This is a genomic window from Flavobacterium ajazii (genome assembly GCF_010614725.1).
GTDB lineage: Bacteria > Bacteroidota > Bacteroidia > Flavobacteriales > Flavobacteriaceae > Flavobacterium > Flavobacterium ajazii.
The window spans coordinates 57,672-115,342 of sequence record NZ_JAAEHL010000005.1 but is presented as its reverse complement, the minus strand read 5'-3'; the positions used below and the strand labels follow the sequence as shown (position 1 = coordinate 115,342).

The 57,671-nt window shown below is 31.5% G+C and carries 53 protein-coding genes and 2 tRNA genes (2 of these 55 cut by a window edge); 31 read left to right on the top strand and 24 right to left on the bottom strand.

Going from position 1 to position 57,671, the window contains the following annotated elements; translation table 11 throughout:
• Together GWR14_RS10695 and GWR14_RS10690 are read right to left on the bottom strand one after the other, a co-directional pair.
• Positions 1 to 1,288, bottom strand: the 5' portion of a protein-coding gene (locus tag GWR14_RS10695) for a TolC family protein (RefSeq protein ID WP_163409019.1). It extends 68 nt beyond the left edge of the window; 1,288 of the gene's 1,356 nt are visible here — the first part of the coding sequence; its start codon is at positions 1,286 to 1,288; the stop codon falls past the left edge of the window.
• Positions 1,289 to 1,580: 292 nt separating this feature from the next.
• Positions 1,581 to 2,405 (bottom strand): helix-turn-helix domain-containing protein, encoded by an 825-nt coding sequence (locus GWR14_RS10690; RefSeq protein WP_163409018.1) that lies wholly within the window; start codon positions 2,403 to 2,405, stop codon positions 1,581 to 1,583.
• A gap of 533 nt (positions 2,406 to 2,938) precedes the next feature.
• Between GWR14_RS10690 and GWR14_RS10685 the strand changes: the two genes are divergently transcribed.
• Complete coding sequence (locus tag GWR14_RS10685; RefSeq protein ID WP_163409017.1) at positions 2,939 to 4,093, top strand: site-specific integrase; 1,155 nt, start codon at positions 2,939 to 2,941, stop codon at positions 4,091 to 4,093.
• A 5-nt stretch (positions 4,094 to 4,098) separates the two neighbouring features.
• On the top strand, positions 4,099 to 4,587 hold the full coding sequence (locus tag GWR14_RS10680) for a hypothetical protein (protein WP_163409016.1): 489 nt from the start codon (positions 4,099 to 4,101) through the stop codon (positions 4,585 to 4,587).
• Between the two features lie 13 nt (positions 4,588 to 4,600).
• On the opposite strand, the gene GWR14_RS10675 is transcribed toward GWR14_RS10680, so the two are convergent.
• A complete protein-coding gene (locus tag GWR14_RS10675) occupies positions 4,601 to 4,834 on the bottom strand; it encodes a helix-turn-helix domain-containing protein (RefSeq protein WP_144336404.1) in 234 nt (77 codons plus the stop codon).
• A 95-nt stretch (positions 4,835 to 4,929) separates the two neighbouring features.
• Between GWR14_RS10675 and GWR14_RS10670 the strand changes: the two genes are divergently transcribed.
• Positions 4,930 to 5,961 carry a hypothetical protein gene (locus GWR14_RS10670; RefSeq protein ID WP_163409015.1) on the top strand — a complete coding sequence of 344 codons (1,032 nt, stop codon included), beginning with the start codon at positions 4,930 to 4,932 and terminating at the stop codon, positions 5,959 to 5,961.
• A 33-nt stretch (positions 5,962 to 5,994) separates the two neighbouring features.
• On the opposite strand, the gene GWR14_RS10665 is transcribed toward GWR14_RS10670, so the two are convergent.
• From GWR14_RS10665 to GWR14_RS10650, 4 genes are read right to left on the bottom strand one after another with little or no spacing between them, the layout of a single operon-like run.
• Positions 5,995 to 7,023, bottom strand: coding sequence for a DUF4238 domain-containing protein (locus GWR14_RS10665; protein WP_163409014.1), 1,029 nt, complete (start codon positions 7,021 to 7,023; stop codon positions 5,995 to 5,997).
• A 1-nt stretch (position 7,024) separates the two neighbouring features.
• Positions 7,025 to 7,813, bottom strand: a complete 789-nt coding sequence (locus GWR14_RS10660) for a hypothetical protein (RefSeq protein WP_163409013.1) — start codon at positions 7,811 to 7,813, stop codon at positions 7,025 to 7,027.
• Positions 7,813 to 10,671, bottom strand: a complete 2,859-nt coding sequence (locus GWR14_RS10655; RefSeq protein ID WP_163409012.1) for an ATP-dependent DNA helicase — start codon at positions 10,669 to 10,671, stop codon at positions 7,813 to 7,815. Before GWR14_RS10655 ends, GWR14_RS10660 begins: the two co-directional genes overlap by 1 nt.
• Positions 10,672 to 10,679: 8 nt before the next feature.
• Complete coding sequence (locus GWR14_RS10650) at positions 10,680 to 12,002, bottom strand: TRM11 family methyltransferase (RefSeq protein ID WP_163409011.1); 1,323 nt, start codon at positions 12,000 to 12,002, stop codon at positions 10,680 to 10,682.
• Between the two features lie 399 nt (positions 12,003 to 12,401).
• Between GWR14_RS10650 and GWR14_RS10645 the strand changes: the two genes are divergently transcribed.
• Positions 12,402 to 12,671 carry a hypothetical protein gene (locus tag GWR14_RS10645; protein WP_163409010.1) on the top strand — a complete coding sequence of 90 codons (270 nt, stop codon included), beginning with the start codon at positions 12,402 to 12,404 and terminating at the stop codon, positions 12,669 to 12,671.
• Between the two features lie 7 nt (positions 12,672 to 12,678).
• The gene (locus GWR14_RS10640; RefSeq protein WP_163409009.1) at positions 12,679 to 13,674 is read left to right on the top strand and encodes a hypothetical protein; all 996 of its coding nucleotides are present in this window, start codon (positions 12,679 to 12,681) and stop codon (positions 13,672 to 13,674) included.
• 537 nt (positions 13,675 to 14,211) lie between these two features.
• Here the strand turns inward: GWR14_RS10640 and GWR14_RS10635 are convergent.
• Positions 14,212 to 14,285, bottom strand: a tRNA-Asp gene (locus tag GWR14_RS10635).
• 244 nt (positions 14,286 to 14,529) lie between these two features.
• Between GWR14_RS10635 and GWR14_RS10630 the strand changes: the two genes are divergently transcribed.
• From GWR14_RS10630 to GWR14_RS10620, 3 genes are read left to right on the top strand one after another with little or no spacing between them, the layout of a single operon-like run.
• The gene (locus GWR14_RS10630) at positions 14,530 to 15,366 is read left to right on the top strand and encodes an alpha/beta fold hydrolase (protein ID WP_163409008.1); all 837 of its coding nucleotides are present in this window, start codon (positions 14,530 to 14,532) and stop codon (positions 15,364 to 15,366) included.
• 1 nt (position 15,367) lies between these two features.
• Positions 15,368 to 15,862 carry an RNA polymerase sigma factor gene (locus GWR14_RS10625; RefSeq protein ID WP_163409007.1) on the top strand — a complete coding sequence of 165 codons (495 nt, stop codon included), beginning with the start codon at positions 15,368 to 15,370 and terminating at the stop codon, positions 15,860 to 15,862.
• Positions 15,849 to 16,448 carry a hypothetical protein gene (locus GWR14_RS10620; RefSeq protein ID WP_163409006.1) on the top strand — a complete coding sequence of 200 codons (600 nt, stop codon included), beginning with the start codon at positions 15,849 to 15,851 and terminating at the stop codon, positions 16,446 to 16,448. Before GWR14_RS10625 ends, GWR14_RS10620 begins: the two co-directional genes overlap by 14 nt.
• A gap of 73 nt (positions 16,449 to 16,521) precedes the next feature.
• Here GWR14_RS10620 and GWR14_RS10615 read toward each other — a convergent pair.
• Positions 16,522 to 16,594, bottom strand: a tRNA-Phe gene (locus GWR14_RS10615).
• Positions 16,595 to 16,733: 139 nt separating this feature from the next.
• On the opposite strand from GWR14_RS10615, the gene GWR14_RS10610 reads away from it, so the two are divergent.
• The 7 genes from GWR14_RS10610 to GWR14_RS10580 all read left to right on the top strand — a co-directional run bounded on the left by GWR14_RS10610 (position 16,734) and on the right by GWR14_RS10580 (position 23,691).
• On the top strand, positions 16,734 to 17,468 hold the full coding sequence (locus GWR14_RS10610) for a type III pantothenate kinase (RefSeq protein ID WP_163409005.1): 735 nt from the start codon (positions 16,734 to 16,736) through the stop codon (positions 17,466 to 17,468).
• Entirely contained in the window at positions 17,461 to 18,690 is a 1,230-nt protein-coding gene (locus GWR14_RS10605) for a PorV/PorQ family protein (protein WP_163409004.1), read from the top strand. The genes GWR14_RS10610 and GWR14_RS10605 overlap by 8 nt, the downstream gene beginning before the upstream one ends.
• 50 nt (positions 18,691 to 18,740) lie before the next feature.
• The gene (gene lptC, locus GWR14_RS10600; protein WP_163409003.1) at positions 18,741 to 19,298 is read left to right on the top strand and encodes an LPS export ABC transporter periplasmic protein LptC; all 558 of its coding nucleotides are present in this window, start codon (positions 18,741 to 18,743) and stop codon (positions 19,296 to 19,298) included.
• A 9-nt stretch (positions 19,299 to 19,307) separates the two neighbouring features.
• Complete coding sequence (locus GWR14_RS10595) at positions 19,308 to 19,502, top strand: hypothetical protein (protein ID WP_163409002.1); 195 nt, start codon at positions 19,308 to 19,310, stop codon at positions 19,500 to 19,502.
• Positions 19,503 to 19,504: 2 nt separating this feature from the next.
• Positions 19,505 to 20,764, top strand: a complete 1,260-nt coding sequence (locus tag GWR14_RS10590; RefSeq protein ID WP_163409001.1) for a hemolysin family protein — start codon at positions 19,505 to 19,507, stop codon at positions 20,762 to 20,764.
• A 107-nt stretch (positions 20,765 to 20,871) separates the two neighbouring features.
• On the top strand, positions 20,872 to 22,971 hold the full coding sequence (locus GWR14_RS10585; protein ID WP_163409000.1) for a peptidylprolyl isomerase: 2,100 nt from the start codon (positions 20,872 to 20,874) through the stop codon (positions 22,969 to 22,971).
• 318 nt (positions 22,972 to 23,289) lie between these two features.
• Positions 23,290 to 23,691, top strand: a complete 402-nt coding sequence (locus GWR14_RS10580) for a hypothetical protein (RefSeq protein ID WP_246236316.1) — start codon at positions 23,290 to 23,292, stop codon at positions 23,689 to 23,691.
• A 16-nt stretch (positions 23,692 to 23,707) separates the two neighbouring features.
• Here GWR14_RS10580 and GWR14_RS10575 read toward each other — a convergent pair whose 3' ends face one another.
• Together GWR14_RS10575 and GWR14_RS10570 are read right to left on the bottom strand one after the other, a co-directional pair.
• Positions 23,708 to 24,622, bottom strand: a complete 915-nt coding sequence (locus GWR14_RS10575) for a GYDIA family GHMP kinase (RefSeq protein WP_163408998.1) — start codon at positions 24,620 to 24,622, stop codon at positions 23,708 to 23,710.
• A 103-nt stretch (positions 24,623 to 24,725) separates the two neighbouring features.
• Positions 24,726 to 26,024: a hydroxymethylglutaryl-CoA reductase, degradative gene (locus tag GWR14_RS10570; protein ID WP_163408997.1), complete on the bottom strand. Its 1,299-nt coding sequence runs from the start codon at positions 26,022 to 26,024 to the stop codon at positions 24,726 to 24,728.
• Positions 26,025 to 26,203: 179 nt separating this feature from the next.
• Here GWR14_RS10570 and GWR14_RS10565 point away from each other — a divergent pair, with 179 nt between their 5' ends.
• The 6 genes from GWR14_RS10565 to GWR14_RS10540 all read left to right on the top strand — a co-directional run bounded on the left by GWR14_RS10565 (position 26,204) and on the right by GWR14_RS10540 (position 33,632).
• On the top strand, positions 26,204 to 28,375 hold the full coding sequence (locus GWR14_RS10565; RefSeq protein WP_163408996.1) for a S9 family peptidase: 2,172 nt from the start codon (positions 26,204 to 26,206) through the stop codon (positions 28,373 to 28,375).
• An 8-nt stretch (positions 28,376 to 28,383) separates the two neighbouring features.
• Positions 28,384 to 29,886, top strand: a complete 1,503-nt coding sequence (locus tag GWR14_RS10560) for a peptide MFS transporter (RefSeq protein WP_163408995.1) — start codon at positions 28,384 to 28,386, stop codon at positions 29,884 to 29,886.
• A gap of 35 nt (positions 29,887 to 29,921) precedes the next feature.
• Positions 29,922 to 31,727: a peptide MFS transporter gene (locus GWR14_RS10555; protein ID WP_163408994.1), complete on the top strand. Its 1,806-nt coding sequence runs from the start codon at positions 29,922 to 29,924 to the stop codon at positions 31,725 to 31,727.
• A gap of 48 nt (positions 31,728 to 31,775) precedes the next feature.
• Positions 31,776 to 32,243 (top strand): thioredoxin family protein, encoded by a 468-nt coding sequence (locus GWR14_RS10550; protein WP_163408993.1) that lies wholly within the window; start codon positions 31,776 to 31,778, stop codon positions 32,241 to 32,243.
• A 223-nt stretch (positions 32,244 to 32,466) separates the two neighbouring features.
• Entirely contained in the window at positions 32,467 to 32,919 is a 453-nt protein-coding gene (locus GWR14_RS10545) for a thioredoxin domain-containing protein (RefSeq protein WP_163408992.1), read from the top strand.
• Positions 32,920 to 33,179: 260 nt separating this feature from the next.
• A complete protein-coding gene (locus GWR14_RS10540) occupies positions 33,180 to 33,632 on the top strand; it encodes a thioredoxin domain-containing protein (protein WP_163408991.1) in 453 nt (150 codons plus the stop codon).
• Between the two features lie 9 nt (positions 33,633 to 33,641).
• Here GWR14_RS10540 and GWR14_RS10535 read toward each other — a convergent pair whose 3' ends face one another.
• The 5 genes from GWR14_RS10535 to surE are packed head-to-tail and all read right to left on the bottom strand — an operon-like array spanning position 33,642 to position 38,423.
• Entirely contained in the window at positions 33,642 to 35,675 is a 2,034-nt protein-coding gene (locus GWR14_RS10535; protein WP_163408990.1) for a ComEC/Rec2 family competence protein, read from the bottom strand.
• A gap of 48 nt (positions 35,676 to 35,723) precedes the next feature.
• Entirely contained in the window at positions 35,724 to 36,203 is a 480-nt protein-coding gene (locus tag GWR14_RS10530; protein WP_163408989.1) for a C40 family peptidase, read from the bottom strand.
• Positions 36,204 to 36,216: 13 nt separating this feature from the next.
• Positions 36,217 to 37,332 carry a lipid-A-disaccharide synthase gene (lpxB, locus tag GWR14_RS10525; RefSeq protein WP_163408988.1) on the bottom strand — a complete coding sequence of 372 codons (1,116 nt, stop codon included), beginning with the start codon at positions 37,330 to 37,332 and terminating at the stop codon, positions 36,217 to 36,219.
• Between the two features lie 46 nt (positions 37,333 to 37,378).
• Complete coding sequence (locus GWR14_RS10520) at positions 37,379 to 37,651, bottom strand: hypothetical protein (RefSeq protein WP_163408987.1); 273 nt, start codon at positions 37,649 to 37,651, stop codon at positions 37,379 to 37,381.
• A complete protein-coding gene (gene surE, locus GWR14_RS10515; RefSeq protein WP_163408986.1) occupies positions 37,644 to 38,423 on the bottom strand; it encodes a 5'/3'-nucleotidase SurE in 780 nt (259 codons plus the stop codon). The genes GWR14_RS10520 and surE overlap by 8 nt, the downstream gene beginning before the upstream one ends.
• A gap of 196 nt (positions 38,424 to 38,619) precedes the next feature.
• Between surE and GWR14_RS10510 the strand changes: the two genes are divergently transcribed.
• Together GWR14_RS10510 and GWR14_RS10505 are read left to right on the top strand one after the other, a co-directional pair.
• Positions 38,620 to 40,806: a carboxy terminal-processing peptidase gene (locus GWR14_RS10510; protein WP_163408985.1), complete on the top strand. Its 2,187-nt coding sequence runs from the start codon at positions 38,620 to 38,622 to the stop codon at positions 40,804 to 40,806.
• A 64-nt stretch (positions 40,807 to 40,870) separates the two neighbouring features.
• The gene (locus GWR14_RS10505) at positions 40,871 to 41,650 is read left to right on the top strand and encodes a DNA/RNA non-specific endonuclease (RefSeq protein WP_163408984.1); all 780 of its coding nucleotides are present in this window, start codon (positions 40,871 to 40,873) and stop codon (positions 41,648 to 41,650) included.
• Here the strand turns inward: GWR14_RS10505 and rpe are convergent.
• Both rpe and GWR14_RS10495 read right to left on the bottom strand, forming a co-directional pair.
• Positions 41,627 to 42,289: a ribulose-phosphate 3-epimerase gene (gene rpe / locus GWR14_RS10500; RefSeq protein ID WP_163408983.1), complete on the bottom strand. Its 663-nt coding sequence runs from the start codon at positions 42,287 to 42,289 to the stop codon at positions 41,627 to 41,629. The two genes, GWR14_RS10505 and rpe, sit on opposite strands and share 24 nt — an antisense overlap.
• 235 nt (positions 42,290 to 42,524) lie before the next feature.
• A complete protein-coding gene (locus GWR14_RS10495; protein WP_007804760.1) occupies positions 42,525 to 43,388 on the bottom strand; it encodes a sigma-70 family RNA polymerase sigma factor in 864 nt (287 codons plus the stop codon).
• Positions 43,389 to 43,641: 253 nt separating this feature from the next.
• On the opposite strand from GWR14_RS10495, the gene GWR14_RS10490 reads away from it, so the two are divergent.
• Both GWR14_RS10490 and GWR14_RS10485 read left to right on the top strand, forming a co-directional pair.
• Positions 43,642 to 45,564, top strand: coding sequence for a transglutaminase-like domain-containing protein (locus tag GWR14_RS10490; protein WP_163408982.1), 1,923 nt, complete (start codon positions 43,642 to 43,644; stop codon positions 45,562 to 45,564).
• A 6-nt stretch (positions 45,565 to 45,570) separates the two neighbouring features.
• A complete protein-coding gene (locus GWR14_RS10485) occupies positions 45,571 to 47,724 on the top strand; it encodes a hypothetical protein (protein WP_163408981.1) in 2,154 nt (717 codons plus the stop codon).
• A 116-nt stretch (positions 47,725 to 47,840) separates the two neighbouring features.
• Here the strand turns inward: GWR14_RS10485 and GWR14_RS10480 are convergent, their stop codons facing one another.
• Entirely contained in the window at positions 47,841 to 48,803 is a 963-nt protein-coding gene (locus GWR14_RS10480; RefSeq protein WP_163408980.1) for a hypothetical protein, read from the bottom strand.
• A gap of 101 nt (positions 48,804 to 48,904) precedes the next feature.
• On the opposite strand from GWR14_RS10480, the gene GWR14_RS10475 reads away from it, so the two are divergent.
• Complete coding sequence (locus GWR14_RS10475; RefSeq protein ID WP_163408979.1) at positions 48,905 to 49,984, top strand: fatty acid desaturase family protein; 1,080 nt, start codon at positions 48,905 to 48,907, stop codon at positions 49,982 to 49,984.
• 79 nt (positions 49,985 to 50,063) lie between these two features.
• Positions 50,064 to 50,909, top strand: coding sequence for an LA_2272 family surface repeat-containing protein (locus tag GWR14_RS10470; RefSeq protein WP_163408978.1), 846 nt, complete (start codon positions 50,064 to 50,066; stop codon positions 50,907 to 50,909).
• An 89-nt stretch (positions 50,910 to 50,998) separates the two neighbouring features.
• Here the strand turns inward: GWR14_RS10470 and GWR14_RS10465 are convergent, their stop codons facing one another.
• From GWR14_RS10465 to GWR14_RS10445, 5 genes are all read right to left on the bottom strand, one after another.
• On the bottom strand, positions 50,999 to 53,143 hold the full coding sequence (locus tag GWR14_RS10465; protein ID WP_163408977.1) for a polyribonucleotide nucleotidyltransferase: 2,145 nt from the start codon (positions 53,141 to 53,143) through the stop codon (positions 50,999 to 51,001).
• Positions 53,144 to 53,307: 164 nt separating this feature from the next.
• Positions 53,308 to 53,574 carry a 30S ribosomal protein S15 gene (gene rpsO, locus GWR14_RS10460; RefSeq protein WP_008466503.1) on the bottom strand — a complete coding sequence of 89 codons (267 nt, stop codon included), beginning with the start codon at positions 53,572 to 53,574 and terminating at the stop codon, positions 53,308 to 53,310.
• A gap of 108 nt (positions 53,575 to 53,682) precedes the next feature.
• Positions 53,683 to 54,654 carry an energy transducer TonB gene (locus GWR14_RS10455; RefSeq protein ID WP_246236315.1) on the bottom strand — a complete coding sequence of 324 codons (972 nt, stop codon included), beginning with the start codon at positions 54,652 to 54,654 and terminating at the stop codon, positions 53,683 to 53,685.
• A gap of 55 nt (positions 54,655 to 54,709) precedes the next feature.
• The gene (locus tag GWR14_RS10450; RefSeq protein ID WP_163408976.1) at positions 54,710 to 55,417 is read right to left on the bottom strand and encodes a toxin-antitoxin system YwqK family antitoxin; all 708 of its coding nucleotides are present in this window, start codon (positions 55,415 to 55,417) and stop codon (positions 54,710 to 54,712) included.
• 34 nt (positions 55,418 to 55,451) lie between these two features.
• Positions 55,452 to 55,907 carry a GAF domain-containing protein gene (locus GWR14_RS10445; RefSeq protein ID WP_163408975.1) on the bottom strand — a complete coding sequence of 152 codons (456 nt, stop codon included), beginning with the start codon at positions 55,905 to 55,907 and terminating at the stop codon, positions 55,452 to 55,454.
• A 71-nt stretch (positions 55,908 to 55,978) separates the two neighbouring features.
• On the opposite strand from GWR14_RS10445, the gene xrtF reads away from it, so the two are divergent.
• From xrtF to GWR14_RS10425, 4 genes are all read left to right on the top strand, one after another.
• Positions 55,979 to 56,515 (top strand): exosortase family protein XrtF, encoded by a 537-nt coding sequence (xrtF, locus tag GWR14_RS10440; protein WP_163408974.1) that lies wholly within the window; start codon positions 55,979 to 55,981, stop codon positions 56,513 to 56,515.
• Positions 56,505 to 56,951, top strand: a complete 447-nt coding sequence (locus GWR14_RS10435) for an exosortase F system-associated membrane protein (protein WP_163408973.1) — start codon at positions 56,505 to 56,507, stop codon at positions 56,949 to 56,951. The genes xrtF and GWR14_RS10435 overlap by 11 nt, the downstream gene beginning before the upstream one ends.
• 46 nt (positions 56,952 to 56,997) lie before the next feature.
• A complete protein-coding gene (locus tag GWR14_RS10430) occupies positions 56,998 to 57,390 on the top strand; it encodes an HYC_CC_PP family protein (RefSeq protein ID WP_163408972.1) in 393 nt (130 codons plus the stop codon).
• Positions 57,391 to 57,507: 117 nt separating this feature from the next.
• On the top strand, positions 57,508 to 57,671 hold the 5' portion of the coding sequence (locus GWR14_RS10425) for a TonB-dependent receptor plug domain-containing protein (RefSeq protein ID WP_163408971.1). Its footprint extends 1,843 nt past the window's final position; the window shows 164 of its 2,007 coding nt (coding positions 1-164); the start codon lies at positions 57,508 to 57,510; its stop codon lies off the right edge, out of view.

Below are 57,671 nucleotides of genomic sequence, written 5' to 3'. Positions count from 1 at the left end.
TAGAGATTTTGTTGTATTTCGCCTGAAGCAAAGCATTGTCAGCATCGACCATTTCGGTAATTAAAACCAATTGGTTTAAGTACTTTAGCTTTACGATTCGATAATTTTCTTCGGCTAAATCCAAAGCTTTATCAACCACGACAAACTTTTCAAGAATTTCCTGATACTGCGTATGTTCTTTATATAGCTGATCTTGAATTTCTTCTTTTATAATTTCAGTCTGCATTTTCTGCATATCGATTTTAGTACTCGCTTTTGCCACTTTCGTTTTGTTTTTATACAAAGCCGGAAGATCAAAACGCGCCTCGATTCCTACCTGACCTAAAGTGTACAAATATGGATTTGGCGGAAAGAATTTGTAGTTTGGATAATAAAAACCATAATTCCCAAAGAAGTTTACACTTGGCAGATAATTCCCTTTTACCAATTGCATTTCAGTTTTACTAATGTCTAATTCCTGACTCGCCATTCGCATTTCTTCATTCTGCATGGCTTTATTCAGATAAAAATCATACGGATCCAAACCATTCATTTCATCCAGACTTGCAGTGGTATCGATTGCAATTTCTTCGTTTTCTGGAACCTGAATTAAAGTCTTCAGATCGTGAAGCGCTATTTGAATGTTTTTGGAATTTGTAAGCGCATTCAACTCACGATCTGAGAGCTGTAATTCAGCACGAATCACCTCATTTTTGGTTACCGTTCCGTGTTTTTGAAGCGATTGCACTTCTTTTAATCGGCTTTTTTCCTCTTTGATATTTTCTTCAAATATTTTTTGAAGTTCCATCATTTTATAAATTGCCAGATAGTTTGCAACAACTTCCAGTTCAATATCATTTTCTGTTTTTTCCGATTTTATTTTTGCAATTTCGTTTTCCTGATTCGCAATTTTAATCGCGTTGTTGATTTTGTTTCCAACGTAAATCGGCATTTTAAAAGTTGAATTGACCTCGTAGATTTCAGGAATTGCTTTCGTAACTTCTTTTCCGTTTAAGAAACCATCTCCTTTAAATTCTGTAATGTTGGTAATTCTGGAGTACATTCCGTTTAGTTGTACATCCGGTAATCTAAGTTCTTTTCTTTCTTTGATGTTTTGCTCAGCGAGCGTAATCTCCAGTTGAGATTTAAGGACTTTTTTGTTGTTTTCCTTCGCCAGTTTCATTGCTTCTTGTAAAGAAACCGTATGAACTTCCTGAGCCTGTAAACTATTGAATACTAATGCTATTAGTAAAATCAATAAGCTTCTGGGAAAACAATCTTCTTTAGAGTTTGTTTTTGTAAGGAACATGAATATTTGAATATTTTATGCTGCAAAGTTCCTTCATTTTTTCCTTGGCGGAAGATTATAAAAAGACAACAACATATTCATTTCGGACAAATGTTAAAATTCCATTTTTCCGAAAACGTTATATTAAAATACTGAAAAACAATTTATTGAAAAGTAGTTTTGGTTTGTAAAATTTTCACGCAGATTTAAAAGGATTTTAGCAGATATGTGCAGATCCTTATTTTTTCTTAAAAAATCTCCTAAATCTGCAAGATCTGCGAGAGAAACCTATTTATATTTAATCAAATAAAAATTACTTACCTCTTTCCAAGATTTCTTTTCCATTTAGATAATCAGAAGGTCTTTGGCCTAAAATCTTGAAAAAAGTGTTGCTAAAAGTTGGAACACTATTATAACCAACTTCTTGAGCTACCTCTTTTACAGAAAGCTTCCTTTCTAGCAAAAGTTCGATAGCTTTCAAGATCCTTCGAATGGTATAATATTGAATAAAAGACATTTTGAGATCTTTTTGAAATAAGCGATACAAAGAGCGTTCGCTAAAGCCAAATTCATGCGCCACATCTGCAAAGAGAATCGTTTCTCCCAGATTATTTTCAATGTGTCGAAGAATTTTTCCAAGTCGTTTATCTTTGGGCTGAGGAAGCTCTAAAGGCAAATTTGTGTGACATATTTGAGGAAGAATCGCTTTTATGGCTTTTGCAATCACAAAACTCGGACTTCCCTTTTTCAAGTCACCATTCCACTGATTGGTAAACATCATCATTTGAAGCAGCAAATTGTTTACCGGATAAATGCCTTCGCTTTTATAGAATTCATCTTCATTTTTTTCAACTGGAAAATACAGATTTCGCATCATCACATGTTCCGATTTTGGCTCAATACTATGCTCTAATCCGGCAGGAATCCAGATAAAATGTCTTGCAGGTAAAAAATAGGATTTTGTTTCAGTTGTCACAAAAACTACATCGCCTTCTGCATAGAGCATTTGTGCTTTGCTATGTTTGTGGGTTGGAACTAGTAATTCACCCATTATATCATGATGACAGTAAATACTTTTTTTATCGGCATCTACTTTATGAAGATAATATTTGTCTACTTTGAATGTTGATTGTTCCATAATATAAAGATAGGGAAGAAATAAATTCCAAATTCTAATTAGGATATTGAACAGTTAGGAATTTGCCGAAGAAAGGGTGTAAAACAAAAAAGCCTTTCCGTTAAGAAAGGCTTTTCCAATATTGCGGTCTGGACGGGACTCGAACTTATTCATATACTGCTAGTAAATCCAATAGTTTACAGAAGTTGAAGATTTAAAGGGAACGGCTTAGGGGATGTTTCTTGTAAATTTCAATGAAATTACTTTACCTAATTATTTGTTGTCAAAAAAGAGTTTTTGCAATCTAAGTAACACACTTTAAATCTATTTACTGTAAGATTTAACCTTAATAAAATGTTAAATTTAGTTAAAAATGTTAATTTTTTTCAGCCAAATGGAATATTTTAAATCCAAAAAGAAAATACAACTGTCAATAAATCAGTAATTTAATACTTATTTGTAAGATTTATATTTATAATTTAGCCGAGAATTTAGCAAGAAACAAAAAAGCTTACTAGAGTTAATGAAAAAATATAACATTAAAATATTTTCATATGGAAATAAATTATTTCACCGTGCGAGCGGTCTTAAGAACGGACAAAATTCGAAAAGATGGAACTTGTCCAATTCACATTGTCTTACAACGAAATAATGTAACACAAAAATTTTCTTCTTCTGAGTTTATAGAAGAAAGGTATTGGGATAAAAATACCGAACAAGGTATCGGAAAAGGCTTCGGCAATCTAAATGCTGTAATTAAGAAAAAGAAGCAAAAACTTGAAGACTTTATTCGGGAAAGTAAAAGCCTTGGTAGATCACTTTCTAAAGATGAGATTTCTAATTTTTGGAATGGGAAATCTGATTCAGAAGATGATCTATTGTTTTCCAAATTTTATGAATCATTTTGTAAAAGGCATTTTCTTACAATAAAAGAAAGTACCCAAATACATTATGTGACTCTAGGTAAGAAAATGAAAGATTTTAAGCCAGGTTTAAAACTTTCAGAAATCGATTATTCTTTTATGATTGAATTTGACAACTATTTAATTAAAACCAATAGTGGAAGATATAATATGATTAAATTCTTAAAAAGAGCCTTAAAAGAAGCTGTAAAATTAGAAGTTTTAAAAAACGAATCTTGGAAAGGATTACAAAATGTTTCACCAAGAGCTAGAGAAGTATATTTAACGATTCCCGAAATTAACCAAATTAAAACATGTGATCTATCTTTAAAAAAACATCTGGAGCTAACTAGAAATATGTTTTTATTTAGTTGTTATACAGGTATGCGTTTTAGCGATGTTATCGCTTTAAAAAAGGAAAACTATAAAAATGGATTCATTAGTTTAAAGCAAGTCAAAACAAATGTAGATTTAAAAGTACCTGTTAATGTGGATGCAAAAAAAATAATCTGCAAATTTTACAATCAAAGAGAAGAAGATGAAAACATTTTCCCTCCGATAGAGAACCAAACTGTAAATAGATATTTAAAAACAATTGGAGAAATTGCTGAAATAAAAAAGACGCTTCATTTCCATCTAGCTCGCCACACTTTTGGCACTACTTTATTGAATAATAATGTAAATGTATTTTATATCTCTAAAATGATGGGACATAAAAAGCTAAGCCAAACTTACTCTTATACTGGCGTAGATGTTACACAGATGAAAAGTATAATGAATAATGTAAATTTTAACTCTAAAAACTAAACAAAATGAAAAATACTAAAAGCGAATACATTGAAATGATTTACAATAAAGTTATCCCCAATGAAAAATTAAAATGGAAATTAGCTCCTACTAATAATAAATATAAATTCTTTAACGGTGAAATCTGCTTATCAAAAAAGGATGTTCTTTATAAAACTAAACTTTATAATAGAAAAAATAAAAATAAAATCTATTGTATTGAAATTTATCTACTCTATTCTAAGCATAGGGGTTACGAAACTTTATACTTTAGTGGATATTTAAGCAACTGGTATTATCAAGTCGAGCTAGGGAGAGATTTAAGCCTTGAGGAATACGACAAATGCCTAAGCTTTCTACTATCAGAAATTGGAGTTTCGAGAATGGATGATGATGATATGGAAGAATCATTGGATTCAGACGAATTTGAATACACTTACTACTGTATTCAGGACCATGAAGCATTTATGGACAAAAAAAGAAATAAGCGTATTTCCAAAATTAAAACTACATAGGTAGCTGTTCAAATTACAAATCTTTAAAAAACTCGTTAAGAGTTAAATTATGAATTGCGAGAACTTTGATTAGGGTTTTAAGTGTAATATTATTACCCTTTTCAATTCTCCAATATTGAACTCGATTAATATCATATTCAAATGCAAAGGTTTCATAACTAGTGAAACCTTTTTCTTTTCTTAATGCTTTAATCTTTTCAGCAATTTGCAGGATTATAGTGTCGATATCTTTGTCCAAATTTTCCATTGAACTAAATTTGGATTTTTGTCGCATATAATTTACCTCATTAAATAAACTGCATATATTAAGCTTTTTACTATTTTAGCTGAAAAAACTTAAATATGAAACGTCTATTACTTGCTATGATGATTATCGTTTTTCCAGTAAAAGGAAGTGCCCAAATCAATAATTTAAAGGATTTGCTAGAAATTTCTGAGCTAAATGTAAAAGAAATGGTCAGTGAATTACAATATATTTGGAAACTCCATCCTCCTATTCAGGACACATCAGAAAAGGGATTTGTTACTGAACGATATACTTTTACTTACAACAAAGACAATAAAAAACAAGTCTTGAAAAAGTGTGGAAAAATGGATTTAAATAGCAGGGTAACTATGTGGCTCACAAATTTTATTTCGAACGATAAAGACTTATTGAATAGAATCACTAAAAATCTAATTTACCAGGGATTTGAATTAAAGGGGAAGCAAAAAGTAAATTCAATGTATGAAGATGGAAATAGAATTGTAACAATTCAAACTCAATCTGATGATGAATATAAACTTCCAAAGGACTGTTATTCTATAATAGTTATAGTTAACAAAACAACTAACAGTAAATACAAATCAACAAATATGGGGAAGAGAAATATCCCTTTTCAAAAAGTAAATCCATTAGACAACATCTCCAACTCGAAGAATAGCACGTCTCAAAAAATTAGCGTTTTAACAAACATATCAGATTTAATTCGAATAGCTAAAACCTCTTTTGATAAAATTTCTACAGTTTTAAATTCTGATTGGGAAACAGTTGTATATCCTAAAGGTACAGAGCCTCTTAATGAGTGGTATTCATATAAAAATTCTAATCAGGTGGTAGAAAGTTATATAGGATATGATAATGGAATTGGAAAAGATATAAGAGTAACTACATTTAAATTTTCGGATACAAAGCTACTAAATGAAATTATTACTGAATTGAGCAAATCCGAATTTGAACTTATGGAGAATACTAAGGATTATTACAACTTTGAAAACAATAATAACATTATTGAAATATATCTGGATAATGAATTTGAGAACAAACGAAATTATAAGATTGAAATATCAACATTCATAAATAAATCAAAAGTTATCATCGAAAAAAAAATATGACAATTATTTATCATAGAAAATAAGAAGTCGTTCTTATTTGGTAGCAAAGGATGTATGTCTTAAAGGAACGATATTATTTTTAAATTTATTTGAGTCTACTTTTAATTTAAAACAATCCAATTTTAAATTAATATGAATATCTTCGGAACTCATGTATAAGAGTTTTCGAGTCCCCATATTAATAAATTGATGGATGTTTTTTGATGTTCCCCTATATTTTTCAAAATGTTTGCAAAGTTCTATTATATATTCTTCTGAAATTAAATCATCAAAAAACAATTGAGATTTACTATTGATAAGCTGTAATCCGTTTAATTGGTGAACTTCTTCAATGGATTCGGTTGAACAACAATTATTGCAGCCATTTCCAAAGTCGTAAACACTTGAATCATACAAACAAATCATTAATCTTGGATTAATTGGATAAAATATTTGAAGACCTTTTGCTACTAGACCAGTTGCTCCTTTATAATTCCCTGCTTGTTCCATCAACTGATTATAAATAATTACAGGTGCATCTGATGTTATAAATGGAAGCAATGAAAGGTTTACTAAAAATTTGCAATCAAGGAAATCTAATAGGTGTTCATATTCAATTGAGTGAATAAGTCCAAGTAAAACTGGATTTTTGTGTTCCAAAACAGCATCTTTCATATTTTTCCATAAATCAGGTCTAAGCTCTTTTACAACAGCTTTCATTCCTTGATTTAGCCTCTCCATTATATCATTACCAGATTTAGGAGTTCTAAAAGCTTGATATAAAATAAATCGCTTTAAAAGTTTAAAACCATTGCTTTCAATAGGAGGTGGATATAGTAGCTTTTCTTCTGTCCAATAGTAAAACATTCTAGCAACATTACTTTCCATTTCTGCTAAAGCATTTTCTATTTCATCATCTTCTCCATAAAGGAAATTTTCATAAGCTTGACTTTTTAATGGCGCATTTTGTATAAATTTTTTATTATTAAGATTATATAATCCTAAAAACTTACCCTCATTATTATTAGAAAATCTCTTTAAATAGAAACGAGGGATATAATGATGCTTTTTTTTCTTTACCAATTTACAGCATTGTTATTATTGTTAGTACTAATCCTACTAATCCAATTATCCATCCGCTAAAAGTAAAATAAGGATGATTGACGGTATCCACAAAAACAGCATAATGGTTTTTATTTTGAACAATTAGCTTTTTGTTACTAAGCTTTTTTGTGGCTTTCTTTATGAATTCAACTTTTAAATCTACAGATTTTATCACAGCAATAAAATTCTTGTTTTCAAACTGGTAAGATTCATTGTCTTTGCTCAAATAAGTACTATCTTCTACATTATCCGAATTACATAGCATCAATGCTTTCAGTGTATCAGAACCTGTGACAAAATTATCACCATACATACCCTCAATAATTGTTCTTAGATTTTTTTTCTTATTATTAGGAATCTCACAATAATCATCTAAATTTTCAAAAATTTTCTCATATCTATGTTTAATTGCTTCAAATCCAAAATGAATGTTTTTCATATCCCAATGAATCCAAAAACAATCTAAATGTCTTCTAACAAAGTCATTATAAAGCTTTAGAATCCGTAGTTCAAGTTCTCTATATGAATCCTGAATTTGATCTTTTGGAATATCTGCTTTATCTGCTTCTAAGTGTATTGCAAACTGTTTGTCAGTTTGTCCATCAAGAGATTTTATTACAATGGAGGTAATGATTGGAGAAATATTTCCATAGTCATCATCATCATAAGTGCTACTTTCAGAATAATGAACAAATAAAACTTTACTTGGGTCTTCTGTTGTCTTATTCAAGTTTTTGACAGCTATTTTTCTATCTTGAACAACTCCCATTATCTTTTCGGTTTTATATTGTATTTAATTCTATTACTGCATAAACGGATTTGAAAACAATTCTCACCGCAGACCTTATTCTGATCAGTTCTTACAAATTTCTCATCTCTAATTAGCCCAACTGCATCTTTGATTTTTTGTTGAATTTGTTCTAAGTCGTCATCATAGAGTTTTTCTGGTGTTTTAGGTTGATTTTTTCCAATTACATAAGTCATAATATAATTGGCCGTTTCTCCCGTTAGTTCTCTATGTCCTAATGCATACAATTTCAATTGGTCTTTTGTAATTGGGGCATCCGCATTTTCTTCATCACTCTTAAACTCTACAATAGTGGTTTCGTAATAGCCAGCATCTCCAATTTTCTTTATTAAATCAATCCTACCTACAATCAGAATATTTCTGTCAATTTTATATTGAATTTCCTGTTCAACAAATTCAATATTCTTAAATTCATCTACATTCTCTTTATAATAATCTTCTACATTATTTTTTACCTTATCATATAAAGGCTGACTAAGTTTTGTTGATTTTGTTAGATATGGAAAATGTGTTTGTCTGTCAATTAATGTTTTAAGTTCATCCTCCGTTAGTCTAACTCCTTTTTTTGCTTCTTTATGAATTTCCATTAAACAGCCATGAAATGATTTTCCAACACCCATTCTTTGATTTAATGGATAGCAAAAACCAAATACCGAAATTAATTTAAAACGATAAGAACACTCAAATATATCTTTCAAACTAGTAAAATCTAACGATATGTTCTTTACCTTTTCTTTTGGTTTTTGTTCAATTTTTTCATCAACAGGAAACTTATGTCTTAAGTCACTAACCATTATAGGGAATGAATTAGCTTTGGCATTTGTAAGCTCTGGAATGAACTGAGATTCTTTTTTATAAAGTTTATTATTTAAGTCAGGTGCCTGGGTCAATAATAAATATTTTTGACTTCTTGTTAAAGCTACATATAATAAACGTCTTTCATCTTCTTTGTCATCATCACCCTCATATCTTGATTGTTCTTCTATTAAAGTTCTATCTAGAAAGTGCCACTCACTTAACCCACCTCTTTTTTTGGACGGTAAATAGTTATGATTTAATCCTGGAACTATTACAGAAGGAAACTCCAATCCTTTGGATTGATGTATTGTCATTATTTGTACAGCATTAGGTGTTTTATACGGATTATTTAGCCATCCTTCAGGATAATAATCTTTTGCTACATAAGTTATAAAACTTAGAAAACTAAAAAGATGAAATGATGGACTAGTACTGTTGAAATTTATGGTTTCAAAATCATTTATAACTTGGCTAAATTTACCAAGATTAAAAAATACTATTTCGGCACGTTCTTTTGTTCTAAATTCTAATTCTTGTGATGTATAATTCACAAAGTTTTCTTCAAAAATTTCCGCATCGTTTAAGAAATTCCAGAAGATATCCTGAAGAGAATATTCCCAATTGTCTTTCACTTTTTCAATATCAGGATTCTTTTCAGATAACTTTGATATTGCAAAATCTACTTTATCGGGTAGTACTTTTATATTGGGAATTGTAAGCCATTTTTCCTTTAGTTCTGCTTCATCTATATCTCCATATAGATAGTTAAAAATACCTAGGGCTGCTTGAACTTCTTCCATTTCAAACAACTGATTAACTCCTGCCGTTATGTAAGGTATATTATGTCTTTCTAATGCCTCGACAATAGAACTTGCTTTATTCCAAGTCCTTAATAGTATGGCAATATCAGAAAATGCAATTCCTCTTTCTTCATCATCATTTTCTTTAAACTTAACACCTATAATATCATCTATATATTTGGCAATAGCTTCATTTTCTTCTTCAATATTCTGATATCTATTATATAAAATATCAGTTCCTCGATTAAAAAATTGAGAATTATTAGAGTCCATTTTTTTATCTTGGATTCTTTTTTTATTATTTGAGATAAGAGTTTCTGATAACTTTGTTATTCCTTCTGAACTTCTATAGTTTAAGGATAGAGGTATTGTTTTTACTTCATCTTTATTAAACTTATTTTCAAAATCAATGATATACTTATTATTACTACCTCTCCATTGGTAAATATTTTGATCATCATCACCGACAACAATTAATTTACAGCCACTTATTTCCTGAAGTCTATTTATAAGTTTTTCTTGTAATGGATTTACATCCTGGTATTCGTCTACAATTAGATATTTAAGATTAGTTTTAATTGAGTTAGCAAGATTTGTATCATCTCTAAGACATTCTAACGCTTTTTCCATTATCATAGAAAAATCAAAATATCGTTTTGAAATAAGTGTATCCTGATACTTCTTTTTGGCAGTCAAAATGTTATCAGGGAATTCGACTCCATTCCTTATTTCAGATTCTCTGACTATATCCATGATTCTAACAAAAAGGGAAGTGTCAATAAAACGGCGAAGAGAGGCAGATGGATTTGAAAGTTTGGTGACTTCTTTCATTCCAATTACATCGTAATGTTTATCAACAAAGAGCTTTAGCTTTATATCATCTAAAACTGAAAAGCTTTGATATTTGTACTCGTTCTCTTGTAATGACTTCAAACACCAACCATGTATTGTTCCAATATACATATTAGCCATTCCCCTGTATTGACCAACATTGTTGAGAATTTTATTTTTTAATTCTCCTGCAGCTTTTTCTGTATAGGTAAAAGCTATAATATTTTCAGGTTTGATATCAAAACCATTATGTGAATCTAACAAATAAGCTACTTTACCAGCAACTGTAGTTGTTTTCCCTGAACCAGCACAAGCTATTATTCGTAAGTGTTTATCGTTAGTTATAATTGCTTCTCGTTGACTTTCAGAAAAGTTATTTAAATCAATCATTCTACTTATCAATTAGTTTTTTTGTAAATTAATATCTTTTCCTTACTCATCATATTAGAAAAATTATTACGTCCTGGCATTCTTTTGCTCAAAATATCTCTTTCTAAACCTGTGAACAATTCTATTCCTTTAGATTCGAAAAGTTCATTTAAAATTAAATCATTTCGAACTATATGTTTATTTACATTTCGATTTCCAATAGTCCAAGCTAAAAACGAATCTTTTCTCATTCGCAGTAGCATTTTATCAATACTATTATTTAATTCATAGATAAACCTAGTAACTTTTTCTGCTTTTTTTCTTTCCTCATAATTGAATTGAATTATAAACTCTTTTAATGTCTTAGATTTTTCAAAGACATTATCTTCAATTTCTTTTATGTTTGTTTTTATTTGTCCCCCTAAGCTTTTGCTATCAATTTCTTGTGTTGTTTTAAGATAATCTAGTTCTATTGTTTTATCAATATCCTCGAACGGAATCCACTGTAATGGCAAGTAAGAAAATTGACCATATGTAACAGTAGTCTGATTGTCGCCATATGGAGGCGAAGTAACTAGTAAATTAAATGTTTTTCGTGTTTTAATTCCTGAATTTGTATCTCCCCAAACAACATCTGCGTTTTTAATGTATTTACCATTTTTTATGTAGCCTTTCTGAATCAATACAGAAATATAATCTCCTATGTTTTTAATATTCTTTTGGGAAACCGAACTAAAAGTTTTTAATGCAGAAATTTGTCTTGAATTGATCTCTTCAATCGGACGCATATGCATTTTGAATGTAGATGTCCTATCATTACTCGTCAACCTGATTGTTTCGGCTAAGGCTACCCAAAAGAACTTTCTAATCTTTAAGGATTTTTCACGTCTTATAGCTCTATGTATTTTAGACAGTTCAATTTGGGTGTTTCTAGTAAACCATTTGTCAATATTTATGAATGATATTTCAATAGTTTCAAAAATATCCGAGTTTATAGAGCTAGTTATTCTCCTTTCTGCATCAATAAGTTCTTCTGATAAGTAAAAGCTAGTTTTTACTTGGCTTAATAATATGGACAAAGGATTTATATCTTGACCAAACACATCCATGCCATATTTCATTCCTGTAACCAGTGTATTTGATGCCCCCATAAAAGGATCAATCAACGAGACTTTATCATTTAAAGCTTCAGCAAGTTTTTCAATTATAGGTTCTTGTACAGAAGGAACCATCATTGCGGGATAATTGAGAATACTCCTAGCAAAATCATTTCTAGAATAATTTTGACCATTCAGTGTTTCTGAACTTATGGCTTTGATGTTGTTCTTTATATTTTTAATATTCTTGTTCACTTTGCTGGATTTAGTAGCTTCTTAATTATCAATTGTCTAAATTGATTACTTATATGTTTTTTGTCGTAAAATATAGCCTAATACGCAAATATATAAACAAAATACGACAACTAAAGTTTATTACTTTCTGTCGCCTTAAATTTGAGAAATAAATAAGTTTTGTTCCCAAATATTTAAAAGGAAATTCTACCTCAATATTTTTTTTTCAATCCTGGATACAGTAATCTCTTCTAGATCAGTTTCAGGGTTTGTTTAACGATTCAACTTGGTAAAATTATTTATTTTTAACAATCTTGAAATCAAACAATTAAAACCAAAAATGGTTAAATAATCAATTTGTCAAAACAAAAAAATGGCTAGACTGGTATTATATACTTATAAATATAAACCGAAAAAGTTATGAGTACAAAAATTTTAATTGACAAAAGTGTCTACAGTAATCTTGTTAAATGTGTTTTTGAAACAAGAAGATTATTACTCGATTTGTCAAACCGCACTGAATTTAATAAAGAGTGGTTATCAATTTCTGATATTGAAACCGAATTTAGATTAAGCAGAAAAATTATAGACGGATATCGAAAAAAAGGTTTGAAAACGAATCAAAAAAATCGCAACGGAAAAATTCTAATCAGGAGAAGTGAATTGGAAAAGTTTCTTCTAAAAAAATAATAGGATTATGGATCGAGTTAAAGTAAAAATATCCGAATTTACACCTATAAAAAATTACTGGTCTCTTGATAGTTATCGAAAAAGTAAATACCCAAATAGATGTATTTTTAGCCGTAGAGTTGGAAACAAAAAATCAGGCGTTAAAAATCCGTTTCAAATAACATTCTTGTTGTATTATGACTTTGTAAAAGATAAATGTACAATTGGTTTCAATGGTAGTATTAGAAAATGGTATTTTGGAAAAAATACTAGGCAAAATTTATCTTCGTCCAAACTTATAGATTGTATAAAACTTTTAAGCTTGGAAATAGGCATTAGAGAAGAAGATTTATTAAATGCAAAAGTAACTCAGCTAGAAAGCGGAGTAACTCTATTGTTGAAATCTGCATTTAAAGAATTAATGAATTGTTTTGTAAAATATCGTAATTTTAGAAGAGAAGTTGAAAACACCACAGTTTATTTTAAAGGCAAAAAAAATAAAGAAGACAAGGAGAATAATATTAAATATAAGTTTTATGAAAAATACTTAGAAATCAATAAAAATGATAAAAATTTTAAAACTAATTCCATTAAAAAAAATGTGCATAGGAAGTTTTTCTTTTTCCGTTTTGAAATAGTTGTCAAAAAAGTATCGGGAGTATCTTTCTACCATGAAAACGCTCGAACTCTTAAGCACATAATTAAAAACTGGAAAAAGATAAACAATGAATTAAAAAAACGCCTTCAGGCAATCCAATTTGTAGATTTAATTTCCGAGGAAAAATTAATAGACCATACCAAACTCAGTAAAATTGATCACGAAAAATATTTAAAATTCCAAAAAATAAAAAGAAATGGCTTTCATAGAGAATTAGAAAAATTTGAGTTTTCTAATACGACTACAAATAGAAGTACCAAAACGAAAGCATTTATTAAAAACTATGAAATGTTTTTGGATAAGCATGTTGATTATAAAACGGAGCTTTTTGTAGCTTTTGATAAGAAAATAAATTCTTTACTATAATAAGGGTATTATTTATTAGCTAAAATAACCTCATTTATATTACTAAAATAGAATAACCTTATACTACAAGATAATATAAGTAATATAAACAATTAATGCCAAATTGACTGACCTTATAAATATGAGTTAAGCACAAGTAAACAAGTCATATGGTTTTAAAAACTTTAACTTGTGCAATAAGCAAAAAACAAGGGCTAATTCTCTTTTGTAAGCGATTATATTTGCTAAAAGAGAATTCTAGCCCTTTAATAATAAATCCAGCGTTAAATTGATTGTATTTTGATTTGGATAAACTAAAGGAAATAAAATTTTAGATTTTTCTGGGGATTTAAAAATCAGCCAAAATTAATATTGAACCCAAGGTAACGGATTAGGGAATGTAATGTCGGCGAAAAATGGTATAAGAAGTATACAAAACTTCGCCAAAATAAGTTTAAGTAAAATTATAATTTGCAATATAATTATCTTATTTACAATTTATAGCTATAATACTAAACAAAAAAAGCCTTTCCGTTAAGAAAGGCTTTTCCAATATTGCGGTCTGGACGGGACTCGAACCCGCGACCCCATGCGTGACAGGCATGTATTCTAACCAACTGAACTACCAAACCCTGCGTTATTGTGAGTGCAAAAATACAACAGAACTTTGATTTTACAAGCTTTTTCGGGAATAAAAACAGATAAAATTTTAATTAACTAAATTTCAGTGTTTTAAAATTCTATATTCCGGACAAAAGAGCAGTGTATCACCAGTAAAATAGAGTGTTGAGAGTTTTTTTAAAAAAAAATAACCTTTTTGATGTAACAAATAATATAGTGTTGTATCAAAAGGTAAATTTTTAAAAAAAAGACATTATGAAAACAAAATCCATTCTGGTTATCGTATTTATGCTTATTATCTCAAAATCTGTTTTTTCTCAAACTGCTTTTAAAGTAGAGGTAAAAGGAAAAGGAAATCCTGTTTTAATGTTTCCGGGCTTTGGCTGTACAGGACAGGTATGGGATGAAACCGTAGCTGAAATTTCTAAGACTCACGAATGCCACATTTTTACCTTTGCAGGTTTTGGAAATGTTCCCCCAATTGAAGGTCCCTGGCTTTCTACAATAAAGAGTGAAATCGTTTCCTATGTAAAGGCTAAAAAATTAAAAAAGCCAACCTTAATAGGTCATAGTTTAGGAGGTACTTTAAGTTTATGGCTGGCATCTACAGAAGCCGATCTTTTTAAAAAAGTAATTCTTGTTGATGCATTACCTGCAAGTGCAGTTTTAATGATTCCTAATTACAAAGGTGATATTATTCCTTATGATAATCCCCAAAGCAAAATGATGCTGGCAATGGACGAAAATGCGTTCAATGCAATGAATGCTCAGTCAACTTCCTACATGTGTTTTAATAAAGAAAAACAAAAAACAATAATCGAATGGATGAAAATTGTTGATAGAAAAACTTATGTTTATGGTTATATTGATATGCTTAATTTAGATTTACGAAAAGAAATTACTAAAATTAAAATCCCGGTAGTAATTCTCGCAGCGACAAATCCGGATATTAATACTGTACAAAAGATATACAAGAGTCAATATGAAAATCTGCCTTCCGTTAAAATTTATTACGCAGAAAACTCAGCACATTTTGTAATGTATGATCAGCCAGAGTGGTTTATGGAAAAAGTAAAATCAGAAATCAAATAAAGTGAGTACCGAAGAGCAATTTAACAACATTTACAACAGTCATTATTCTAAGGTATTTCGTTTGTGCAAAGGTTATTTTTGCGGAGATGTAGCATTGGCTTCGGATGCGACTCAGGAAATTTTTATTAAGATATGGGAGAAATTAGATACGTTCCGAAATGAATCAAGTATCAGTACATGGATTTACAGAATTACCGTAAACACTTGTCTCCTTTACTTACGAAAATCATCTGCAAAAAAAGAAATCAGGACTGAAATCCAGTCTCAGGTTGCTTCGGAAACATATTCGAATGAAAAAGAAGAACAACTCGAGAAGATGTACCAATGTATTCAGAAACTTGAAGAAACCAATAAAATGATAATTCTAATGACTTTAGATGGTGTAGAGTACCAGGAAATAGCAGAAGTAATTGGAATAACCGAAGAAGCACTTCGTGTCAGAATCCACAGAATTAAAAAAAGTTTAACTCAATGCGTGCAAAATGAAAACATTTGAAGAATTACAAACGATTTGGAACCAACAAACGGATTCAAACTTAAAGCCAGCTGCAGGGGATATTATTAAAAAAGCAGAGGCGCATACTAAAAAAATTAGACAGAATCATTTTTGGACAAGAGTGATATTAAGTATAAGTTCTGCAATATTAATTTTTTATTATATCTGGACAGGTGCTTACAAAAATGTCTTATTTAGTTTAGGGTTAAGTACTATGATTATAATGCTGGCAACTCGTATAATATTGGAATGGGTTAGTATAGAAAAACTTAAAAATTTAAAGACAGATGTTTCATTGATTGAATACAGCAAACTGGCATATCAATTTTACAAATGGAGAAAAAAAATCCATTATATATTTACCCCCTTGATTTATCTGACATACATTACAGGTTTTACATTTTTATTACCTGTTTTTAAAGAAAGTTTCTCTAGTGGATTTTACCTATATGTAGTTCTAAGCGGATATGGATTTTTACTGTTTTTCGGATTTCTTATGATTAAAATGATTAAAAAAGAAATGCAACTTGTAGTTTTTTTGAAAAACATTAATTGCGAAAATAATCAACATGCAGAAATTCCTTGAAAATTTTATTAAGGGAATTGTTTTTAGGATAATATTAAAAATAAAAAACCCGAATATTGCTATTCGGGTTTTGTGGTACCTCCAGGGATCGAACCAGGGACACATGGATTTTCAGTCCATTGCTCTACCATCTGAGCTAAGGTACCATGCTTGTCGTTACATTTTCTATTTTCATAGCGTTGTGTGAACGTCTTTGCGGGTGCAAATATATAATCATTTTTGGTTTGTACAAAACATTTTTTTAAAAAAATCAATTCGTATCTTCGCATTGGTAAAAAAGTAAATATGGTTTTAACAATTGATGTTGGAAATACTCGGATTAAAGCTGCTGTTTTTGAGGGTGATAGTGTTCTGGAAAAATTTGTTTTTGAAAAAAATGAACTTGAAAATAAAATTGAAAAAATTTTAAAAAAATTTCAAAATTGTTCTGATCTGGTCGTTGCATCTGTTGGAAATATCGAAAAACAATCTTTTTTGTCTTTCGGAAAACAACTTAATATTCATTTTTTAACTCACGAAGATACTTATCCTTTTGTTAATAAGTATGCAACTCCAAAAACTTTAGGGATAGACAGGATGGTTTTGGCTGCCGGAGCGGTTTTGCAGTTTCCGAAACAAAACAGATTAGTAATTGACGTTGGAACCTGTATTACCTACGATTTTATCGATGAATCAGATCATTATTTGGGCGGTGCTATCTCTCCTGGTTTGAGGCTGCGTTATGAAGCATTACATAATTATACTGCTAAACTGCCGCTTCTGGAATTAGAAACGCCGAAATCATATATAGGAAACACTACTGCAGAGTCAATACATTCAGGAATTGTTAACGGTTTCGTCTATGAGATTGACGGTTTTATCGATGAATATCGCGGAAATTTTTCAAATTTTATAATAATTTTAACGGGAGGTGATACAGATTTTTTGGCTAAACGATTAAAAAATACCATATTTGCCAATTCAAATTTCCTACTGGAAAGTTTGAACCAAATATTTCAATATCAAATCGACAATGATTAAAAAAATTATACTAAGCGCCTGTTTGCTTGTTTCGTTTGTTTCCTTTGCTCAGCAGGGTACAGCTTCTCCTTATTCATTTTATGGGATAGGAGATATTAAATTTAAAGGTACTTTAGAAAACAGGTCAATGGCCGGTGTTTCGGTGGAACAGGATAGTATACATATAAATGTAGAAAACCCGGCAAGCTATGCTGGTCTGATGCTGACAACTTTTACTGTGGGAGGTACTTACGGAACTTCTAGTGTGAAGAGCCAAACAGAAAAAGCTAATTCAACAAGATCAACTTTTGATTATTTGCTAGTAGGTATACCAATGGGCAAGTTCGGTGCAGGATTTGGTCTAATTCCTGTTTCATCTGTAGGGTATAAAATTAGAAATGATAATTCTGGTACTCAAGGAGAGACAAGCACTCAGTATGAGGGAGAAGGAGGTTTGAATAAAGCTTTTTTAGCATTAGCCTATAAAATAATGCCAAAGTGGAATGTTGGTGTTGATTTACAATATAATTTTGGAAAAATAGAGACTACTAGTATAGAGGCTATAACTGGAGTTTCCAGTGCAACAAGAGAAACAAATACTTCAATATTGTCCGGTGTTAATTTTGATATTGGTACTATGTATCAAACTAAAATTTATAAAAAAATGGAATTGTTTACTAGTCTTTCTTATACTTTTGGAAGTAAAGTTACATCTGATAGTGAAAGAACTATTGAAGTTGATGGCGATTCAGATGTAATAACGACTGATCCGGCAAATATTATTTTAAAAATGCCTAATAAAATAACCATAGGTGCAGGTATTGGAGAAGCAAGAAAATGGTTGGTAGGTACGAGTCTGGCTTTTCAGAGTACAGGAGAATTTGCTAATTATTATAACACTAAAGAAAATGTAAGTTATGAAAAATATGCAAAATACTCATTAGGAGGGTATTATATTCCTAATTACACATCATTTTCAAGTTATTTTAGCAGAATTACTTATAGAGCCGGTTTCAAATACGAAAAAATTGGTTTGGTGATTAATAATGAGTCCATAAAAGATGTTGGGATATCTTTGGGAGTAGGTTTCCCTATTACAGGGTCTTTCTCTAATGTGAATTTTGGAATTGAATATGGTAAAAAAGGAACTGTTTCTGCAAATTTAGTTCAGGAAAATTATTTAAACTTCAGTCTTAGTTTTTCTTTCAACGACAAATGGTTCGTTAAAAATAAATACAACTAATGTTTAAATTAATGCTTTTTTAAGCTTTTGCAATTTACTACATTTGGCAAATGAATTTACCGAAAAAATATAACATTATAACCGTTGTCACAGTTTTTGCTGTGACACTGTTTTTTGGGTGCGAAAGTAATTTTAAAGAAGTACAGAAAATTAACTTTTCAGAATTTGTTCCGGGAACGGATGCAGATACCATTAATATAAAATATACGGATTCAGGACGTATTACGGGTGTTTTGAAAAGCCGAAAAATGCTGGATTATTCCAGTGTTGATTTTCCTTTTACAGAATTTCCAAAAGGAATTGATGTTACATTATATGATAAAAAGCAAAAGCGTACTTTTATAGTAGCAAATTATGCTGTTTCGTATAAGGATACAGGTATTATCGATCTTCAGGGAAAAGTAAAAATCACTTCTGAAGACGGACAGATGCTTGAAACAGAACAATTATACTTTGATCAGAAAAACGAATGGTTCTACACCGAAAGAAAATTTAAGCTAACGGATGCCAAGGGAGTTTCAAATGGTCAGGGAATAGATTTTAGTAAAGATTTTAAAGTGATAAATTCACAAAGAGTAAGCGGTGAAATTGAAGCCGGTGAAGAATAAAATATAATTATGGGTTATTTAAAATATACACAATACGCTTATCTGATTATTGCAGTTCTTTTTATATACGATGCAATAACAAAAATAAATGCAGGGAACGACACTCCCTGGTTGAGTTTTTTGATTGCCGGAATGGGAGTTTTTATGTTTTTCTTCAGAAGAAAATTTGCTAAAAAATTTGAAGACCGTAACAAGAAACAGTAAAAATGGAAATTGGTATTATAATATCGTGTTTAATACTATCAGCCTTTTTTTCAGGAATGGAAATAGCCTTTATTTCCTCAAATAAAATTTATCTTGAAATAGAAAAGAAACAGGATAATTTTATTTCCCGAATATTATCCAGACTTACTGAAAAACCATCAAAATTTATCGCTGCAATGCTTGTAGGTAATACTATAGCAATGGTTGTGTATGGTTTTTTTACCGGAGATTTGATTCTTAAGTATATTACAGATTCAGAATATCAGTTTTCTGTTTATAGCAACTTATTCCTGCAGACTTTAATTTCAACCTTTATTGTTTTAATAACGGCAGAATTTTTTCCAAAAGTTTTTTTTCAGATTTATGCGAACTCGTTAATTAGGATTTTCGCAATTCCGGCTTATATTTTTTATAGGCTGTTTTATTATATTTCTACTTTTTTTATCAGGATTTCTGATTTTATTCTGAAGAAATTTTTTAAAACAGAAGGAGACCGGGCTCAATTGTATTTTAGTAAAATTGAGTTAGGGAACTACATTACTGAACAAATGAATTCGGTTGAAGATAAGGAAGAAGTTGATTCTGAAATCCAGATTTTTCAGAATGCTTTAGAGTTTTCAGGAGTGAAAGCAAGAGACATCATGACTCCACGGACAGAAATTGTTGATGTAGATTTGTTTGATAGTATTTCTAATCTTAAGGCTTTGTTCATTGAAACAGGCTATTCTAAAATTATTGTAAGTCAAAATTCCCTGGATGATATTGTGGGGTATGTACATTCTTTTGATTTGTTTAAAAAACCAAATACGATAAAGTCAGTTTTAATGGCAGTAGAATTTGTGCCTGAGACTATTTTGATAAAAGACGCCTTGAGCCAGCTTATAAAAAAAAGAAAAAATGTTGCGGTTGTTCTAGATGAATACGGAGGAACTTCAGGAATTATCACAATTGAAGATATTGTAGAGGAGCTTTTTGGCGAAATTGAAGACGAACATGATCTGGACGAAGAATTAATTGAAAAACAATTAAAAGAAAGAGAGTATCTTTTTTCGGCAAGATTAGAGGTTGAATACCTGAATGAAAGGTATAATCTTGAAATTCCCGAAAGTGACTCTTATGGAACTTTAGGCGGTTTTATTGTCGATTTTACAAAAGATATTCCGCAAAAAGGAGAAAAAATCAATATTGGAAATTACCAATTTTTGATAGAAGAATGTTCCAGCAAGAAAATTGAATTAGTAAAAATGACTTTGAAAGAATAATTTTTTATTAATTTTAAAAAAATGTGTAAAATAAAACACTAGTTGTATTGTTATTAACTAGATAATTGTATTTTCGCAAACTGAATATAAAATTAACTATAATAAAAATGGCAGTTTTAGCAAAAATTAGACAGCGTTCCGCTTTATTGATAGGAGTTATTGCACTTGCATTATTTGCATTTATAATACAGGATCTTTTCACAAGAGGAACATTTGGTCAAAGTTCAAAAGATGTAGGAAGCATCGATGGAAAAGATATTTCATTTGAAGACTTTAGAATTAAAGTTAGTAATGTTGAAAAAAGTGGGCAAGGAATTACTTCCACTGAAGCTGCAAACAGAGTATGGGATCAGGAGGTTTCAATCGCATTGTTATCAGCGCAGTTTGATAAACTTGGATTGAGAGTTGGAGAAAAACATCTTTTGGAAGTTTTAAAAGCAGATCCTAATATTGGTAAAAACCCGATGTTCTTAAATGCAGCAGGGATGTTTGATGTTAATAAGTTCAAAGAATACTTCAAAGCAAATCCAGAAGCAGCTCAGTTTATCACTGAGAAAGAAAAAGATGCAACTTTAAATGCTAAATTTCAAATTTACAGCACACTTGTAAAATCAGGTTTGTATACTACTGCAAGTGAAGGAAAGTTAAAATATGAAATGGAAGCCAATAAAGTTAATTTTGCATATGTAGCTGCTTTATATTCTTCTATTAAAGATAGTGAAGTGAAAATTTCTGATTCAGAAATTGTTGACTACATGAAGAAAAATGAGAAAAAATTTAAAGCAGATGCAACTCGTGAAATACAGTATGTTTTAGTTGAAGACAAGCCATCAAAAGAAGATGAGGCTGAAATTAAAGCTAAAATCACGTCTTTATTAAATGGAAGAGTAGAGTATAATGCAAAAACTGGTAAGAATGATACATTGCCAGGCTTTAGAAGCGCAACTAACATTGCTGAATTTGTAAACTCAAATTCTGATATTCCTTACGATTCAACTTATGTTCCTAAAAATTCTTTACCTGCGATTGATGCTGATAAGATATTCAGTTTAGCTCCGGGGCAAATTTACGGACCATATGTTTTTGGAAAATACTATGCAATTTCTAAATCTTTAGGATTTAAAGCAGGTGTTAATGCAAAAGCTAGTCACATCTTAATCGGATACGAAGGGTCTCAGACTCCAAATCAAAAAGAGAAAAGAACAAAAGAAGAAGCTAAAGCTAAAGCTGAAGATATTTTAAAACAAGTTCAGGCTAATCCGGATAGTTTTATGATGCTGGCTTTTACAAGCTCTGATGATTCATCTGCACAGCAAGGTGGTGATTTAGGATATTTTGGTCCAAACCAGATGGTAAAGCCATTCAATGATTTTGTATTCAATAACGGAATTGGAAAAGTAGGTTTAGTTGAAACTCCTTTTGGATTCCACATTATCAAAATTACAGACAAACAAGACGGAATTCGTTTGGCTACAATTGCTCAAAAAATTCAGCCTTCTGAAGCTACATCTGATAAAGTATTTACACTGGCAACTAAATTTGAAATGGATGCTGCTGATAAAGATTTCAATGCTACTGCTAAACAATTAGGATTAAAAGTTGAAGCTCCGGTATCTGCAAAAGCTATGGACGAGTCTTTTGGACCCTTAGGTAACCAACGTGCTATTGTAAGATGGGCATTTGATAAAGAAACAAATACAGGAGATGTAAAGCGTTTTGAAATCGCTAATATTGGTCACGTAATTGCTCAGTACAAAAGCGAAAACAAATCAGGTTTAGTATCTGTTACTATGGCAAGACCTTATGTAGAGCCAATATTGAAGAATAAGAAAAAGGCTGAACTACTAAAAGCTAAGTTGACTGGATCTAATATCGATGCTATTGCTAAAAGTGCTGGAGTTAAAGTACAGCAAGCTACAAATGTTACTTTAGATAATCCGGTTTTACCTGGAGGTGTTGGGCAGGAGCCTAAAGTTGTAGGTAACGCATTCGCATTAACAGCTAATAAAGTATCTGCTCCAATTGAAGGAAATACTGGAGTTTATGTTGTAAAAAATATTAGTACTGTAAAAGCACCAGCATTACAAAATCATGCTGAGTATGTATCAAAAGTAAAAGCACAAAGTGCATCTGATGCAAGCAGAATTTTGCCGGCCTTGAAAAACAATGCTAAAATTGAAGACAACAGATTAGATTTTAATTACTAATTTTAGTAATAAGGAAGAATACAAAACCCGAAACGTTTTAAATGTTTCGGGTTTTTCTTTGTTACAAAATAAGTTTGTAAGATTTTATTTAAACCAAAGAAAGCTGTTTTTCTAATGTCATATAGGAATAATAGAAATATGATTTAAAAAATTTGGGATATTCAATTTATTACAGTTAATTTGTCAGAATTTTTGTTTTAACAAAGTAAATTTGAGGTTATAAATTCCCTATAAAATTATAAAGAAGATGCGGTGTAAGTGCTTTAATAATCAGGTATTTTAATTTATATGTTTAAGTTTTTTAGAAAAAAAGCTAAAGTGTATTCCAAAATTGAAAATCATATTTATGGAATAATTACAGAACTTTTAAAAGTTAGCAGTACTGACATAAATGTTGATGAATTAGGAGGTAAATACTACTTAAGTAACGAAGAACAACATTTTAAAGTTACCATACTAAGTAACGATTACGTTATCAGACTGACCAATACACGTGATTCTGTTGCTGAAAAATACGATAAGGTTTTTGTGGAAGATGTTTTGAAAGCAGTAAAAGAAGAAAAACACCGCAGAATGGAATTGGTTTATGATTCTATTACAAACAGCATAGAAAAGATGGCAGAACGTTTGCATAATACGCTTATTGAATCTAATGAGCAGGAAAATCAAAAAGTTCGCAGACTTCAGACGAAACACACAAAAGATAAAAAAGCAAATTAAGGACAAATTTTTACTTTTATAAAATCATTTCATCGTAAGAAAGAATAGTTTCGTATCCTCTTGAGCTAAAATATTCTTTTGGATTTTCTTTAGAAACAATCATTACGAAATCCCCACCCCATGCACCAAGACTTTTTATTACTCCATTAAAATCAGGGAAAGCTTTTTCTTTAATGGTTTGCAGTTCCAGTATGTCACTCAGGTGTGTTTCGTGATTTTCTAAATTCCTTGCAAATTCTATTAACGTTTTAGAGTTGATAATTGCATTCGTTATTTTATCGTTATCAATTATGTTTTTAGCTAAATGATTATTCTTATTATTGTAGTAGGCATTTATAGCTGTTTTGCTACTTTGTTTTTTGTTTAGATAGACAAAATGGATGTTTTGGGTAAAATCAGGATGAAAGAGTATTGGCTCTACAATTGGTAAATTATTTTCTAAACGGTAAATAATAGGAGTGTCATTCTGCGCACAGGCAATATCGTAACCGCTGCCTCCAAAACTGTTTTTAAGTAAGGTAAAAGCATCAATTTGTGTCCATTGTGCAATGTTGTTTAATAAAGTTGAAGATGTACCCAAGCCCCAGTTTTTTGGAAATGTAAGCTCTGTAGTAACTTTATAACCTTCAGTATTATTTAGGAAAGCTGGGTTTAATTGATAAGCTTCATGTAAAATAGTAACTAAGGTTGTTTTTACAGTCTCAGTTGCTGTGGGAGGGTTATTAATTATCTCATCGAACGAAATAGTATCTTCAAACCAGATTTTTTCATCAAAATTATAGCTTTTCCATTGAATTTCCTGATTTGAACCGGTTTCTACAATTAGGTTTTGTCCAAATTTTGTTGGCAATGCAAAAGCTTTAGCACCGTCAAGAACTAAATATTCTCCTGTTATTAATAGTTTTCCGTTACTGTAAAAGGTTGTTTTCATTCGTTGTTTTTTAGCTCCGATGGCAACGATATCCATTTGAGGTGATCCCGATAGCTATCCGGGAGCCACAAAAGATTTAGTGAACAGCGGGAATAGCTCCTGATTATTTTCTTAAATTTTCAATAAACTCCACTACGGCACTGTGAGATACAGCTGTTTTTTTGAAATGTGTTTTAATTAAATGACGCTCTTCTTCATTGGCTTCAAACTGGTTCATGATATTATTTAAGTGCATTTTCATGTGACCTTCCTGAATTCCGGTTGTGGTTAGGGATCTTAAAGCAGCAAAATTTTGTGCCAGACCAGCTACAGCTACAATTTGCATTAGTTCTTCTGCTGAAGGTTTTTCGAGCATTTCGAGACATAATTTCACTAAAGGATGTAATGAAGTTAATCCGCCAACGGTACCCAATGCTAATGGAATTTCCAGCCAAAAAGTAAAAATACCGTTTTCAATTTTAGCATGTGATAAGCTTGAATATTGTCCGTTTCTTGAAGCGTATGCGTGTAGACCGGCTTCGACTGCTCTGAAATCGTTTCCTGTTGCCAGGATTACGGCATCAACACCATTCATGATTCCTTTATTATGCGTAACGGCCCTGAAAGGTTCTGCTTCGGCAATTTGTACAGCCTGAACAAAACGCTGAGCAAAATCCTCAGGATTCGAAATGTGTTTTTCTGTTAAATCTTCTACCGGGCATGAAACTTCAGCTCTTACAATACAGTTGGGAACATAATTTGACAAAATGCTCATGATTACCTGAATTTCGAAACCAGATTTTAGGGCCTCTTCTTTTAATGTGAAAGCAAACTGCTCCAGACAGGAATTGATAAAATTGGCTCCCATACTGTCTTTTGTTTCAAAAGTGGCATGAAGCTGAAAATAATTTTCCAGTAAATTTCTTTTATCTTTTAATTGTATATCACGAATTCCTCCGCCACGCTGCTGCATGTTTTTGGTAATGCTTTGAGTTTCTGAAAAGAATTTTGGTTTTATTTCGTTGAAAAAGGCAATCAGTTTTTCGGCATCTCCTTTGAAAGTAAAATGAACCTGACCAATTTTTTCGGTATCAAGAACAGTAGCTTTAAATCCGCCACGTGTTGCCCAGTATTTTGCTGATTTTGATGCTGCTGCGACTACAGAACTTTCTTCAATCGCCATTGGAATGGTTTTGTAGTTGCCGTTAATTAAAAAATTGGGAGCTACACCAAGCGGAATGTATAAATTAGTTATGGTATTTTCTATAAATTCATCATGCAGTTGCTGAAGCTTTTCATCTGAATTCCAGTAATTTCTTATTATATTTTGTACTTCTTCAGGGTTAGAAAAAAATTCTTGGGCAATCCAGTTGATTTTTTCATTTTTGGATAATTTAGAAAATCCGGCAACAGCGTTGTTCATTCTCAGTATATTAAATAATAATGTTGCGGCAAAGATACCAATTTAAGAGTTTTGTTTATAATCTATTTAAAATTTGAAAAGGATATAAATGTACTTTTTTTAACATTTAACAGTTAAAATGTGTATTATGTTTATTTTTTTCATTAAAATTGGACTCTTTTTTAAATAAAATAATGCTAATGAATACAGGTAAAATTACTCTGATATTTTTATTGCTGGTTACAACTGTTTTTGGACAGCAAAAAATTACCGTTGAAAATATTTATAGTGGTGCTTTTCGGACGAAAGGAATGGATGAATTGCAATCCTTAAAAAATACAAATCAATATACGGTTTTAAATGTAGACCAGGCAAGCAGAAGCATGCAGATTGATTTATATGACTTTGCAACTTTAAAAAAAGTATCAAACTTAATCGATACTAAAAATCATGTAGCTCTATCAGACGGAATTGACAGTTACACATTTGATGCTTCTGAAAAAAAGATTTTAATTGCCTGTAATTCCAATCAGATATTTCGCCACTCATTTACAGCTGATTATTATTTATATGATATAGCTTCTAAATCATTAACAAAACTTTTTGATTTTCAGGTTCAGGAACCGACTTTTTCTCCTGACGGAACTAAAATTGCTTATGCCAAAGAAAATAACCTTTATGTATATGACATAGCTTCAAAAAATTCGACAGCAGTTACTACTGATGGAAAGAAAAATGCAATCATTAACGGTATTACAGATTGGGTTTATGAAGAAGAATTTGCTTTTGTCCGGGCATTTGACTGGAGTAAAGACAGTAAAAAACTAGCTTATATCCGTTTTGATGAGAGCCAGGTTCCGGAGTTCTCAATGTCGATTTTTCAACAAAGTTTATACCCAACGATTGAAACTTTCAAATATCCGAAGGCAGGAGAAAAAAACTCAGAAGTATCTTTACATATCTTTGATGTAGCCGGAAATGGTACTAAAAAAGTTGATTTAGCAAAGTATAATGACTTTTATGTCGCAAGGCTACAATGGACAAATGATAATAATACTTTGTCAGCACAGGTTTTAAACCGTCATCAGGATAATCTCGATTTATTATTTATTGATGGAACTACAGCTGCAGCAAAAGTGGTACTAAATGAAAAGGATAAGGCTTATGTCGACGTTACAGATAATTTGACTTTCTTAAAAGATAATGGTTTTATCTGGACCAGCGAAAAAGATGGATTTAATCATATTTATGTTTATGATAAAGCCGGAAAGATTAAAAATCAGGTTACAAAAGGAAACTGGGAAGTGACTTCATACTACGGTTTCGACGAAAAAACAAAAACTATTTTCTATCAGTCTACTGAAAATGGTTCTATCAACAGAGCAGTTTACCGTATTTCATTGGACGGGAAAAACAAAACAGCTTTAACTACTAAAATTGGAACAAGTGCAGCGACTTTCAGTCCAAATTTCCAATATTTTATTACTACTTTTTCAAGTAATTTACAGCCTACAACTTATACTTTAAATGAAGCGAAAACCGGAAAGGAAATTCAGGTAATCGAAGATAATAAAGCTCTTGCTGCTAAATTAGAAGCTTACAATCTGCCAAAAAAGGAATTCTTCGTTTTAAAAACAGCTAAAGGAAATGAATTAAATGCCTGGATTTTAAAACCAAAAGATTTTGATCCTTCTAAAAAATACCCTGTTTTTATGTACCAATATTCTGGTCCGGGATCTCAGCAGGTAAATAATGACTGGAATAATACAGATGATTACTGGTTTCTTTCGCTTACACAACAAGGTTATATTGTAGCTTGTGTTGATGGAAGAGGAACAGGTTTCAAAGGTGCTGATTTTAAAAAGGTAACACAAAAAGAATTAGGTAAATACGAAGTAGAAGATCAGATTGATGCTGCCAAAGTTATTGGTGCTTATCCTTATGTCGATGCTTCAAGAATTGGAATTTTTGGATGGAGTTATGGTGGTTTTATGGCTTCAAATTGTATTTTTCAGGGAGCAGATGTATTCAAAATGGCAATTGCTGTTGCTCCGGTAACCAACTGGCGTTTTTATGATAGTGTTTATACCGAAAGATATATGCAGACACCGCAGGAAAATGCAAACGGATATGATAATAATTCCCCAATCAACCACGTAAATAAATTAAAAGGTAAATTCCTTTTGATTCACGGTTCGGGAGATGATAATGTACATGTACAAAACTCCATGCAGATGATGGAGGCTCTAATCCAGGCAAACAAACAATTTGATTCCCAGATATATCCTGATAAAAACCACGGTATTTATGGTGGAAAAACCAGAATTCAGTTGTATAATAAAATGACTAATTTCATAAAAGAAAATTTATAATAGTAAGCATGAGCGCAATTAGACCAACTTTAGAGGAAATTCAAAATTTCGAAGGAAAATACCCGAAACAGTTATGGTATTTGTTTTTTGTTGAAATGTGGGAGCGTTTTTGTTTCTACGGAATGCGTGGTGTGTTGACCATTTTTATGGCAGATCAGCTTTTAGGATTAGCTTTATCTGATAAAGATGCCAATTTAAAATACGGTGCTATTCAGGCGTTTGTGTATGCTTTCACTTTTATAGGTGGAATTTTTGCGGACAAAATTTTAGGGTTTAAAAAATCATTGTTTTTCGGAGGTCTAATTATGATTTTAGGAAACTTAATCATTGCGTTTTCCCCGCAAGCCTTATTTTATGTCGGAATTACACTGACTATTATAGGTACAGGTTTTTTTAAACCGAATATATCTTCGATGGTTGGTGAATTATACAAGGAAGGTGATCCTCGTCGTGATGCAGGTTTTGGCTTGTTTTATTCAGGAATTAATGCTGGAGCTTTTTTAGGAGGTATTGTTTGTGTTTATTTAGGGAAAAGTGAAGATTTTGGATGGAGTTATGCTTTTTTGGCTGCCGCTGCTGTAATGGTTATTGGATTAATCACTTTTGTGTATACTAAAAATGCATTAGGTCCAATTGGAGACTCGCCGTTATTAGAAAATGAACCTTCAAAACGCAAAACCAAAGAAATTGCTGTGTATGTTGGAGCCTTACTGAGTATTCCGCTTGTCTTTTTGATGATTAAAAATACTGACTATACAGATTATTTTATGTATAGTATTGGTCCATTAGCCTTGTTGTATTTCTTGTATGAAACATTTAAAGAAAATAGTGAAGCAGCGCGTAAAAAATTAATTGCAGCATTGGTTTTTATTTTATTCTCAGTAGTTTTCTGGGCTTTCTTTGAACAAAGTGGAGGATCATTATCTTTATTTGCAAAATACAATCTTTCGGACAAGTTGTTGTTTTTCAATATTGATCCTAATATGGTGAACAACTCTTCAAACTCTTTGTTCGTAATTATTTTTAGTCCAATTATCGGTTTGTTATGGTTAGGATTAGCAAAACGAAAAATTGAGCCGAACACTGTAATTAAATTTGGAATTGGATTTTTGTTCTTAGCTGCGGCGTTTTATGTTTTTTACTCTACTCGTTTCTTTGCTGGTCCGGATGGTAAAACATCTTTAAATGTTTTTACGGTTTCATACCTGATTATTACTTTGGCAGAGTTGTGTTTGTCGCCAATTGGGTTGTCAATTATGACCAAATTATCTCCAAAAAGATTGTCAGGAATGATGATGGGAATGTGGTTTTTGGCGAGTGCTTACGGGCAATATGTTGCAGGTTTGTTAGGGGCAGGCATGTCGTCTCCTGATGAGAATGCTTCGGCAGCAGATAAATTGATTGCTTTTACTGATGGTTATTATCAATTGGCAATTTATGCACTGATTGCGGGTATAGTTTTGGTTGCACTTTCACCTTTGGTGCGTAAGTTAATGCAGGAGGTTAAATAAAAAGTTCTTAAAAGAATTAGTTTTAAATTTTTAATATGAGTCAGAACAATACAGATCAATTTTTTAAGAGTACCGTTTTAGGACATCCTGCCGGTTTATTCGTTTTATTTTTTACAGAGATGTGGGAGCGTTTTTCGTTTTATGGAATGCGTTCATTATTGATTTTATTTTTAACCACTTCTTTTGTAGATGGCGGCTGGGGCTGGACTCGTGAAAACGCTTCTGCGCTTTTCGGTTCTTATGTAGGATTGGTTTATCTGTCTACCATGCTTGGCGGTTATTTTGCAGACAAAGTAATTGGTTTTCGCTGGGCGGTTGTTGTAGGGGCGGTTTTAATGACGTTGGGTCATGCTTCTATGGCGGTTGAAACAGAATTTTCTATTTACTTGGGATTAGTATTATTGGTCTTTGGAAATGGTTTTTTCAAACCAAATATGACTTCTATTGTTTCAGAAATGTACAAAGATCGTCCTGAAAAGAAAGACGGAGCCTATACTTTGTTTTATATGGGCGTGAATGCAGGTGCTTTTTTCGGAATTTTGCTTTGTGGATATTTGGGAGAAAAAGTAGGTTGGAGTTATGGTTTTGGATTAGCAGGAATTTTTATGTTCTTCGGAATGCTGCAGTTTTGGCTGTCTCAAAATATTTTTGGAGATATCGGTTTAAAACCAAACAAAGAAAGCAAGGCACAAGCTGAAGCTTTGGATACAGATAAAAGAAATCCTTTTTCACCGTTGCAGTTAGCAGCAATAGCATTCTCTTCAATTGTGGCGTTATTATGGCTTGTAAATGATCCTGCAGCAAAAATATCGGGAGGAAAGGTAAATATTTTTTCTTTCCTTGGGGATAACGGAAATTCAATTGCGATACTTTCTGCTCTGATTGTTTTTATTGTCTTATTAGTTTACAGATTTACGCAATATTCAAAAATCACTAAAGAAAAGTTGATAGCTGTAACTTTCTTTGCTTTTCTGACAATCTTCTTTTGGGCAATTTTTGAGCAGTCTCCAAACAGTTTGACCATTTTTGCCAGTGATTATACAGATCGTGTTTTGGTTGGAAATTGGAGCGTAATTTTTTTAGTAGTAAATTCATTAATTACGATTTTACCTTTGGTTATTATTACATGGGTTTTGATTTTATTGTTCAGGCAGACTTTTAAATTATATGCTGTCGCTAATATTATTTTGAGTATTAGTTTTGTCATTATTTGGGCGATAGCAATCTGGATGCTGGTTAAAGATTATTATACAGCCGGATATCTGTCATTGTCAGATGAAACATTAAAATCTTTAAAGATTGATAAAGTTACCGTGGCATTAACAGAAGTTCCTGCTACCTGGTTTTCTACTTTAAACTCATTGTTTATCATTTCGTTAGCTCCATTGTTTTCTAAATGGTGGGAAAGTAAATACAACCCTTCTGCGAATTTAAAATATGGTATCGGAATGGGATTGCTTGCATTAGGAATGGCTTGTGTAGCTTTTGGTGCAAATGGTATCGAGCCGGGTGCTAAAACGGCGTCGGTAAGTATGATTTGGCTGATTTTGGTTTATCTTTTTCATACAATGGGAGAGCTTTGTATTTCTCCGGTTGGACTTTCGTATGTTAGTAAATTAGTTCCTGCCCGTATGATTGCTTTTATGTTTGGGGTTTGGTATCTGGCAGTGGCCATCGGAATGAAAGGAGCAGGTATGTTTGGTGAGAATATTGATAAAATTGCCAATGAGCACGGTTTAAGTTATTTCTTTTGGATGCTGACTATTATATCAATTTTGGTGGCTTTGTTTTCAATTTTAATGACCCCTGTTATTAAAAAATTAATGCATGGAGTGAGATAACTACCAGTGATGTTATTTTTATTTAAATTTGAAGAAAATTAAAACGAAATGAAAAAAATATTTATACTGGCATTTTTTACAATAGGTTCTTTTGCCTTGCAGGCTCAAGAGCTAAATTGGCATACAGATGTTAGAGAAGCAATTGAGATTAGTAATAAGGAAAAAAAGCCTTTAATGATGTTTTTTACAGGGAGTGACTGGTGTGGCTGGTGTATCCGTTTGCAAAATGAGGTTTTGAAAACGCCTGAATTTCAAAAATGGGCAAAAGAAAATGTAATTTTGGTTGAATTGGATTACCCTAGAAGAACTGCTCAGGTTCCGGAAATTAAAAATCAAAATGCTGAATTACAGCAAGCTTTTGCAGTTCAGGGATATCCAACGGTTCACTTTGCAACAGCAGAAAGTAAGGATGGAAAAGTAAACTTTAAAGGTCTTGGGAACACCGGTTATGTTGCCGGAGGCCCAACGGCTTGGCTGGCAGTAGCTAACGGAATAATTAAGCCTCCAAAGATGTAAAAATCTTTTTTATAAATAATAAAAGATCTCCTCATGATAAAAAGTGAGGGGATTTTTTTGTTTAATAAACAATGTCTTTTTAAGGTTTGTTTTGTTAAATATTGTATTTTGATAAAATATTGGAATTAAAAAAACACATTATGTATTTTTAGTGCTAAAAAATCTTGTAGAATTAAAATATAATGTTAATTTCGTTTTGCTAACTAACCAAATCTTTTATACTATGATAAAAAAATTACTCCTACTAATTTTCTTTTTAGGTTCAGTCACTTTTCAAGCACAAAATTTAGTCTGGAAAACCAGTATGGACACTGCTATAGCCGCCAGTAATGAAGAAAATAAACCAATGCTGATCTTTTTTACTGCTTCTAGTGCTCCAAATAATCTTCAAAATGAAGTTTTTAAAACACCGGATTTTGCTGTTTGGTCAAGAGATAATGTTATATTGGTTAAACTAGATTTATCTGATATGAATGCGTCTGATACAGATAAAGAGCAAAATGTAAAACTTAAAAATGCATTCGGAGTTGAAGATCTACCTGAAGTTTGTTTTGCAAGTGCTTCAATCAGAAAAAATAAAACGACATTTCAGGCGCTTGGTAAAATTGGATACAAATCAGGAGGAGCCAAGGCGTGGATTGCGGAATCAGAAGCTATTTTACACCCAAGTGAATAAAGCTTAAATAAAGTTTTTAAATTTTTTAAATAACCCTTTTTGGCAATTGTCGAGGAGGGTTTTTTGTATAAAAGAAGTTAGAAATAGTTGAATATTTGAAATTTTAAAGCTGTAAAAATTTAATTAAATTTAAATTTTTGGTAATAAATAATTAATTCCATTTTAATACATTTTGTCTGTGACATTTGTTTAAAAAATGGGGCTTTCGATGTTTATTTTATGTTAATTTAGTTTTTTAATACAATCGAAAACAATTTTATATGAGCCGAAAATTACTTATTCCAGTGTTATTCTTTCTGATTAACATTTCAATGAAATCACAGGGATTAGAGTGGAAAACTAACATTACAGATGCTATAATTCTAAGTAATGAAGTAAAAAAACCAATACTTATTTTATTTACAGCAACAGATGCACCAGAAGATTTACAAAATGAAGTTTTTAAAACTGAAGACTTTGAAAAATGGTCCCGAAAAAATGTTGTTTTACTAAAACTTGACTTTTCTGAAACGGAGGAATCAACCGAAGAAAGAGATCAGAATATTAAATTAAAAAAAGCCTTTGGAGTTCAAAATCTTCCTGAAGTATACCTAGCTAAGGCATTTGTAAGAAATGATGAAAGAGCTTTTAATATATTGGGTAAACTGCCTTATAATTTTGGAGGAGTAGAAGGCTGGATAAATGATTCCAATTCAGTATTGAATAGACAATAATTTAATTACTTAGTTTAATTTGTAAAATCCTTTTTCGCTAATAGAGTGAAAAGGGATTTTTTGTTTTAAACAGGTCGTTTTCCAAAGTTTTTGAATCGAGTAGGAATTGGAAGCATCAGCAATAATTATTCTTGGATGTAAATTTTTCAAAACTCGTTCCAGATTAATTTTCGGAGATTGGGTCAGTAGTAAGATATCAGGCTGTATCATTTTCAGATAGATATTTGTGCTGTCAATGATGTAGATTTTTTGGTTGTTAAGATATAATGTATTTTGAATTTTTGAAGCTTTTTCTAAATGACAAAAATTAGCCGTCAGATATGAATTTAAAATAGTGTTTTGCGATGAATTCCTTAAAGGATTGTAGCCAAAAAAGGTAACTGAGTTTCCGTTTCTTTCAGAAATAATTGTTTTTTTCTTCACGTTGTAAACAATGATTTCCTTCTGACTTTGTACTTCTTTTTTAGTGAAAATAAAAGAAATTTGCAGGATGATAATAGCACTCAAAACTCCTGCAAGTTTTAAAAAGGATGGTCTTTTTACCCAGATAATGCTAAGAGTTATGCATAAATAAAATGCAAGCAGATAGTAGTTATTAAAGCTGATGTCTTTGATTACAAAAGAATCAAAGGAAGCAACAAAATGGATAACTTTATTCAAAACATAAATACTTTTTTCTAAAATTTGAATAAAAAATAGTGGAACAATATTAAAAATGGCCAAAACCATCACGGCTATTCCGGTAATCATCACGATAAACAAAATTGGGATGATAACGATATTCGTTACAAAAAATAATCCGGGAAATTGATGGAAATAGTATAAACACAGTGGTAAGGTTCCAATTTGCGCTGCAAAGGAAACAGTCAGAACATTCCAGATCTGTAGTACTATTTTATTTTTGGGATTCCATATATTTTTCAATAGAGGATGCAGCCAAAAAATAAAAAACAGGGCAAGATAACTTAACTGAAAACCAACATCAAATAAAAAATAAGGCTCAAAAAGTAATATTAAAAGCAGGGAAACCAATAAAGTATGGTAGGTATTACCTCCTCTGCGTAAATGATTTCCAACTGCCAGAAATGAAAACATTACTACCGAACGCAAAACTGATGGCGATAAGCCTGAAATTATCGCGAAAACGAATAGCGATACTAATATAGCTGTCAATTTTATAATAGAACCTTTTCGTGTGTTGCCAATAGGTTTTAGAATAAAATTAATAATCAGCATTATAAAACCTACATGAAGTCCTGAAACCGAAAGGATATGCGTAGCTCCCGAAAATTGATAGTCCTGAATAATATCTGATGTTATTTCCTGTCTTTGACCCAAAATAAGTGCCAGGGCTACATTCATTTCGGTAGGATTAAAATGCTGTCTGTTAAGATTGTTTACTATTCTTGAATGTAATTTTGCCGTATAATACCAAATATCCTTTTTTATTGTTTTGCTAATGCTGATTTCGGATTTTGTGATATAAACCTGTGCATATATCTGCTTGTCTTTTAAATATTTACTATAATCAAATTGATTTGGATTTTTGGGTGAAGTGTTATTTTGTAAAGTAGTTTTTAAACGGATTATATTTCCAATTAAAAGTGAATTGGGTATGCTGTCTTTTTGGATATTTACGATAATTCTTCCTGAGTAATTTTGATTTTCAATTTGGCGAACTTGAGCAATGTATCTGTCATTGTAATCGTTGCTTTTTAATTTTTCGCGTAAGCATAAAGTTATCTGCTGTGGGGTTTCGAAAACTTTTTTGCAATGTGTGTAATTTGTTTTTTGTAAAGATTCTGTGTGGAATAATAAGGTTACACATCCAATAAAAAAGGAAAGCAAATAGGTGTTCAGGCTAAAAAACAGAACAAATTTTTTCTGATTTCGAGATAAAAAATAGAACGCAATAAACAGTAACAATACAGTAACTACAGCAGAATTTATAAAAAATAAACCAGGCTCTATGTAATAAGCTGCCAAAATGCCGATTATAAAGCAAATTGTAATTTTAGTTAAAGGGAAATTTAATACTTTCATGAGTATAAAAGTATTAAAATAAAGTAAGAAAAATATTATTTATTTAATTTATTCAAGTATCCTGTTAACCTGAACAAATGAATTTTTATAATAAGCCTCTTTTGTTGAAGAAATAATTACTCCTTTGGAAGTGGATGAGTGAACGAATTTTATCTCTTCACGATTCACTTCAGTAATAAGTCCTACATGATTAATTTGTTTGCTTTTGTTAGTTTTAAAGAAAATCAGGTCTCCTTTTTTGGCATCATCAAACGGAATTATTTTTCCAATTTTGGATTGCTCATAAGAACTTCGTGGTAATTTTATATTTTCTGTTTCAAAAGTAGAGAAAACTAAGCCTGAACAATCGAAACCTGCTTTGGTAGTTCCTGTAGCTTTATATGGTGAACCAATGTTATCTGTAGCAGTCTTAATCAGGTTGTTTACAATGTATTTTGTTTCATGTTTAGACTCTTTGCTAGCTGAAATTGAACCAGTTTTGCATGATACAAATAGGACAAGAAAAATCAGTATGACTATTTTTTTCAAAACGATGATTGTATTATTTTTTTAAATCTGAAACAATAAGTCTGGCTGTTTTTTTACTTGCTCCCTCTCCTCCAAGTTTCTGTTCTAAATCCTCATATTTCTTTAATAGTTCCTGACGATAATTTGGAGCTAATAATTTTTGAAGCTCTTCCTTGATTCGTTTGGTATTGCAGTCGTTTTGAATTAACTCAGTTACAACTTCTTCATCCATAATTAAATTGACAAGTGAAATGTATTTTAAGGTAATAATGCGTTTTGCAATCTGGTAAGATGCCCAGCTTCCTTTGTAACATACTACTTCAGGGACTTTAAAAAGTGCTGTTTCTAAGGTAGCTGTTCCTGAAGTTACCAAAGCAGCTGTCGAAGAACGCAACAAATCATAAGTTTTGTTTGAAACGAATTTGATGTTTGAGTTTGAAATAAATTGATTGTAAAATTCAAAATCCTGACTTGGAGCTCCGGCAATTACAAACTGGTAATCTTTAAAATCATCCACAACACTCAGCATTACACTCAGCATTTTGATGATTTCCTGTTTGCGACTACCCGGTAAAACGGCAACAATTGGTTTTTCACTTAATTGGTTTTCTTTTCTGAAAATTGTTTCGTCAAAAGCAGGCTGGTTGTGAATAGCGTCAATTAAAGGATGTCCGACAAAATCTACCGGAAAATGATGCTTGTCTTCATAAAAGCTTTTTTCGAAAGGCAAAATCACAAACATTTTGTCTACATCGCGTTTGATTGCTTCAATCCTGTTTTCTTTCCAGGCCCAGATCTGAGGCGAAATATAATAATGAGTTTTGTAATATAATGCTTTTGCCCATTTTGCAATTCGCATATTAAATCCGGGATAATCAATAAAAATGATAACATCCGGCTGGAATTCTGCAATATCCTTTTTACAAAATTTAATATTATTTAAAATGGTTTTTAAGTTAAAAATTACTTCGACAAAACCCATAAAAGCCAATTCCCGATAATGCTTAACCAGGATTCCTCCTGCTTTTTGCATTAAATCGCCACCCCAAAACCGAATTTCTGCATTTGGGTCTTCCACATATAAGGCTTTCATCAAATTAGATCCGTGTAAATCGCCCGAGGCTTCACCGGCAATGATATAATATTTCATAGGTAGATTGTGTTTTTAAGGAATAATCGCCTGCAAAGATAATAACTTAAACCAGCAAAGTGGAAATTGCCAAAGTAATCACGGCCAAAATGACTCCGCCTGCCATAAATTCTTTGTCTTTTTTTAATAAAAGAGCAAAAACAGCAAGATCCGGAGTAGTACCTATAGTTATCACTTTTCCTAAATAGCCATTTTCTCTAATTGTCTGAATTCCGGATAGAATATCAAATTTTGTAAAAAAAACAATAAATAAATAACTCCCTAGCAAAGAAGTGAAAATGCCTATTATGAAACCTAAAAAAATGTCTTTTTTATTCATTTAAATCCCATGTATTTAGTTGCTGGATACTATGATGAGCAGTCAGGTCAAACTGAACCGGGACTACAGAAACGTATCCATTTTCCAATGCCCATTCATCTGTGTCATTTCCTTTGTCCTGATTAACAAATTCACCCGAAAGCCAGTAATAATCTTTCCCGAAAGGGGTTTGGCGTTTGTCAAATTTCTCTAACCACATCGCCTTTGCCTGTCTGCAAATCTTTATTCCCTTAATTTCTTTTTCTTTTAATTTCGGAAAGTTAACATTTAATATGACACCTTCCGGTAATTTTTTTTCTAGGGTTTCTAAAACTATTTTTTTGACAAATGGTTTAACCGGTTCAAAATCAGCATTCCAGTTATAATCCAATAATGAAAAACCAATAGCCGGAATTCCTTCAATTCCCGCTTCAACCGCCGCACTCATTGTTCCTGAATAAATTACATTTATAGATGAATTTGAACCATGATTAATTCCTGAAACGCATAAATCAGGTTTTCTTTTCAAAATTTCACGAACTGCTAACTTTACACAATCGACAGGTGTTCCTGAACAGCTGTATTGTGTTATAGGATCATCTTCTTTTGAAATTTTATCCAGATATAAAGTGTTGTTTATTGTTATGGCATGCCCCATCGCACTCTGCGGTTTGTCTGGCGCCACTACAATGACATCACCAATAGTTGACATAATATTGATTAAAGTTCTGATTCCGGGAGCAGAAACGCCATCGTCATTAGTTACTAATATTAAGGGCTTTTTGTTTTTCATAGTAAGAATTAGGAATAAGATTTTAAAGACAAATGTAGGAACAGATTTTCGTAGAATGCTAACAAATAAATTAAAATTTGTCAACTAAATTATTGAAGTTTTTTGCGATTCAAAGATTTTTATATCTTTAACAAAAAATTATAGTAGACTTGGCTTTATTGGCTTGATTTTTACTATAACTTAGATAAAAAAATTGATGAATGCTATTATTAAATTTATGAAACGAAATTATAAAATCCTCATAGCTGTATTGTGCTTGTCTGTAACCTTGTTTGCATTCAAAATAAATGCAGATAAAACAGTAGATCCGGACCCAAATAAAGACAAAATGCTTTTGGAACTGCTGGCATTTGTTATAGAAAAAGGACATTATAACCCGCCTCCGATAGATGATGCATTTTCAAGAGGTATATTTAAGGATTATATAGAAGCACTTGATCCTTCTAAACGATTTTTCCTTCAGTCTGATATTGATGAATTTAAACAATATGAGTTGATGCTTGATGATCAGTTTGTTAATAGGGATTTGACATTTTTTAATCTGACTTATACCAGATTGATGAAACGTATGGAAGAAAGTAAAAAAAGGTATAAAACGCTTTTAGCACAGCCATTCAATTATACAATTGATGAAACTTTTAATGCTGATTATGAGAATACCCCTTACGCAAAAAATGCTGTGGAAATAAACGAAAGATGGAGAAAGCAAATTAAACTTTCAACACTTTCTTCTTTGGTAACAAAACAAAAACTTGAGGAAGATAAAAAGAAAACGGATCCTTCTTATAAACCAAAGTCTTTTGAAACTTTAGAAAAAGAAACACGTGATAGTTCCTTAAAATCATTAGATGATAATTTTAGTCTGATAAAAGATCTTGAAAAACAAGATTGGTTCTCAGTGTATGTTAATTCAATCATGACACGTTTTGATCCGCATACAAGCTATTTTGCACCGGAAGAAAAAGATCGTTTTGATGTGAATATCAGTGGTAAATTAGAAGGTATTGGAGCGCGTTTGACTAAGAAAAATGATTTTACCCAGATTGATGAACTGATTTCCGGAGGACCTGCATGGAAAGGGAAAGAACTGGAAGCCGGCGATTTAATTTTGAAAGTGGCGCAAGGAAACCAGGAGCCTGTAGATGTTGTAGGTATGCGTCTGGATGATGTGGTTAAGAAAATTAAAGGTCATAAAGGAACAGAAGTAAAACTGACAGTAAAAAAAGTAGACGGGACTATTAAGGTTATTTCAATTATCAGAGATGTGGTTGAGATTGAAGAAACGTATGCTAAATCTAGTATCGTTGAGAAAAACGGATTAAAATACGGGGTAATTTATTTGCCTAAATTTTATATAGATTTTGAAAATAAAGACGGAAGAGATGCTGGTAAAGACATCGCTTTGGAGGTAGAAAGACTGAAAAAAGAAAATATCAGCGGAATTGTTCTTGATGTACGTGATGACGGAGGAGGATCTCTTTCTACAGTAGTTGATATTGCAGGATTGTTTATTGAAGAAGGACCAATTGTTCAGGTAAAATCTGCTGGAAAAATGAAAGAGGTTCTATATGATAAAGACAAAAAAATTGAATGGAGCGGACCTTTAGTAATTATGGTGAACAGTTTTTCTGCTTCTGCTTCTGAAATATTAGCTGCTGCAATTCAGGATTACAAACGTGGAGTTATCATTGGAAGTAAACAAACTTATGGTAAAGGAACAGTACAGACTGTTATAGATTTAAATCAGTTTGTACGTAACAGTGAATATGGAGATTTTGGAGCATTAAAAGCAACTGCCCAAAAATTCTATAGAATTAACGGTGGTTCTACTCAATTGGAAGGTGTAAAAAGTGATGTGGTAATGCCGGATCGTTATGCTTATTTAAAAATGGGCGAACGCGATATGGATAACGCAATGCCTTGGGATAAAATTGATCCTGCAAATTATAATGTTTGGAATTCTAACGAAAACTTTAGTCAGGCAGTAGCAAACAGCAGGCTTAGAATTGCTCAAAATCCTCAATTCAAATTGATAGAGGATAATGCAAAGTGGATTGATCTTAAAAACAAGGAGAATACATATAGCCTGAACATTAAAAGCTTTAAAGCTACTCAGGAACAGGTAGAAAACGAAGGCAAGAAATACAAACCTATTGCAGATTATAAAAATGATTTAATTTTTAAATCATTGCCTTATGAAAATCTGGAAATGGGCAAAGATCCTTCATTAAAAGAAAAAAGAGAAGCATGGCATCAGGCTTTGGCAAAAGATATATATGTTGAAGAAGCTCTTAATGTGTTGGATGATTTACAGCCAAAAGGTAATATTAACAAACAGACTAATTCTACTAAATTAAAAAGAGACAAATTAGTTAAATCTTAATTTTAAAATAATTAATTTAAAGGCTCCATATTTTATGGAGCTTTTTTTTGAATGATAGTTTAATATGAAAAAAATATTCTTTTTATTTTTAAGTACATTATTTCTGGCTTCCTGTAAAGATCAACTTCAGGAAAAACAAATGCTTTTGGGACAAAATACTTTTGCCTCACCATTACAGAATACTGTTCAGGCAAATTATTCTGTTGCTTATCTGCCAACTTCGACCACAAAACAAATTGTAAAACATGATTATTATACTCTATCTTATAATGAAAAATTTGAACAGGCAGAGTGGGTGGCCTATGAATTAAAAAAAGAATATTTAAAAAATAATGATTTTAAAAGACCTTATTTTATAGAAGATCCTAAAGTGACAACAGGTTCTGCTGATTGGCGGAATTATAAGAAGTCAGGTTATGATAAGGGGCATCTTTGCCCGGCGGGAGACATGGAATTTGATAAAAAAGCATATGATGATACATTTTATACCTCAAATATCTCGCCTCAGAATCATGAGTTTAATAGCGGGATATGGAACCGTTTGGAGAATAAAGTTCGTTATTGGGCCGAAAAATATAATAATGTATATGTTGTTACCGGAGGAATTTTGAAGGATTCAGATAAAAAAATAGGAACAGAAGAGGTTTCTGTTCCTAAATATTTTTACAAAATTGTTTTAACTAAATCAGGGAAAGAACATAAGGTAATTGCTTTTTTGATTCCGAATGAAAAGAGTCAAAAAGGAATTTATGAGTTTGTTGTTCCTGTTGAAACATTAGAAAAAATGACCGGGATTGATTTCTTTCCTAATTTAAAAAACTTAAAAAGCAGTAAGGACTTTTAAATCGGCAATAGTTGCTGTTGGGTTTTCTGCTCCAAAAACAAAACTTCCCGCAACCAATACATCAGCCCCTGTTTCTACTAATTGTTTTGCATTTTTATTAGTTACCCCTCCATCAATTTCAATCAATGTTGAGGCATTTTTGCGGATAATTAAATCTTTAAGCTTTTTAATTTTAGTATACGTGTTTTCTATAAATGATTGTCCTCCAAAACCAGGGTTTACACTCATGATACAAACTAAATCAATGTCGTTTATTACATCTTCTAATAAATCAATGTTGGTGTGAGGGTTAATAGCAACTCCAGCCTTCATTCCTTCAGCTTTGATAGCTTGCAGAGTTCTGTGAAGGTGTGTGCAGGCTTCGTAATGAACAGTCAAATTGTTAGCTCCTAAATCTGCAAAAGTTTTGATGTAACGATCTGGATCAACAATCATTAAATGTACATCTATAGTTTTTTTTGCATGTTTTGAAATAGCATCCAAAACTGGCATTCCAAAAGAAATATTCGGAACAAAAACTCCATCCATGATATCAATATGAAACCAGTCAGCCTGACTGCTGTTTATCATTTCAATATCACGTTGTAAATTGGCAAAATCAGCTGCAAGAACAGAAGGAGCGATAAGTGTATTCTTCATTGTGTGTGTAGTTGTTTAATGTAGAGGCACACAGTAGTGTGTCTCCATGTAGTTTATTTTTTGCAAAGGTAGTTATAAAAAATAAAAAACTCCGGTAATCAGCCGGAGTTTCAATCATCAATCAAAAAACGAACAGTCAATCAAACTGTTGTTTATGGTAAAATTCCAATTTAAAATATCCAAATTCCAAGCCGACTGGAGTTTGGGATTTTAAAATATTGAAATTTATATTGTTTTATCCTAAGTATGTTTTAAGGATTTTACTTCTGGAAGTATGTTTCAATCTACGGATTGCTTTTTCTTTAATCTGACGAACTCGCTCACGGGTTAAGTCGAAAGTTTCTCCAATTTCTTCAAGAGTCATTGGGTGCTGATCGCCAAGACCAAAATACAAACGAACAACATCAGCTTCTCTTGGAGTTAATGTTTCTAATGAACGCTCGATTTCAGTACGTAATGATTCGTGAATTAACTCTCTGTCAGGATTTGGAGATTCTCCGGAACGTAAAACGTCATAAAGGTTAGAATCTTCACCTTCAACAAGAGGTGCATCCATAGATAAGTGACGACCGGAGTTTTTCATAGACTCTTTTACGTCATTTACAGTCATGTCAAGTTCTTTTGCAATTTCTTCAGCAGAAGGCGGACGCTCATTAGATTGCTCTAATAAAGCATACATTTTGTTGATTTTATTGATAGAACCAATTTTATTTAATGGTAAACGAACAATACGTGATTGTTCTGCCAACGCCTGAAGAATCGATTGACGAATCCACCAAACTGCATAAGAAATAAATTTGAATCCACGGGTTTCATCAAAACGTTGTGCCGCTTTGATTAAACCTAAGTTTCCTTCATTAATTAAGTCAGGAAGAGTTAATCCTTGATTTTGATATTGTTTAGCCACAGATACTACGAAACGTAGATTGGCTTTTGTTAGTTTTTCTAATGCTCTTTGATCACCGGCCTTTATTCTTTGTGCTAATTCTACCTCTTCATCAGCGGTAATTAGGTCAACTTTTCCAATTTCTTGTAGATATTTGTCTAACGATGCAGTTTCACGATTGGTTACCTGCTTGGTGATTTTAAGTTGTCTCATGTTGTTGTCTCCCTATTTTTTTAAAGTGTACAAATGGTTATACGTAAGGAGATGCAAAAAAGTTACAATGAGCTAAAATATTTTTTAAAGTTATTTTTTGCTAAGAATAAATTGAAATATTTTTCACTAAATATTTCGATTTTTGACATTAGTAATAATCAATATAAAAGGAAGATAGGAAATGTAATAAATCAGGAAAAGGAAAAAATAATCCGTGTTGGTTTTTTTGTAAATTGCGCCAAATAATTTTTTGATGAAAATACTTATACCTTTAATTTTTACTTTCTTTTTGTCTACAACTTTACTCTTCGGACAAAAATCATTAGACCCCACAGCAGAAGATATTAAATTAGCAAAATCCCTTAGAGAAAAATATAGCAAAGATGATGTGGCTATTTTGGAAAGTAAGGAATTGATCACTTTTGACCTGAATAAGGGGGATTCTAAAGTGGTAGTTAAAAATTCAGTAAAAGAAGTTTTAATGAACATTAATCACAGGGCTGATATTAATAAATATGAGTTTTATGATAGTGAGTCTTCAATTGAAAAAATTGTTTTGAAATATAGAAATCAAAAAAATGCAGGTTTTGAGGTAAAAGACCAATTTTACAAAGATAAGGATTTGTTCTACAATGATGCCCGTGTTAAGTATATGGAAGTGGATTTTCCGGTACAAGGTTACTCCTATACTTATGAGTTGGAAAAAAAGTATAATGATGTTAAGTATTTTACCTCTTTGTATTTTAATGATGAGTTTCCCGTTATAAAAAAAGAGATAACAGTTGTAGTTCCCGATTGGTTGAATTTAGAATTAAAAGAATTTAATTTTGATGGTAATACTATTTCTAAAACTAAAATACATGATGATCGAAATGGTACTACTATTTACACTTATATCATGGAAAATGTTAATGCCTTTTATAAAGAGAAAAAGGCACCGGGAAGGACTTATATTTATCCACACGTTCTGGTTATAGCAAAATCTTTTAAAAATAAAGATAAAGAGACCTTGCTTTTTAATTCGACAGCAGATTTGTATAAATGGTATAAATCTTTGATAGATTCCATGAAAGATGATACAAGTGTGCTTGCCGGTAAAGTAGCAGAATTGACTTCTTCAGCAAAAACAGATGAAGAAAAAATCAAAAATATTTATTATTGGGTTCAGGATAATATCAGATATATTGCATTTGAAGACGGGATCGCAGGTTTTAAACCTGATGAGTCTAATCATGTTTTTGAAAAAAGATATGGAGATTGTAAAGGCATGGCAAATTTAAGCAAGCAAATGCTGAAATTGGCAGGATTTGATGCCAGACTTGCCTGGATTGGAACCAAACATATTTTGTATGATTACGCTACACCATCTTTGGCAGTTGATAATCATATGATCTGCACTCTTTTTTATAATGGTAAAACGTACTATATAGATGGTACAGAGAAGTATAATTCTTTTGGAGAAGATGCAGAACGAATCCAAAATAAGGAAGTAATGATCGAAGACGGCGACAAATTTATTATTAAAAAGGTTCCTGCTTCGGGAAGTGAGTTAAATAAAGAGATTTATAATGCCAAGTTGATTATTGACAATGATAAATTGAGCGGCAGTTGTTCTAAAATGTATTCAGGAGAAAGTAAAACGGAGTTTTTAAATATTTTTAATTCTTTTGAAAATAATAAAAAAGGGGAAACTTTAGAAAAATACCTTTCCGGAAATGATAAAAATATTACGGCCAGTAATATTAAAACTTCAGATTTTAAAAACAGGGATTTAAAACTTTTTGTAAACTTTGATGTAGATGTTCAAAATAAGGTTTCAAAATTTGATAACGACATTTTTATAGACTTAGCCTACATGGATGAATATAAAAATTTTGAATTTAAAGACAGAAAAACAGATTATGAATTCAATTATAAAACGAACTATGAATCAAATGTAGTTCTGGAGATACCCCAGGGATACAAGCTGAGCAAATTACCTGAAAACCTAAATGTAAATGAAGAAGATTTTAGTATCGTGATTTCGTTTAAACATACAGGCAAAGAGATTGTTTATAAAAAACAATTTGTGTTTAAAAAGGCAGTCGTTAAAATAGGTGACATGGCAAAGTGGAATGCATCCAATAAAAGCCTTAAGACAATTTATAACCAACAAATAATTTTTACCAAATCATAAATAAGCATGAATAAAATACTACTCATTTTCTTTATTACAATTTGTTTTTCTTCTTATTCACAGGATAAAACCGAAGTGAAAGATTTCTTCTGGGGAAAATCAGATACTTTTAAAACTGCAATCAAAATACCGGATAAATGGAAAAATGAATCGGCCGTTATTATCTATAAATATGAATATTATGATTACCATAATTCCGGAACCAAAGTAGTATACACAAGTGCTTATAGACAAAGAATAAAGCTTCAGGATGAGAATTCTGTTAAGGAGTTTTCTGAATTCTCATTTAAAGATAAGTTTTATACAACAAAAGGATACAAATACAAAGAAGGGACAACATTTTTAGGTGTAAAAATTGTTAAGCCAAATGGTGATGAAATTGAAGTTGATGTTGATAAAGAGGCTAAAAAGATTGATAATCAGAAAAAAATAGCCATTAATGGTCTTGAGATAGGAGATGTCATAGATTATTATTACTATTCTTATGAGCCTTTTACAAGCGAAGTTCAAAATTTTGATCCTGTCGAAAATACATTAGGAGATGTTTATCCTATTATGAGCAGAAAAATAAAATTTTCAATAGAGGAGGATTTTTATGTTAGTTTTAATACCTATCATGGAGCTCCTGAATTAAAGGAAGTTTCTTCTGGAAAAAAACATACTAAAACATACGAATTAGAAGCCCATGATATAGAGAAAAATGAATTTCCCAGATGGTTTTATCCTTTAGCAGAAATGCCTTGTTATAAATTTCAGGTTTTTTTTGCAAGAAAATCGGGTTTTGCAATTCCGGCTTATGCAGATGTATTTCTGCCAAAGGGACTTGTTTCTTTTAGAAAAACTGTAGACAAGAATGATATTTATGATTATTATGAAAAGAAATTTTACGCTGTTTTTGATTTAGGTGAAACGTTAAAATTCCTGAAAGGAAAAACTTTTGAAAATGAAGAAGAAAAAATAAAAGCAGTTTATCTATTCGCCAGACACCAGTATTATACACAATATATTGAATCAGCAGTAATTAAGGAAGCGAATATTTTTAATTCCTACTCCATGTATAAAAATCCTCTTTTCTTTTCTGATGAAAGATCTTTTATATACTATTTTATGGCCTTTATGAAAGAGTTTAAAATTGATTATAATATTGTACTTGCAACAGATAGGAATAATGGCTCTCTGGATGAATTGCTGATTCGCAGAAACCTGACCCCGTTATTACGAATCAATACGCCAAACCCGTTATATCTTGAATATTGCAATCCTTTCTCAATGCCTGGTACAATTGATCATGGTTTGGAAAACTCAAAAGGTTATATAATGGATTATGTGAAAAATAAGGCTATTCAAAATGTTGAGGAAGTGAATTTGCCATCTACTACAGCTAAAGATAATGTTACAAAAGTACTTACAAATGTTTCAATGGATACTGATATGTCTAATTTGAATATCAAAAGGACTTCTGCATTTTTTGGACATTTTAAGAAAGATGAACAAAATAGTAAATTGAAGTTTTTTGATTACGTTGATGAAGATTATCAAAAATATGGAACCGAAAGAGTTATAGACAAGGTAGGCAGTAAAAGTAAGCGGGAGCAGTACAATAAAGAGTTTGACGCTTTGAAAAACAAACTAAAAGACATACAAAAAGATGACGAAAAAAAATCTCTTTCGTCCGAATTTGATTTTGAGATTGAACATCCAACAATCAATATTACAAATACCGGCAGATACGGTGATAACGCTCCATTTTCGTATGAAGAAGAATTTGTTATAAAGAATAATTTAATAAAAAAAGCAGGCGAAAATTATATTGTTGAAATAGGGAAAATGCTGACCAATCAGGTTGAAATTGATAAAAAAGAAACAGACCGAAAAAATAATGTGTATATGCCGTTTCCGAGAGCTTTTGAAAATGAAATTGTTTTTGAAATTCCTGACGGATATAAAATTTCAGGAATTGAAAAATTAAATAAAAATGTTCAAAATTCAACAGGAGAATTTATTAGCGCTTCTATTTTAAAAGATAATAAACTAATAATTAAAACAACAAAGAAATATAATAATTACTACGAGCCGAATGCAAATTGGAACAAGATAATAGCATTTTTAGAAGCAGCATACCAATTTACTCAGGAGAAAATTCTACTTAAAAAGGAATGATATAGATCTTATGAAGTCTTAAAAATTGTTTAGAAGTATGATTAAATACTTTCAAGAATGATTGAAAATTCAAAACCCAATTCATTTATTTGAATTGGGTTTTGAATTTAAGTAAATTAAAACAATAAATCTATCTGAGTATTTATTTTATCCATGTAATAATCTATTTTTCGGATTGCCCGATTAAAGAATAGATTTTGTTCTTTAATTCCTGATTGCCCTAAGGGTTTTGAATTGATAATCTGCTGTTTAAAAAACTGATGGACATTTTTGCAGCTTTCCTCATTGTCGGTAATAAAATAGCCCAGAAGTGTGTAGGGAACAAACATGGTTAGTTTTTCTTCCGTTTCAATGAGCATATTGTTGTTTAATAATATGAGTTCGTTATAATAAATAGCAAAATTGTTATCAGGATTATTACATTTTTCCTGAATCAAATTTATAATTCTTTTTAAATCTTTGCAGAGTGCATTCGCATTCTTCAGGTTTAGAAGGCCAGATTCATAAAAATATAAAATCTGTTGTAGACTGCTGTTTATTGTGGTGTCGTTCCAAATTTCATTGACAGTAGTCCTTTCGTAGATCTTTTTTAATTTCTGCATATATTCAGAAAAAGATTCGTCAATTACAAAATTTTCAAAAGCTACTTTTTTCTGACTTGGGTTTAAGAGGTTCAGCCATACAAAAGCTTTAAATTTTGATAAAATTGTTCCATCCATAAAATAAAACAACGGAATGTCTTTGGCAGAATAATAAAGTGTAGTTGTTGGATTTTTAGTTAATATTTCAATTTGTTCTGCGGATTTTTTGAAATACTGAAGCATGTCTTTCAATGTTTGTATCTCAATTGTTTTTTCAACAATAAGCCTTTCTTCTTTTATAAACAGGCTGTCAAGTGAAATTTTAAAATGGGAAGCAAGTTTGATGGTTTCGTCTATAGAAAATTTACTTTTTTCAGAAATTCGTCTATGGGATGCATCATAACTGATTTCCAGTACAGAAGCTATTTCATCTATGAGTGAAATAGATTTAGAATTTTTCTTCTGTATAGCTTTTAATAGTAATTTTTGATATTCCATAATTTGTGATAATCGCAAATATACGAAATAGTATTATTAATTTACGCAAATTAATATGTGATAATTGCAATAAGTTTGCTTCTGTAATTAAAAAATAATTTATGAAAGCTAAATATTTCAATAAATCAGAAGATGAAAAAATATTTTTTACTGATTTAAAACAAAGGGTTAATGAAAAACTTAGAGGCAAGAATATTTCTTATGGAGATGCCAGATTTTGGTTTAAAGGCTTATTCTGGACATTGGTTTGCTATTTGTCTTATTCATCACTTTTTTTAGAAACTATTGGTAAAATATCTTTTTGGATTCTATATGTCCTTTTTCAACTATCCGGATTATTGATAGGATTTAGTTTTGGTCATGATGCCTCTCATAATACAGCGTTCAAAAATAAAAAAGCGAATTCGGTTTTGCATTTTTTTAGTTTCCTTACTGTAGGAATTGATCCTTTGCTTTGGGGATTGAGGCATATTCGGTCACATCATTTATATGCAAATGTGGAAGGAAGTGATATTGATATAGATAAAAATCCATTTTTAAGATTGAGTCCAACTCATCCATGGAAACCCAGACATAAATATCAGGCTTATTATGCACCTTTTATTTATATGTTTACTTTATTGCATTCTGTTTTTATGAGCGATTGGATATATCTGTTCTCAAATGAATATGACTGGATGAAAAGAGGCGTACCTAAAATAGAGCTTTATTTTAGATTTATGTTATATAAAGTATTCCATTTCTCTTTAGTGTTATTTGTTCCAATAATATTTGCTGGATTTTCGTGGACTTTTGTTTTGTTAACTTATCTTACTGCGAGTGCTTTTACATCGATGGTGTTTATTATTATGTTGGTAGGGACGCATTTTTTTGATGGCGCAGATTATCCCCAGCCTGAAGGAGAGTTTCTTGAACATACATGGGCGGTTCATCAGCTTTACACCAGTTGTGATTGGAATGCAGATAAAAGTTGGGCAAGGTTTTTAAGTGGTGGCTCCAACTGTCATGCTGCACATCACCTTTTTCCTAATATTTGCCATACCAATTATAGCGAAATAAATGCAATAATTCAGGAAACTACAAAAAAATACAAACAGCCTTACCATCATAAAACCTTGTTTGAAATGATGTTTTCACATTTTAAGCATTTGTATAAAATGGGGAAGTGTGACTTTTTATAATTGGAATTTGGCACTAATTAAGAGAATATTTTTAATTGATTTCTTCAAAGTTAGATTCGATTAGTTAAATAAGTAAAAGATGGAAGTATTAAATCAAATAAGTAAAAAACAAATTTTAAAGCTTAACAAAAGACAATACATTTTAGTTGTTCTAATAATGTTTAAGGGATTTTGTTTTGGACAGAATAATTCATTAAAAGTCATTGACAGTGCTCAGGTAAATAATACTCCTGAAAATTCTGTTTTGGTATTTGATGGAAAAGAGATAAAATTAAATTATTTTAAATGGAAGTCCGATGGTAATTTAAGGAATGACAGTATAAAGATTTTCAGTTTTTCTCCTATTTCTAAAAGAGTCAATAAAGTAAATGGTTTTGCTCTTGGAGTTGGTCATTATGAAAATGAGAAGATTAAATATCAGGTTGTTAATGGGTTAAATGCTGAAGTCAGTCCATTATCGCTAGCTCTTCTTTCGGTTTCTATAAATGTTCCGTTTGAATCTCTCTTTGTAGGAATCAATGATAATGTTATTAGTAATGTGGCTTTCTTTGATGACGAGAAAAATACCTATATAAAAATAAATGGATTAAATGTGAGTTCAGGTGGGTTTACAGGAGGGGCAGAATTGAGGGGAATAAATATTTCGATATTTTCCGGAATGAATAAAATGAATGGATTTTCTGTTGGAGGGATATTAAATACTAAAAGTTTTAATGGGTTGAGTATTTCAGGTTTAGCTAATCTGTCTGATTCTGGAAATGGTGTTCAAATCGGTATTTCAAATGTTTCAAGAAGACATAATGGAATTCAGATTGGATTGTTTAATAATTCTAAAGAATTGCGGGGAATGCAATTTGGGCTTTGGAATACAAATGGAAAACGCAAACTTCCTCTTTTTAACTGGCAGTTTAAAAGCGAAAAATAAAACAAATAGTGATTGAATTAATCGAAAAACCCCAAATTCAAATAAATGAGTTTGGGGTTTTCTATGAATAAACCTTTAGTAAGATTAGATTACTCTTTTTTCTCCTCACGTGGAGGTCTTGGAACAAGTGCTTTTTTAGACACTTTTTCTTTTTTAGTTTTAGGGTCTATTCCTAAGTATTTCACTTGGAAGACATCTCCCATTTTAACTACGTCAGCAACGTTTTCAGTACGTTCCCAAGCCAATTCAGATACGTGAAGCAATACCTCGTTTCCTGGTGCAGCAGTATATTCTACAACCGCTCCAAAATCAAGCATCTTGATTACTTTTACTTCATAAGCTTCTCCAACTTGTGGTTTGAAAGTTAACGCATCAATTTTAGCTAATACAGTTTTGATACCTTCAGGATCAGTTCCTAAAATTTCAACTACTCCTTGTTCGTCAACTTCATTGATTACGATAGTAGTTCCTGTAGCTTTTTGTAATTCCTGAATTACTTTTCCACCAGGTCCGATTAATGCTCCAATAAAGTTTCCAGGAATAGTTCTGGTAATGATTTTTGGTGCATGAGCTTTAACGTCTTCTCTTGGTGTTGCAATAGTTTCAGTTAATTTTCCTAAAATGTGTAAACGTCCGTCACGAGCCTGAGCTAGAGCTTGTTCCATAATATCATAACGTAATCCTTCGATTTTGATATCCATTTGGCAAGCTGTAATACCATCAGCAGTTCCGGTTACTTTAAAGTCCATATCTCCTAAGTGATCTTCATCTCCTAAGATGTCAGACAATACAGCAAATTTCTCACCGTCAGTAATTAATCCCATAGCAATACCAGAAACTGGTTTTGTCATTTGAACTCCGGCATCCATAAGCGCCATTGTTCCTGCACAAACTGTTGCCATAGAAGAAGAACCGTTAGATTCTAAAACTTCAGAAACAACACGGATTGTATAAGGGCAATCTACAGGGATCATATTTTTTAAAGCTCTTTGAGCTAAGTTACCGTGACCAACTTCTCTTCTTGAAGTTCCTCTTAGTGGTTTTGCTTCACCAGTAGAGAAAGGAGGGAAGTTATAGTGTAAGTAGAATTTCTCTTCACCTTGTTCAGATGGAGAATCGATTTGGTTAGCTTCTCTTGAAGTTCCAAGAGTTACAGTTGCCAAAGCCTGAGTTTCTCCACGTGTAAATAAAGAAGAACCGTGTACAGATGGTAAATAATCAGTCTCACACCAGATTGGTCTGATTTCTGTCGTTTTTCTTCCATCTAAACGAATTCCTTTTTCAAGAATTACATTACGAACTGCTTCTTTGTTTGTTTTGTAGAAGTATTTTCCAACTAAACCAGCAAGATCTGCGTTTTCAGCATATTCTTCTTCAGTAAATAAAGCTTTTGCTTCTTCTTTTACAGCTGCAAATTTCTCGCCTCTTTCACTTTTTCCAGAAGCTTCTTGTGCAATTGCGTAACATTTATCGTAAGCGGCAGCTTTTACTTTAGCGTAAACTACTTCGTCTTCAATTTCACCTTCGTAAGTTCTGTATTCCTGAGAGCTAAGTTTTGCTCTTAAACGCTGCTGGGCTTCAATTTGAACTTTAATTGCTTCGTGTGCAAATTTAATTGCCTCAACCATTTCAGCTTCTGAAATTTCTTTCATCTCACCTTCAACCATGGCAACAGAATCTAAAGAAGCACCGATCATCATATCAATATCAGATTTCTCTAATTCTTCTCTGCTTGGATTGATTACTAATTTTCCGTCGACACGAGCAACACGTACTTCTGAAATTAAGTTGTAAAATGGAATATCAGAAACAGCTAAAGCTGCAGATGCTGCTAAACCAGCTAATGCGTCTGGCATAACATTATCGTCATGAGACATTAATTGAATCATAACCTGAGTTTCAGCGTGGTAATCGTCTGGAAAAAGCGGACGCAATACACGGTCTACTAATCTCATTGTTAATACTTCGCTGTCACTTGGTCTTGCTTCTCTTTTGAAAAATCCTCCTGGGAAACGTCCTGCAGCAGCGAATTTTTCACGGTAATCTACCGTTAATGGTAAAAAGTCAACGCCCGGGTTTGATGTTCTTGCAGAAACTGCTGTAGCTAAAAGCATACAGTTTCCTAAACGTACAACAACTGAACCATCGGCTTGTTTTGCTAATTTACCAGTTTCGATTGAGATGCTTCTTCCATCTCCTAAATCGATAATTTCTTGTGAAACTTGTGGAATCATAAATTTTCCTTTTTGATTATACAATGGGTTTTAGTTGTGTTGTAGTTGTTGTTGTGTGTAGTTGTTGTTATCTAAAACCCAATGAAAAACCAAACTTTTTTTCTTGTAAATGCCTGTAATGTAAAAACAAAAAGAGGCACTCTCGCACCTCTTTTCTATATTGATTATTTTCTGATATTCAATACTTTGATAATCTCACGATATCTGTTGATATCTTTCTTTTTCAAGTAATCCAACAAAGCTCTTCTTTTACCTACTAATAGTACAAGAGAACGCTCAGTGTTGTAATCGTGACGATTTTTTTTCAAATGCTCAGTTAAGTGTGAAATTCTGTAAGTGAACAATGCGATTTGACCTTCTGCACTTCCTGTGTTTGTAGCACCACCGTGTTGTGCAAAAATTTCTTCTTTCTTTTCTTTAGTTAAATACATTCCAATATTGTTTTAAATGATTTTTATGTATGTCAAATACAACTTTTGTAAGACGGGTGCAAAAGTAAGTAATATATATGAATTATGAATTATAAATTATGAATTATTTTAATTCGCAGACTGAATTGTTATGGGTAAAGAGTACAAACACTTTATTTTTTGTCCTCTTTGTTCGCCTGGGCTAAAACCATCGTAGTTTGTCAAAACCCGTAAAGCTTCGTAACCTGTACCATAACCAATGTCCCGAAGAACTTTTGGCTCTGTTATTTTTCCCTCTTTGTCAACTACAAATGTAACATAGATTTTTCCTTTAGTCCCTTGAGGCATAAGGGGTAGTTTGTAGTTTTTTCCAATATATTTGTAAAAACTTTCCATGCCTCCTTTGGGGGTAGGCTTCACTTCTGTCTGGGTGTATTTATAGGATACATTATTTTTATCCCGACTTTCCCCCGAAATTAATTTTCCGTTTTCGTAGGTTTCTTTGTAAGTAAATGCCGGTCTCGCAGAAGAGCCTTCCCAAATACCATCCTTAAATCCGTTTTTTACTGCTCCTTTTGAAGATTCATTTTCATCTGTATCATCGAAAAATCCATTTCCGGCAATTACTTTTTGAACGCCGTTTTGATCCCAAAATTCATCTGTTTTAAATTCTGATGTTAGTTTTTCTTTGTCTTCAATATATTCGCCTTCAAGTTTCTTGTTTCCGTTTTCATACCATTCCGTTTTTCGGCCATTAACACGGCCTTTGATATAATTTGTTATTGACTTTTTTGAACCGTTTTTATAATAATAAGTTACTTCTCCTTCTCTGAGATTTCCAGTGTAAAATGTTGAAATTCCTCGCATTCGTAAAGATCCTGAACGATAATATTCCTCTACAATATAGTTTTTCTTTTTTAATTTAGCATCTTTGATTACTCGTATATAAGCGTAATCTTTTGAGTTGGTTTCTGTGCTGGCTGAGTCTAAATAAAAAAAATTGTCATCAGGAGAAAGGATTAATTCGTTATTTGGCAAAACCTGCGAAAGAACTATTTTTGGAATGATAAGAAATAAAAAAGAAAATAAAATTGGTTTCATAAAAATAAGGTTAGTTAGAGAACCAAAGATATTTTTTTTAGTACATATGGGCAAGTTATTGATTTGCTTTGTTTTGTTTCTGAGCTTTTTTATCAGTTTGTTTCTCACCTGAAGAAACATAAGAAGTTTTTATATTGTTTGCATCGGTACTTTCTCCAGAAATTAAAATCCCTTTATCGTAATTTTCAGTAAATGTTATTTTACGTAAAGAATCTGTCCCCTGCCAAAGCCCTTGTTTTAAACCATCTTTGATTCCTCCTTTTTGAGTTCCAAATTTATCTGATTCTTCATAATCTCCATTTCCATTAACTACGGTTTGACTATTATTTTCATCCCAGAAGTTAAGAATTAGAGTTTGCAGTTTTTTTGTCTTCGGATCCCAAACATTCTGCTTTTCACATTTTTTACTCTGATTTTCGTACCAAGTAATTTCTTTACCCGTTTTATGATCTTCAGAATAATTTATGACAGACTCTTTTGCTCCGTTTTTATAGTAGCAAATAAACTCTCCGTCTTTTTTTAAAACATCACGATCTAAAGTTGAGCCGGTCATTTTTTTTCTTCCGTTTTTGTAAAAATCAGTAACAACGTAGCGGATGCTTTTTTGAGAATAATTGGTAATTATGCGTGTATAGTAATAGTTTTCGGACTTAGTTTCGCAATTTAGCGAGTCAAGAAAAATTTTCTTAGAGACAACTTTAATTTGTGCAAATAGATTTACTGAAAGTATTAAATGAAATAATATGAAAACGCTTTTTTTCATTCAGATCTATTTTTCACAATAAAAATAGGGGCTTCTAGAATAATTTGGAAACTTCCTGATTCACAAATTCAAGAAATCTTTCATCAGCCTCAGTAAAAGGATCAATTACATGGCTGTCAATATCAATTTGTCCTATATTTACTCCGTTTACAAATAAAGGTACAACAATTTCTGATTTTACAGTAAAACTGCAGGCAATATAATTGTCCTGGGCAGAAACATCCGGTACAACAAAGTTGGAATTGCTTTCAGCAACCTGACCACAAATTCCCTTTCCAAAAGGAATCACGGTATGGTCTGTTTCTGCTCCTACATATGGTCCTAAATGTAGTGTTCTGTTTTCGTGATTGGCAAAGTAAAATCCTACCCAATTGTAATATTCGATGTTTTCGTTTAATAAATGACAGATTGCTAATAATTTTTCGTCTCTCGTTTTATCTGCTTCAATTACAATAGCTGATATTTTTGGTTGTAATTCCTGAAATGTCATAATATGAAAATTTTATGCAAAAGTATTTAAAGCTAAACTCAAAAAATACATAAATTTGAAAAAAAATCCCCTTGAAAAAATATTTAGTACAATTTAAACCCTTCCTTATTTTTATAGGGACATTTTTTGCCGCTTATATTTTACTTACAGTAGTTTATAAATATTATCTGGATAGCTTTGACGAAAATGATATTGACGGAATAACTGGTGTTGTTGGTTCTAATGTCTATAGGTTAATGGATTTTTTTAATTGCGATGTACTGGTTCAGAAAAGTCTATTGGGACCTTATTTAGAGGTTTGGTATAATAAAATGAATGTTGTCCGAATAGTAGAAGGATGTAATGCTGTAAGTGTAATGATTTTGTTTGTTTCGTTTGTACTTGCTTTTTCCGGAAAACTTAAAACAACTTTGTTATTTATTTTATCAGGAATTCTTTTTATTTATATTCTAAACATAGTCAGAATTGCGATATTAACGATTTTGTTGTTTCGTTTTCCTGAAAGGGAACATCTTTTACACGGGGTTCTTTTTCCTTTGATTATTTATGGGGTGGTTTTCCTTTTGTGGGTTTTATGGGTAAATAAATTTTCAAAATATGCTAAATAAACTTTTCGAAAACAAATTCAAAATTGTTATAACCATTCTGATTGTTGTGTGTTTAGGAATTATCAGGGCTTTGGAAAATCAATTGTTCTACGATCCATTTCTGGTTTATTTTGATTCAGATTTTAAAGGATTACTGTTTCCTCAGGCAGATAATTTTAAACTTTTGACAGGGCTTTTGTTTCGTTATTGTTTAAATACAATTTTGTCGTTAATGCTTATTTATGCTTTATTTAGGAATAATGAAATTCTAAAGTTTAGTGCATTTTTGTATGTGTGTTTTTTAGTAGTACTTATAGGAATGTTCTTTGTCATCCTTGAATATTTTCCCAATGCAGGTTGGCTGCTTTTTTATGTAAGAAGATTTATTATTCAGCCCATATTTGTGTTATTATTTGTTCCTGCTTTTTACTATCAGGAACAAAATCTTAAAAAATAACATTTTGTTTAGCTTTTATCCGGACTTTTTTAAATAGTTTTGCAGTATGAATTTAAAGAAGTGTACGGGAGTATTTTTAGCGTTCCTTTTGTTGGTTTCCAACATTGGGTTTGCTTTCGATGTGCACTATTGCGGAGGGAAAATCGCTTCCGTTTCATTAAGTACTACAGTTTCTCCTGAAAAAAAATGTTGTGGAGATAAAGAAAAAAAATCTTCCTGCTGTAAAGACAAGGTATTTAAATTTGAAAAGAAATCAGATGATGCGACCTTTAAGGTTTTCTTTTTTCAGTTTGCATTTCCAGCAGTAATTCAGCAATATAATTTAGTTGAGTTTTTATCTGTTCCAAATTTTAAGAACAGTCAGAACATTTCGTATTATGCTGATGCAAATGCGCCCCCCTTATTCAAATTATACAATCAATACATATTTTATTCCTGATTTTAATGTTTAGATCTGGCCATTTTTTATGGTCGTTATCATGATGTTTTAAAGTTTCTTATCTATTTGAGAATCTTTTAAAGACAGAAATTTCTAAATAACATTAAAATCTTTTTTATGCAAAAAAATATCATGCTTTTCATGGTGTTTTTGCTTTCTGTTTCTGCTTTTTCGCAAGAAGATTTAGAGGAAGTAAAAATTACTAAAAAGCAAAAAGGACTTAAAAAATCCTATACACTTACCGCCAATACGACACTTATTACAAGTAAAGAACTTTTGAA

Excerpts from the sequence above, each read along its gene's own strand:
- GWR14_RS10690 (WP_163409018.1), bottom strand. The coding sequence starts at position 2,405 with ATGGAACAATCAACATTCAAAGTAGACAAATATTATCTTCATAAAGTA.
- GWR14_RS10685 (WP_163409017.1), top strand. The coding sequence starts at position 2,939 with ATGGAAATAAATTATTTCACCGTGCGAGCGGTCTTAAGAACGGACAAA.
- GWR14_RS10680 (WP_163409016.1), top strand. The coding sequence starts at position 4,099 with ATGAAAAATACTAAAAGCGAATACATTGAAATGATTTACAATAAAGTT.
- GWR14_RS10675 (WP_144336404.1), bottom strand. The coding sequence starts at position 4,834 with ATGGAAAATTTGGACAAAGATATCGACACTATAATCCTGCAAATTGCT.
- GWR14_RS10670 (WP_163409015.1), top strand. The coding sequence starts at position 4,930 with ATGAAACGTCTATTACTTGCTATGATGATTATCGTTTTTCCAGTAAAA.
- GWR14_RS10660 (WP_163409013.1), bottom strand. The coding sequence starts at position 7,813 with ATGGGAGTTGTTCAAGATAGAAAAATAGCTGTCAAAAACTTGAATAAG.
- GWR14_RS10655 (WP_163409012.1), bottom strand. The coding sequence starts at position 10,671 with ATGATTGATTTAAATAACTTTTCTGAAAGTCAACGAGAAGCAATTATA.
- GWR14_RS10645 (WP_163409010.1), top strand. The coding sequence starts at position 12,402 with ATGAGTACAAAAATTTTAATTGACAAAAGTGTCTACAGTAATCTTGTT.
- GWR14_RS10640 (WP_163409009.1), top strand. The coding sequence starts at position 12,679 with ATGGATCGAGTTAAAGTAAAAATATCCGAATTTACACCTATAAAAAAT.
- GWR14_RS10630 (WP_163409008.1), top strand. The coding sequence starts at position 14,530 with ATGAAAACAAAATCCATTCTGGTTATCGTATTTATGCTTATTATCTCA.
- GWR14_RS10620 (WP_163409006.1), top strand. The coding sequence starts at position 15,849 with ATGAAAACATTTGAAGAATTACAAACGATTTGGAACCAACAAACGGAT.
- GWR14_RS10610 (WP_163409005.1), top strand. The coding sequence starts at position 16,734 with ATGGTTTTAACAATTGATGTTGGAAATACTCGGATTAAAGCTGCTGTT.
- GWR14_RS10605 (WP_163409004.1), top strand. The coding sequence starts at position 17,461 with ATGATTAAAAAAATTATACTAAGCGCCTGTTTGCTTGTTTCGTTTGTT.
- lptC (WP_163409003.1), top strand. The coding sequence starts at position 18,741 with ATGAATTTACCGAAAAAATATAACATTATAACCGTTGTCACAGTTTTT.
- GWR14_RS10595 (WP_163409002.1), top strand. The coding sequence starts at position 19,308 with ATGGGTTATTTAAAATATACACAATACGCTTATCTGATTATTGCAGTT.
- GWR14_RS10590 (WP_163409001.1), top strand. The coding sequence starts at position 19,505 with ATGGAAATTGGTATTATAATATCGTGTTTAATACTATCAGCCTTTTTT.
- GWR14_RS10585 (WP_163409000.1), top strand. The coding sequence starts at position 20,872 with ATGGCAGTTTTAGCAAAAATTAGACAGCGTTCCGCTTTATTGATAGGA.
- GWR14_RS10575 (WP_163408998.1), bottom strand. The coding sequence starts at position 24,622 with ATGAAAACAACCTTTTACAGTAACGGAAAACTATTAATAACAGGAGAA.
- GWR14_RS10570 (WP_163408997.1), bottom strand. The coding sequence starts at position 26,024 with ATGAACAACGCTGTTGCCGGATTTTCTAAATTATCCAAAAATGAAAAA.
- GWR14_RS10565 (WP_163408996.1), top strand. The coding sequence starts at position 26,204 with ATGAATACAGGTAAAATTACTCTGATATTTTTATTGCTGGTTACAACT.
- GWR14_RS10560 (WP_163408995.1), top strand. The coding sequence starts at position 28,384 with ATGAGCGCAATTAGACCAACTTTAGAGGAAATTCAAAATTTCGAAGGA.
- GWR14_RS10555 (WP_163408994.1), top strand. The coding sequence starts at position 29,922 with ATGAGTCAGAACAATACAGATCAATTTTTTAAGAGTACCGTTTTAGGA.
- GWR14_RS10550 (WP_163408993.1), top strand. The coding sequence starts at position 31,776 with ATGAAAAAAATATTTATACTGGCATTTTTTACAATAGGTTCTTTTGCC.
- GWR14_RS10545 (WP_163408992.1), top strand. The coding sequence starts at position 32,467 with ATGATAAAAAAATTACTCCTACTAATTTTCTTTTTAGGTTCAGTCACT.
- GWR14_RS10540 (WP_163408991.1), top strand. The coding sequence starts at position 33,180 with ATGAGCCGAAAATTACTTATTCCAGTGTTATTCTTTCTGATTAACATT.
- GWR14_RS10535 (WP_163408990.1), bottom strand. The coding sequence starts at position 35,675 with ATGAAAGTATTAAATTTCCCTTTAACTAAAATTACAATTTGCTTTATA.
- lpxB (WP_163408988.1), bottom strand. The coding sequence starts at position 37,332 with ATGAAATATTATATCATTGCCGGTGAAGCCTCGGGCGATTTACACGGA.
- GWR14_RS10520 (WP_163408987.1), bottom strand. The coding sequence starts at position 37,651 with ATGAATAAAAAAGACATTTTTTTAGGTTTCATAATAGGCATTTTCACT.
- surE (WP_163408986.1), bottom strand. The coding sequence starts at position 38,423 with ATGAAAAACAAAAAGCCCTTAATATTAGTAACTAATGACGATGGCGTT.
- GWR14_RS10510 (WP_163408985.1), top strand. The coding sequence starts at position 38,620 with ATGAATGCTATTATTAAATTTATGAAACGAAATTATAAAATCCTCATA.
- GWR14_RS10505 (WP_163408984.1), top strand. The coding sequence starts at position 40,871 with ATGAAAAAAATATTCTTTTTATTTTTAAGTACATTATTTCTGGCTTCC.
- rpe (WP_163408983.1), bottom strand. The coding sequence starts at position 42,289 with ATGAAGAATACACTTATCGCTCCTTCTGTTCTTGCAGCTGATTTTGCC.
- GWR14_RS10495 (WP_007804760.1), bottom strand. The coding sequence starts at position 43,388 with ATGAGACAACTTAAAATCACCAAGCAGGTAACCAATCGTGAAACTGCA.
- GWR14_RS10490 (WP_163408982.1), top strand. The coding sequence starts at position 43,642 with ATGAAAATACTTATACCTTTAATTTTTACTTTCTTTTTGTCTACAACT.
- GWR14_RS10485 (WP_163408981.1), top strand. The coding sequence starts at position 45,571 with ATGAATAAAATACTACTCATTTTCTTTATTACAATTTGTTTTTCTTCT.
- GWR14_RS10480 (WP_163408980.1), bottom strand. The coding sequence starts at position 48,803 with ATGGAATATCAAAAATTACTATTAAAAGCTATACAGAAGAAAAATTCT.
- GWR14_RS10475 (WP_163408979.1), top strand. The coding sequence starts at position 48,905 with ATGAAAGCTAAATATTTCAATAAATCAGAAGATGAAAAAATATTTTTT.
- GWR14_RS10470 (WP_163408978.1), top strand. The coding sequence starts at position 50,064 with ATGGAAGTATTAAATCAAATAAGTAAAAAACAAATTTTAAAGCTTAAC.
- GWR14_RS10465 (WP_163408977.1), bottom strand. The coding sequence starts at position 53,143 with ATGATTCCACAAGTTTCACAAGAAATTATCGATTTAGGAGATGGAAGA.
- rpsO (WP_008466503.1), bottom strand. The coding sequence starts at position 53,574 with ATGTATTTAACTAAAGAAAAGAAAGAAGAAATTTTTGCACAACACGGT.
- GWR14_RS10455 (WP_246236315.1), bottom strand. The coding sequence starts at position 54,654 with ATGAAACCAATTTTATTTTCTTTTTTATTTCTTATCATTCCAAAAATA.
- GWR14_RS10450 (WP_163408976.1), bottom strand. The coding sequence starts at position 55,417 with ATGAAAAAAAGCGTTTTCATATTATTTCATTTAATACTTTCAGTAAAT.
- GWR14_RS10445 (WP_163408975.1), bottom strand. The coding sequence starts at position 55,907 with ATGACATTTCAGGAATTACAACCAAAAATATCAGCTATTGTAATTGAA.
- GWR14_RS10435 (WP_163408973.1), top strand. The coding sequence starts at position 56,505 with ATGCTAAATAAACTTTTCGAAAACAAATTCAAAATTGTTATAACCATT.
- GWR14_RS10430 (WP_163408972.1), top strand. The coding sequence starts at position 56,998 with ATGAATTTAAAGAAGTGTACGGGAGTATTTTTAGCGTTCCTTTTGTTG.